The sequence below is a fragment of the Serratia sp. CY38905 genome (genome assembly GCF_052168875.1).
Classification (GTDB): Bacteria; Pseudomonadota; Gammaproteobacteria; order Enterobacterales; family Enterobacteriaceae; genus Serratia; species Serratia sarumanii.
Genome location: NZ_JBJNLV010000002.1, coordinates 278,757 through 334,539 on the forward strand (window position 1 = coordinate 278,757; position 55,783 = coordinate 334,539).

General features: G+C 60.5%; 51 protein-coding genes (2 of these 51 only partly in view). 27 read left to right on the top strand and 24 right to left on the bottom strand.

The annotated features are described in order from the left end of the window. Positions 1–582: the 3' end of a glycosyltransferase family 9 protein gene (locus tag ACJ8MK_RS08100; protein ID WP_086579923.1), read on the top strand. Its footprint begins 603 nt before the window's first position; 582 of the gene's 1,185 nt are visible here — the last part of the coding sequence; its start codon lies beyond the left edge, outside the window; it ends in the stop codon at positions 580–582. 102 nt (positions 583–684) lie between these two features. On the opposite strand, the gene ACJ8MK_RS08105 is transcribed toward ACJ8MK_RS08100, so the two are convergent. Then, entirely contained in the window at positions 685–2,751 is a 2,067-nt protein-coding gene (locus tag ACJ8MK_RS08105; RefSeq protein ID WP_442517639.1) for a carbon starvation CstA family protein, read from the bottom strand. Positions 2,752–3,136: 385 nt separating this feature from the next. Between ACJ8MK_RS08105 and ACJ8MK_RS08110 the strand changes: the two genes are divergently transcribed. Both ACJ8MK_RS08110 and ACJ8MK_RS08115 read left to right on the top strand, forming a co-directional pair. After that, positions 3,137–4,300 (top strand): M20 aminoacylase family protein, encoded by a 1,164-nt coding sequence (locus ACJ8MK_RS08110; RefSeq protein WP_047567227.1) that lies wholly within the window; start codon positions 3,137–3,139, stop codon positions 4,298–4,300. 30 nt (positions 4,301–4,330) lie between these two features. Further along, positions 4,331–5,641 carry an MFS transporter gene (locus tag ACJ8MK_RS08115; protein WP_039565906.1) on the top strand — a complete coding sequence of 437 codons (1,311 nt, stop codon included), beginning with the start codon at positions 4,331–4,333 and terminating at the stop codon, positions 5,639–5,641. 75 nt (positions 5,642–5,716) lie between these two features. Here the strand turns inward: ACJ8MK_RS08115 and ACJ8MK_RS08120 are convergent, their stop codons facing one another. Continuing rightward, the gene (locus ACJ8MK_RS08120; protein WP_442517640.1) at positions 5,717–7,651 is read right to left on the bottom strand and encodes an exoribonuclease II; all 1,935 of its coding nucleotides are present in this window, start codon (positions 7,649–7,651) and stop codon (positions 5,717–5,719) included. Between the two features lie 187 nt (positions 7,652–7,838). Further along, positions 7,839–8,366, bottom strand: a complete 528-nt coding sequence (gene gloA, locus ACJ8MK_RS08125) for a lactoylglutathione lyase (RefSeq protein ID WP_004930603.1) — start codon at positions 8,364–8,366, stop codon at positions 7,839–7,841. A 99-nt stretch (positions 8,367–8,465) separates the two neighbouring features. Here gloA and ACJ8MK_RS08130 point away from each other — a divergent pair, with 99 nt between their 5' ends. Continuing rightward, positions 8,466–9,320: a LysR family transcriptional regulator gene (locus tag ACJ8MK_RS08130; RefSeq protein WP_033648464.1), complete on the top strand. Its 855-nt coding sequence runs from the start codon at positions 8,466–8,468 to the stop codon at positions 9,318–9,320. A gap of 15 nt (positions 9,321–9,335) precedes the next feature. On the opposite strand, the gene ACJ8MK_RS08135 is transcribed toward ACJ8MK_RS08130, so the two are convergent. After that, the gene (locus ACJ8MK_RS08135) at positions 9,336–11,642 is read right to left on the bottom strand and encodes an FdhF/YdeP family oxidoreductase (protein ID WP_442517641.1); all 2,307 of its coding nucleotides are present in this window, start codon (positions 11,640–11,642) and stop codon (positions 9,336–9,338) included. Positions 11,643–11,924: 282 nt separating this feature from the next. On the opposite strand from ACJ8MK_RS08135, the gene dacD reads away from it, so the two are divergent. Together dacD and ACJ8MK_RS08145 are read left to right on the top strand one after the other, a co-directional pair. Beyond that, positions 11,925–13,097: a serine-type D-Ala-D-Ala carboxypeptidase DacD gene (dacD, locus tag ACJ8MK_RS08140; RefSeq protein WP_442517642.1), complete on the top strand. Its 1,173-nt coding sequence runs from the start codon at positions 11,925–11,927 to the stop codon at positions 13,095–13,097. A gap of 64 nt (positions 13,098–13,161) precedes the next feature. Further along, positions 13,162–14,067: a LysR family transcriptional regulator gene (locus ACJ8MK_RS08145; RefSeq protein ID WP_033653045.1), complete on the top strand. Its 906-nt coding sequence runs from the start codon at positions 13,162–13,164 to the stop codon at positions 14,065–14,067. 88 nt (positions 14,068–14,155) lie between these two features. On the opposite strand, the gene ACJ8MK_RS08150 is transcribed toward ACJ8MK_RS08145, so the two are convergent. The 7 genes from ACJ8MK_RS08150 to sapA all read right to left on the bottom strand — a co-directional run bounded on the left by ACJ8MK_RS08150 (position 14,156) and on the right by sapA (position 22,063). After that, entirely contained in the window at positions 14,156–14,704 is a 549-nt protein-coding gene (locus ACJ8MK_RS08150; protein ID WP_033634697.1) for an inclusion body family protein, read from the bottom strand. Positions 14,705–15,159: 455 nt separating this feature from the next. Further along, positions 15,160–16,344 carry a CMD domain-containing protein gene (locus tag ACJ8MK_RS08155; protein ID WP_047567238.1) on the bottom strand — a complete coding sequence of 395 codons (1,185 nt, stop codon included), beginning with the start codon at positions 16,342–16,344 and terminating at the stop codon, positions 15,160–15,162. 424 nt (positions 16,345–16,768) lie between these two features. Next, entirely contained in the window at positions 16,769–17,581 is an 813-nt protein-coding gene (gene sapF, locus ACJ8MK_RS08160) for a putrescine export ABC transporter ATP-binding protein SapF (protein ID WP_033648455.1), read from the bottom strand. A 1-nt stretch (position 17,582) separates the two neighbouring features. Continuing rightward, positions 17,583–18,575, bottom strand: a complete 993-nt coding sequence (sapD, locus tag ACJ8MK_RS08165; protein ID WP_004930587.1) for a putrescine export ABC transporter ATP-binding protein SapD — start codon at positions 18,573–18,575, stop codon at positions 17,583–17,585. Continuing rightward, positions 18,575–19,465 (bottom strand): putrescine export ABC transporter permease SapC, encoded by an 891-nt coding sequence (gene sapC / locus ACJ8MK_RS08170; RefSeq protein ID WP_004930580.1) that lies wholly within the window; start codon positions 19,463–19,465, stop codon positions 18,575–18,577. The genes sapD and sapC overlap by 1 nt, the downstream gene beginning before the upstream one ends. Next, positions 19,452–20,417 carry a putrescine export ABC transporter permease SapB gene (gene sapB, locus ACJ8MK_RS08175; protein WP_004930575.1) on the bottom strand — a complete coding sequence of 322 codons (966 nt, stop codon included), beginning with the start codon at positions 20,415–20,417 and terminating at the stop codon, positions 19,452–19,454. Before sapB ends, sapC begins: the two co-directional genes overlap by 14 nt. Further along, complete coding sequence (gene sapA / locus ACJ8MK_RS08180; protein ID WP_033648454.1) at positions 20,414–22,063, bottom strand: ABC transporter substrate-binding protein SapA; 1,650 nt, start codon at positions 22,061–22,063, stop codon at positions 20,414–20,416. Before sapA ends, sapB begins: the two co-directional genes overlap by 4 nt. Before the next feature lie 204 nt (positions 22,064–22,267). Here sapA and folE2 point away from each other — a divergent pair, with 204 nt between their 5' ends. From folE2 to zigA, 3 genes are read left to right on the top strand one after another with little or no spacing between them, the layout of a single operon-like run. Further along, positions 22,268–23,194 (top strand): GTP cyclohydrolase FolE2, encoded by a 927-nt coding sequence (folE2, locus tag ACJ8MK_RS08185; protein WP_033653048.1) that lies wholly within the window; start codon positions 22,268–22,270, stop codon positions 23,192–23,194. Then, positions 23,184–23,744, top strand: coding sequence for a carbonate dehydratase (locus tag ACJ8MK_RS08190; protein WP_033634689.1), 561 nt, complete (start codon positions 23,184–23,186; stop codon positions 23,742–23,744). The genes folE2 and ACJ8MK_RS08190 overlap by 11 nt, the downstream gene beginning before the upstream one ends. Positions 23,745–23,754: 10 nt before the next feature. Continuing rightward, entirely contained in the window at positions 23,755–24,942 is a 1,188-nt protein-coding gene (gene zigA / locus ACJ8MK_RS08195; RefSeq protein WP_442517643.1) for a zinc metallochaperone GTPase ZigA, read from the top strand. A 47-nt stretch (positions 24,943–24,989) separates the two neighbouring features. On the opposite strand, the gene ACJ8MK_RS08200 is transcribed toward zigA, so the two are convergent. Further along, positions 24,990–25,223 carry a hypothetical protein gene (locus ACJ8MK_RS08200; protein ID WP_154231882.1) on the bottom strand — a complete coding sequence of 78 codons (234 nt, stop codon included), beginning with the start codon at positions 25,221–25,223 and terminating at the stop codon, positions 24,990–24,992. 93 nt (positions 25,224–25,316) lie between these two features. Here ACJ8MK_RS08200 and ACJ8MK_RS08205 point away from each other — a divergent pair, with 93 nt between their 5' ends. Together ACJ8MK_RS08205 and ACJ8MK_RS08210 are read left to right on the top strand one after the other, a co-directional pair. Continuing rightward, on the top strand, positions 25,317–26,276 hold the full coding sequence (locus ACJ8MK_RS08205) for an SDR family NAD(P)-dependent oxidoreductase (RefSeq protein ID WP_033653049.1): 960 nt from the start codon (positions 25,317–25,319) through the stop codon (positions 26,274–26,276). 31 nt (positions 26,277–26,307) lie between these two features. Next, complete coding sequence (locus ACJ8MK_RS08210; protein WP_049234348.1) at positions 26,308–27,438, top strand: MFS transporter; 1,131 nt, start codon at positions 26,308–26,310, stop codon at positions 27,436–27,438. A gap of 157 nt (positions 27,439–27,595) precedes the next feature. Here ACJ8MK_RS08210 and pspF read toward each other — a convergent pair whose 3' ends face one another. Further along, positions 27,596–28,603 carry a phage shock protein operon transcriptional activator gene (gene pspF, locus ACJ8MK_RS08215; protein ID WP_308886031.1) on the bottom strand — a complete coding sequence of 336 codons (1,008 nt, stop codon included), beginning with the start codon at positions 28,601–28,603 and terminating at the stop codon, positions 27,596–27,598. A 184-nt stretch (positions 28,604–28,787) separates the two neighbouring features. On the opposite strand from pspF, the gene pspA reads away from it, so the two are divergent. The 7 genes from pspA (at position 28,788) to tyrR (ending at position 34,787) form a co-directional block, all read left to right on the top strand. After that, positions 28,788–29,453, top strand: a complete 666-nt coding sequence (gene pspA, locus ACJ8MK_RS08220) for a phage shock protein PspA (protein ID WP_033634686.1) — start codon at positions 28,788–28,790, stop codon at positions 29,451–29,453. Positions 29,454–29,516: 63 nt separating this feature from the next. Then, on the top strand, positions 29,517–29,744 hold the full coding sequence (gene pspB, locus ACJ8MK_RS08225) for an envelope stress response membrane protein PspB (RefSeq protein WP_004930553.1): 228 nt from the start codon (positions 29,517–29,519) through the stop codon (positions 29,742–29,744). After that, the gene (gene pspC / locus ACJ8MK_RS08230) at positions 29,744–30,103 is read left to right on the top strand and encodes an envelope stress response membrane protein PspC (RefSeq protein WP_033643233.1); all 360 of its coding nucleotides are present in this window, start codon (positions 29,744–29,746) and stop codon (positions 30,101–30,103) included. Before pspB ends, pspC begins: the two co-directional genes overlap by 1 nt. A gap of 97 nt (positions 30,104–30,200) precedes the next feature. After that, the gene (gene pspD, locus ACJ8MK_RS08235; protein WP_031299672.1) at positions 30,201–30,467 is read left to right on the top strand and encodes a phage shock protein PspD; all 267 of its coding nucleotides are present in this window, start codon (positions 30,201–30,203) and stop codon (positions 30,465–30,467) included. Next, on the top strand, positions 30,448–31,845 hold the full coding sequence (locus tag ACJ8MK_RS08240; RefSeq protein ID WP_033634685.1) for a YcjX family protein: 1,398 nt from the start codon (positions 30,448–30,450) through the stop codon (positions 31,843–31,845). The genes pspD and ACJ8MK_RS08240 overlap by 20 nt, the downstream gene beginning before the upstream one ends. Beyond that, on the top strand, positions 31,842–32,903 hold the full coding sequence (locus tag ACJ8MK_RS08245) for a TIGR01620 family protein (protein WP_442517644.1): 1,062 nt from the start codon (positions 31,842–31,844) through the stop codon (positions 32,901–32,903). The genes ACJ8MK_RS08240 and ACJ8MK_RS08245 overlap by 4 nt, the downstream gene beginning before the upstream one ends. Before the next feature lie 312 nt (positions 32,904–33,215). Beyond that, positions 33,216–34,787, top strand: coding sequence for a transcriptional regulator TyrR (tyrR, locus tag ACJ8MK_RS08250; protein WP_049212551.1), 1,572 nt, complete (start codon positions 33,216–33,218; stop codon positions 34,785–34,787). A 57-nt stretch (positions 34,788–34,844) separates the two neighbouring features. On the opposite strand, the gene tpx is transcribed toward tyrR, so the two are convergent. After that, positions 34,845–35,348 carry a thiol peroxidase gene (gene tpx, locus ACJ8MK_RS08255; RefSeq protein ID WP_004930536.1) on the bottom strand — a complete coding sequence of 168 codons (504 nt, stop codon included), beginning with the start codon at positions 35,346–35,348 and terminating at the stop codon, positions 34,845–34,847. Between the two features lie 225 nt (positions 35,349–35,573). Between tpx and ycjG the strand changes: the two genes are divergently transcribed. Beyond that, positions 35,574–36,548 carry an L-Ala-D/L-Glu epimerase gene (gene ycjG, locus ACJ8MK_RS08260; RefSeq protein WP_060452614.1) on the top strand — a complete coding sequence of 325 codons (975 nt, stop codon included), beginning with the start codon at positions 35,574–35,576 and terminating at the stop codon, positions 36,546–36,548. Between the two features lie 3 nt (positions 36,549–36,551). Here the strand turns inward: ycjG and mpaA are convergent, their stop codons facing one another. Then, the gene (mpaA, locus tag ACJ8MK_RS08265) at positions 36,552–37,259 is read right to left on the bottom strand and encodes a murein tripeptide amidase MpaA (protein WP_033648445.1); all 708 of its coding nucleotides are present in this window, start codon (positions 37,257–37,259) and stop codon (positions 36,552–36,554) included. A 206-nt stretch (positions 37,260–37,465) separates the two neighbouring features. Here mpaA and ACJ8MK_RS08270 point away from each other — a divergent pair, with 206 nt between their 5' ends. Both ACJ8MK_RS08270 and ACJ8MK_RS08275 read left to right on the top strand, forming a co-directional pair. Beyond that, complete coding sequence (locus ACJ8MK_RS08270) at positions 37,466–37,816, top strand: hypothetical protein (protein ID WP_015378006.1); 351 nt, start codon at positions 37,466–37,468, stop codon at positions 37,814–37,816. Positions 37,817–37,975: 159 nt separating this feature from the next. Further along, positions 37,976–39,610, top strand: a complete 1,635-nt coding sequence (locus ACJ8MK_RS08275) for a peptide ABC transporter substrate-binding protein (RefSeq protein WP_041035276.1) — start codon at positions 37,976–37,978, stop codon at positions 39,608–39,610. Positions 39,611–39,769: 159 nt separating this feature from the next. Here the strand turns inward: ACJ8MK_RS08275 and ACJ8MK_RS08280 are convergent, their stop codons facing one another. From ACJ8MK_RS08280 to ACJ8MK_RS08290, 3 genes are all read right to left on the bottom strand, one after another. Next, the gene (locus tag ACJ8MK_RS08280; RefSeq protein ID WP_033648443.1) at positions 39,770–40,018 is read right to left on the bottom strand and encodes a hypothetical protein; all 249 of its coding nucleotides are present in this window, start codon (positions 40,016–40,018) and stop codon (positions 39,770–39,772) included. 194 nt (positions 40,019–40,212) lie between these two features. Beyond that, the gene (locus ACJ8MK_RS08285) at positions 40,213–41,250 is read right to left on the bottom strand and encodes a hypothetical protein (RefSeq protein ID WP_060420932.1); all 1,038 of its coding nucleotides are present in this window, start codon (positions 41,248–41,250) and stop codon (positions 40,213–40,215) included. Positions 41,251–41,255: 5 nt separating this feature from the next. Further along, entirely contained in the window at positions 41,256–42,065 is an 810-nt protein-coding gene (locus ACJ8MK_RS08290; RefSeq protein ID WP_243403433.1) for a hypothetical protein, read from the bottom strand. A gap of 50 nt (positions 42,066–42,115) precedes the next feature. On the opposite strand from ACJ8MK_RS08290, the gene zntB reads away from it, so the two are divergent. Beyond that, positions 42,116–43,099, top strand: coding sequence for a zinc transporter ZntB (zntB, locus tag ACJ8MK_RS08295; protein ID WP_442517645.1), 984 nt, complete (start codon positions 42,116–42,118; stop codon positions 43,097–43,099). 219 nt (positions 43,100–43,318) lie between these two features. Here the strand turns inward: zntB and ACJ8MK_RS08300 are convergent, their stop codons facing one another. The 3 genes from ACJ8MK_RS08300 to nifJ all read right to left on the bottom strand — a co-directional run bounded on the left by ACJ8MK_RS08300 (position 43,319) and on the right by nifJ (position 48,561). Next, the gene (locus ACJ8MK_RS08300; protein ID WP_033634674.1) at positions 43,319–43,717 is read right to left on the bottom strand and encodes a VOC family protein; all 399 of its coding nucleotides are present in this window, start codon (positions 43,715–43,717) and stop codon (positions 43,319–43,321) included. Between the two features lie 146 nt (positions 43,718–43,863). Then, positions 43,864–44,802 carry a tRNA 2-thiocytidine(32) synthetase TtcA gene (gene ttcA, locus ACJ8MK_RS08305; RefSeq protein ID WP_033634672.1) on the bottom strand — a complete coding sequence of 313 codons (939 nt, stop codon included), beginning with the start codon at positions 44,800–44,802 and terminating at the stop codon, positions 43,864–43,866. A 225-nt stretch (positions 44,803–45,027) separates the two neighbouring features. Continuing rightward, positions 45,028–48,561, bottom strand: a complete 3,534-nt coding sequence (nifJ, locus tag ACJ8MK_RS08310) for a pyruvate:ferredoxin (flavodoxin) oxidoreductase (RefSeq protein WP_442517646.1) — start codon at positions 48,559–48,561, stop codon at positions 45,028–45,030. A 238-nt stretch (positions 48,562–48,799) separates the two neighbouring features. On the opposite strand from nifJ, the gene ssmE reads away from it, so the two are divergent. Both ssmE and ACJ8MK_RS08320 read left to right on the top strand, forming a co-directional pair. Then, on the top strand, positions 48,800–49,132 hold the full coding sequence (ssmE, locus tag ACJ8MK_RS08315) for a multidrug efflux SMR transporter SsmE (RefSeq protein ID WP_033634669.1): 333 nt from the start codon (positions 48,800–48,802) through the stop codon (positions 49,130–49,132). 499 nt (positions 49,133–49,631) lie between these two features. Then, a complete protein-coding gene (locus ACJ8MK_RS08320) occupies positions 49,632–49,886 on the top strand; it encodes a DUF333 domain-containing protein (RefSeq protein WP_015377999.1) in 255 nt (84 codons plus the stop codon). 29 nt (positions 49,887–49,915) lie between these two features. Here the strand turns inward: ACJ8MK_RS08320 and hslJ are convergent, their stop codons facing one another. From hslJ to ACJ8MK_RS08335, 3 genes are all read right to left on the bottom strand, one after another. Further along, positions 49,916–50,344 carry a heat shock protein HslJ gene (gene hslJ / locus ACJ8MK_RS08325; RefSeq protein ID WP_174158812.1) on the bottom strand — a complete coding sequence of 143 codons (429 nt, stop codon included), beginning with the start codon at positions 50,342–50,344 and terminating at the stop codon, positions 49,916–49,918. 50 nt (positions 50,345–50,394) lie between these two features. Continuing rightward, positions 50,395–51,387 carry a 2-hydroxyacid dehydrogenase gene (locus ACJ8MK_RS08330; RefSeq protein WP_016927571.1) on the bottom strand — a complete coding sequence of 331 codons (993 nt, stop codon included), beginning with the start codon at positions 51,385–51,387 and terminating at the stop codon, positions 50,395–50,397. A gap of 142 nt (positions 51,388–51,529) precedes the next feature. Beyond that, positions 51,530–51,820: a putative quinol monooxygenase gene (locus ACJ8MK_RS08335; RefSeq protein WP_033648435.1), complete on the bottom strand. Its 291-nt coding sequence runs from the start codon at positions 51,818–51,820 to the stop codon at positions 51,530–51,532. A 139-nt stretch (positions 51,821–51,959) separates the two neighbouring features. Between ACJ8MK_RS08335 and ACJ8MK_RS08340 the strand changes: the two genes are divergently transcribed. From ACJ8MK_RS08340 to ACJ8MK_RS08350, 3 genes are all read left to right on the top strand, one after another. Next, positions 51,960–52,790: a LysR family transcriptional regulator gene (locus tag ACJ8MK_RS08340; RefSeq protein WP_033653062.1), complete on the top strand. Its 831-nt coding sequence runs from the start codon at positions 51,960–51,962 to the stop codon at positions 52,788–52,790. A gap of 317 nt (positions 52,791–53,107) precedes the next feature. Then, the gene (locus ACJ8MK_RS08345; protein WP_442517647.1) at positions 53,108–55,720 is read left to right on the top strand and encodes a YdbH family protein; all 2,613 of its coding nucleotides are present in this window, start codon (positions 53,108–53,110) and stop codon (positions 55,718–55,720) included. Then, positions 55,717–55,783, top strand: the start of a protein-coding gene (locus tag ACJ8MK_RS08350; RefSeq protein WP_025302979.1) for a YnbE family lipoprotein. The gene runs 131 nt beyond the window's last position; the window shows 67 of its 198 coding nt (coding positions 1–67); its start codon is at positions 55,717–55,719; its stop codon lies beyond the right edge, outside the window. The genes ACJ8MK_RS08345 and ACJ8MK_RS08350 overlap by 4 nt, the downstream gene beginning before the upstream one ends.

The following is a 55,783-nucleotide window of genomic DNA, read 5'->3' on the forward strand; positions in this document are numbered from 1 at the left end:
GCCCATGCCGTAGGGATCAATCTTAAAAATCGCCGTGACTATGACCTGCATATCCCCGATGATATAACTTTTGAAGTAAGAGAGTATTTAAGTGGTTGGAAAGATAAAATTAAGATTGTTATTAATGCCTTCACTGGAAGTCCAGAGAGAAATCTATCCAAAGAGCAGGTTGCTCGGCTCGTTGATATGCTTAATAAAAAATCAAAAAATATAAAGTTAATTATTCTCGATCATCGCAGGGAATTGGATGTGTCTCTGCCGGATAGTGCTGTTATAAATCCATTTGATTCACTGCATCATGTCATGGCATTGATTCGAGAGGTTGATATGATTATATCGCCAGATACGTCGATTGTACATATTTCTGCAGCGTGGAATAAAGCGTTGATTTGTGTCTACAAAAACGTAACGGATAATAATGATTTGTGGGGGCCCGGGTATGAAAATGCGAGGCAGATTATTGTTAACAGCAGAAAAATAGCGGATGTGGATAATGTCCCAGAGCTCATATTGCACGAGATTGGTCAACGAGACTTGTTTGGTGGGCAAGAGATAACACCGCAGCAGTTCGTTGCACGGTGAGGCGCATGCCGCCGCTAACGCAATGTTGCCCGCTGGTTAACGGCCCAACCCCTTAAGCAGTGCTCTGCTCAAGAGGCCGGCCGTTTCTCCTAACGGCGAGACTCAGCCGCGGCCGGTCTCCTCCCGCAGCGCGGCGCTGACCTCATGCGTCGTCGGATGTTCGGAGCGCAACGCCCGGCGGATCGCGAAGAAGGCGGCGATCAGCATGGTCACCGCCACCAGCATAAAGAACCCGCACAGCGCGGCGTTGATTTGGTTGCTGAATACGATGGTTTCCATGTCTTTCAGCGATTTGGCCGGCGCAATGATCGTGCCTTGCTCGATGCCGGTGGAAAATTTCTTCGCCTGCGCCAGGAAGCCGATGCTCGGTTTCTCATGGAAGATCTTCTGCCAGCCGGCGGTCATGGAGGTGACGAACAGCCAGGCGGTCGGCAGAATGGTGACCCAGGCGTAACGCTGTTTTTTCATTTTGAACAGCACCACGGTGCCGAGGATCAACGCCATTGACGCCAGCATCTGGTTGCCGATGCCGAACAGCGGCCACAGGGTATTGATGCCGCCGAGCGGATCGACCACGCCCTGATACACGAAGAAGCCCCAGCCGGCCACCGCCACCGTGGTGCCCGCCAGGTTGCCGAACCACGAACGGTTGTTGGCCAGCTGCGGCACCGCCACGCCCACCAGATCCTGCACCATAAACCGGCAGGCGCGGGTGCCGGCGTCGACGGCGGTCAGAATGAACAGTGCTTCGAACAGAATGGCGAAGTGGTACCAGAAGGCCATCATCGCCCGGCTGTTGAACACCTCGCTGATGATGTGCGCCATGCCCACGGCGAAGGTCGGGGCGCCGCCGGCGCGCGACAGGATGGAGTTCTCACCCACCTCTTTGGCGATCAGCGCCAGCGTTTCCGGCGTGACGATAAAGCCCCAGCTGTTGATTACCTGCGAAGCATTTTCCACCGTGGTGCCGATCAGCGCCGCCGGCGAGTTCATGGCGAAGTAAACGCCCGGATCCAGCACCGAGGCGCAGATCAGCGCCATGATGGCGACGAAAGACTCCATCAGCATGGCGCCGTAACCGATAAAGCGGATGTGGCTTTCGCGCTCCACCAGCTTGGGCGTAGTGCCGCTGGAGACCAGCGCGTGGAAGCCGGAAATGGCGCCGCAGGCGATGGTGATGAACAGGAACGGGAACAGGGCGCCGGCGAACACCGGGCCGCTGCCGTCGATGAAGCGCGAAACCGCCGGCATTTTCATCTCCGGCATGGCGAAGACGATGCCGATGGCCAGGCCGATGATGACGCCGATTTTCATAAAGGTGGAAAGGTAGTCGCGCGGCGCCAGCAGCAGCCACACCGGCAGCACCGAAGCGACGAAGCCGTAGATCACCAGCACCCAGGTCAGGGTGGTGCCGTGCAGCGTGAAGAACGGCCCCCAGTAGGGATCTTGCGCCACGTTGCCGCCGTAAATGATCGCCAGCAGCATCAGCACGAAGCCAATCACCGAAATTTCAGCGATCTTGCCAGGCCGGATAAAACGCATGTAGATGCCCATGAACAGCGCGATCGGGATGGTGGCGGCGATGGTAAACAGCCCCCACGGGCTGTCGGCCAGCGCTTTTACCACCACCAGCGCCAGCGCCGACAGGATGATGATCATCACCCCCAGCGCGCCGAGCATGGTGATCACCCCGGCGAAGGCGCCCAACTCTTGCTTGGCCATTTCCCCCAGCGAACGCCCGTCGCGGCGCGTGGAAATGAACAGCACCAGGAAATCCTGCACCGCGCCGGCCAGCATGACGCCGACCAGGATCCAGATGGTCCCCGGCAGGAAGCCCATCTGCGCGGCCAGAATCGGCCCCACCAGCGGCCCGGCGCCGGCGATGGCGGCGAAGTGGTGGCCGAACAGCACCCATTTGTTGGTGGGCACATAGTCCAGGCCGTCGTTGCGGCGTTCGGCCGGGGTCAGACGGCGGTCGTCCAGCTCAAAGACCTTGTCGGCAATGAACCGGCTGTAGAAGCGGTAGGCGATGCTGTAGCAGGCGACGGCGGCGACCACCAGCCAGACGGCGTTGACGTGTTCGCCGCGGCTGAGCGCCAGCATGGCGAAGGCGAAGGCACCGACCAACGCCACCAGCAGCCAGATAAGTCCGGACCTGATGTTTTTCATGAAACAACTCCTTGGCGTACAGAGGTAAAAATCGACGTTGTTATTTGGAATGACGTTTTAACAGTAGAAGTTTTGCCGCTGAACCGCGGCAGGTCGGATGAGAAATGTGAAGCAGGTGGGGTTTTAGTGTAAAAACAAAGTGATGAAACAGCGTTGGCGCAGGCTGCCGCCCACAGAATCCCGGGCAGTTATTCATTCTGCATTTTCGCGGCGCGGACAGCGAATCATTGTCGTTTTTTATCTGGATACGGCGTCTGGCGGATTATTATTTTATCTGTCGAGGCGAGCCGAAATAAAATTATTCATGCCGTGTTATACCTTTATTTTCACCCTCAGGTTTATTCATTCACCAAATAAATAATAAAATCACGAAAGGAATGTAATTATGATAAATAAAATCATCGAAGGGTATTTACCGCAGCTCACGGCTATTCGGCACGATATTCATCAGCACCCCGAATTGGGTTTCGAAGAGTTTCGCACCAGCGATCTGGTCGCGGATTATTTGAGTTCGTGGGGTTATGAGGTGCACCGCGGATTGGCGGGCACCGGCGTGGTGGGCACGCTGCGGGCGGGCGACGGCGTGAAAAGCCTCGGGCTGCGCGCCGATATGGATGCCTTGCCGATCGAGGAGAACACCGGCAAACCCTGGAGCAGCAGCGTGGCCAACCGCATGCACGCCTGCGGCCATGACGGCCATACCACCATGCTGCTCGGCGCCGCCCGTTACCTGGCGCATACGCGCAACTTCAACGGCACGCTGCACCTGATTTTCCAACCGGCGGAAGAGATGCTGAACGGCGGCGCGCGCATGGTGGAACAGGGGCTGTTCGAGCGCTTCCCCTGCGACGCCATCTTCGCCATGCACAACATGCCGGGCATGCCGCTCGGTGAGTTCTTTTTCCAGCATGGCCCGTTTATGGCCTCGATGGATCAGTTCAACGTGCGGGTGCAGGGGCGTGGCGGCCACGGCGCCATCCCGCAGCTGACGATCGATCCGGTGCTGGTGGCCTCGCATATCACCGTTTCCCTGCAGAGCATCGTCTCGCGCAATATCGATCCGCTGGAAGCGGCGGTGATCACCGTCGGCAGCATCAAGGCCGGTGAGGCGGCCAACGTGATCCCGGACAGCGCGGAGATGAAGCTCAGCGTGCGCTCGCTGGATCGCCAGGCGCGCGCAACCTTGCTGGCGCGCATTCCGGCGCTGATCGAGGCGCAGGCGGCAAGCTTCGGCGCTCACGCGGTGGTGGAACACGTTAACGGCACGCCGGTGCTGGTCAACGACGAAGGGATAACCCGTTTCGCCCACCGCGTGGCGGAACAGCAGTTCGGCGCCGCCCGCGCGCACTATGGCGCCCGGCCGCTGATGGGCAGCGAAGATTTCGCCTTCATGCTCGATGCGCACCCGCAGGGCTGTTACCTGATCATCGGCAACGGCGATGGCGAAGGCAGCTGCATGGTGCATAACCCGGGATATGACTTTAACGACGGCTGTCTGGCGGCCGGCAGCCATTATTGGGCAGCGTTGGCGGAAGCGTATTTAAAATAAACGCGAAAAATAATAACAGGGAAGATAATGATGAGTGAAAATACGGCTGAAACTCAAACGGCAATAATATCGGCTCCGAACGCCAGCGGCAAAAAGGTCATATTCGCCGCCTCTTTCGGTAATGCGCTGGAGTTTTTCGACTTCGGTATTTATAACTTCTTCGTTATTTACATCAGCGTATTGTTCTTTCCACCGTCCAGCGATCCGCATTTGGCATTGCTGTTGGCGTTCGCGACGTTTGGCGTCAGCTTCTTCATGCGGCCGCTGGGCGGCATTCTGATTGGCGCCTATGCCGATCGCTGCGGCCGCAAACCGGCGATGATCCTGACGATTTCCTTGATGAGCCTGGGCACGGCGATGATCGGCTTTGCGCCGACCTACGCCAGCGCCGGCTACTGGGGAACCGTCACCTTGGTAGCGGCGCGCTTGATCCAGGGCGTGGCGGCGGGCGGCGAGGTAGGGGCGTCGATGTCGTTGCTGGTGGAGTCGGCGCCGCCCAACCGGCGCGGCTTCTATTCCAGCTGGTCGTTGGCGACGCAGGGCATCGCCACCGTGGTTGGCGGCGTCACCGCGCTGGCGCTCAGCGCGGCCTTGCCGGTGCTTTCCGGCGAGCCGAACGCCATGGCCGAGTGGGGATGGCGTATTCCTTTCTTTATCGGCGTGGCGTTGGCGCCGCTCGGTTGCTGGCTGCGTCTCGGGCTGGAGAGCGATCGGCCGTCGGTGCCGCGGGCGCACGAGCCACCCGCGCAGTTGCGCAAGCACTCGCGGGCGGTGGTGCTCGGCGTGATGCTGACCATCGGCGCCACCGTCGCCACTTACATCTCGATGTATTATCTCGGCACCTACGCGGTGAAATACTTGGGGATGGCGCAGGCCTACGGCTATGCCGCGATGCTGCTGGCGGGGCTTGTCACCTTCGGCGGCAGCCTGCTGGTCGGGCACTGGTGCGATCGTTACGGCCGCCTGCCGCTGATCCGTTGGTCGCGGATCGCAATTCTGATCGTGGCCCTGCCGGCGTTTTGGTGGCTGAGCGCGGTGCCGCATCCGGCGGTGCTGTTGCTGATAGTCGCGCTGCTGGTCGGGTTGACCACGCTCGGTTCGGTGCCGACCATGCTGATGATTTCGGAGCTGTTCCCGCAGCGCATTCGCGCTTTGGGGTTTGCGTTGGTCTACAGCCTCGGGGTGGCGATCTTCGGCGGTTTTGCCCAGTACATCGCCTCGCAGTCGATCGCGCTGAGCGGCTCGCTGCTGGCGCCCGCCGTCTATTTGATGCTGGCGACGCTGGCTTCGCTGGCGGTGCTGCCGCTGCTGCGCGAAACCGGCGGCGAGCCGCTGCGCTAGCCGGAATGAGGCGAAAAAAAACGCCGGCGGTTTTCACCGTCGGCGTTTGGCGCTGCTACCGTTTCAGGTTGGCGTTCAGGCCGCAGGGCGGGCGATCACGCTGCGGGTTTCCATGCGCACTTCGGCGATGGTGACCTGCAAGGTGTCGCTCTGGCGGTAAACCACTTCACCCTTGATCTGCACGGTGCCGGTTTCCTGGCTGCACTGCATCTCGTCGCGCACCGCGTGAATAAACGGTGCCGGGATGAAGGCAACGGCGCCGTTGTCCAGCAGGCGCACGCGCAGGCCGCCGCGGGTCACGTCGATGATCTCGGCGTTGAAGCGGGTATCGGTACCGGCCTTGTCCTGCAGGAAGCGAGCGTACAACCAGTCGCCGACGTCGCGCTCCGCCATGCGGTTCAGGCGGCGGCGTTCCGCCAGCTGTACCGTCACGTCATCCTGCGGTTTTTCCGCCGGCTGCTGGTTGATGATCGCCTTCAGCAGGCGATGGTTGACCATATCGCCGTATTTACGGATCGGCGATGTCCAGGTGGCGTAAGCCTCCAGCCCCAGACCGAAGTGTGGCCCCGGCGTAGTGCTGATCTCCGCGAAGGTCTGGAAGCGGCGGATGCGGCTGTCGAGGAACTGGGTCGGCTGCGCGTCCAGGTGGCGGCGCAGTTCGCAGAAACCGTCGAGGGTCAGCAGCTTGTCGGCTTCGGCTTCCACGCCGTTGGCCTGCAATACGGTGACCGCTTGCTCGACCAGCGCAGGATCGAAACCGGTGTGCACGTTGTACACGCCGAAGCCCAGGCGATCGCGCAGCACGATGGCGGCGCAGACGTTGGCGGCGATCATGCACTCTTCAACGATGCGGTTAGCGCTGCGGCGCTGTTCGGTAACGATCTCCAGCACGTCGCCTTTTTCACCCAGCACGAAGCGGTAGTCCGGGCGATCTTTAAACACCAGCGCATGTTGGTGGCGCCAGGCGTTGCGCGCATCGCAAACGCGTTTCAGCAGGGCTACCTGCTGTGCGATGGCGTCGCTCGGCGGCTGCCAGCCGGCAATGCCTTCCAGCCAGTCGGAGACTTCGTCGTATACCAGCTTGGCTTTGGATTCGATCTCGGCGGCGAAGAACTGAATATCTTGGCCCAGCGCGCCGTCGGCGGCGATGGTCACGCGGCAAGCCAGCACCTGGCGGCGCTCGTTAGGGCGCAGCGAGCACAGGTTGTCCGACAGATCGCGCGGCAACATCGGGATGTTGAAGCCCGGCAGGTAGTTGGTGAAGGCGCGCACGCGGGCGATATCGTCCAGCTTGCTGCCTTGTTCGACGTAGGCGGTCGGATCGGCGATGGCGATGGTCAACTGCAGCGAACCGTCACCGTTGTCAGTCACGTACAGCGCATCGTCCATGTCTTCGGTGCTGGCGCTGTCGATGGTAACGAATTCGAGCGCGGTTAGATCTTCACGCGCCGACGCGGCGGCCGGTTCGCTGAGAGCCAGCATCTCCGGCGCCTCTTTTTCCAGGTTGTGACGCGCCAGCGTCACCCACCACGGGGCGAAATGGTCTTCACCTTCGGTGATAAAGTGGGTCAGATCGGCGTTGAAGCCGCGATCGCCTTTCAGCGGATGACGGCGCATTTCCGCCACCGCCCAGTCGCCGGCCTGGAAGTTGTGGGTCAATTCACGCACCGGGCGGCACGGAATCGCCTCTTTCAGCAACGGATGATCGGGCACGATGGACAGACGGTCGTCGCGCTTTTGCACGCGGCCGACAAAGCGCGACAGGAACGGCTCGACCAGGGTCTCCGGCTCGGCGATTTCGCGCTCTTTCTCGGTGTGCAGGGTGGCGATAATGCGATCCCCGTGCATGACTTTCTTCATGTACGGCGGCGGAATGAAGTAACTTTTTTGACCGTCTACTTCAAGAAAGCCAAAGCCTTTCTCAGTCCCTTTCACGACGCCTTCAACGCGCGGGGTTTGAGAGTGAAGTTGCTGTTTAAGCTGCGCCAGCAGCGGGTTATCTTGAAACATATCGTCCAGTGAATGGGTTGTGAGTGGCAAGATTTGCGGCTGACAGTTTTACGCGAATCACCCGCTGCGAGCAAGCCTAACGTCACTGAACCCCGCGTTGCCGCGCGATTTTGCGCAAGATTGGTCAATCGAAACGCTATCGATGAAAAACCCCGGCGCGAGGGCCGGGGTGGAGGGCGGGTGACCGTCAGTCTTGCAGCGGCGTCGGCTGCAGGATTTCAATCCAGTAATCGTCCGGATCGCGAATGAACGCCACGTAGTTCATGCGGCCTTCATGCAGGCGTTTCTGGAAGGTGACGCCGAGGCGCTCAAACCGCTCGCAGGCGGCGCGCACGTCCGGCACCGTGACGCACAGGTGGCCAAAGCCGCGCGGCTCGCCGTTGCCGTTGTGATAGTGGAAATCCGCCTGATTTTCGGTGCCGTGGTTATGGGTCAGCTCGAGAATGCCCGGCTGGCTCAGCGCCCAGCGCTTGCGCTCGTCGTCATCCTGCGGGATTTGCTCGCGCGGGCTGCGCGTCAGGTAGCAGATGGTGAAGGCGGCTTCTTCGAACGTTTCCAGATAAACCGGGGTAAAGCCCAGTACGCGGGTGTAGAAATCCAGCGCCTTGGTCAGATCCTTCACGCGGATCATGGTGTGGTTGAACACGTAACCGTCGGTTACCGCATCCGGTTGGGCCGCCACGCCGGGCAGCGTCAGTAGGTCATTCAGTGGCATCAGAGATCCTCCTCAGGGTGTCGGCAGACTGTAGGTGAAATCGATGCTAATCTAAAGTGATTGTTTTTAACTAAAACGCTAACTAAAAGTGAATGATAGATGAAGCTGAGCCAGCTGAAGTTTTTCTGCACCGTGGTGGAACATAAAACCATCGCCGCCGCCGCGCGCGAGCTGCACTGCGTGCCTTCCAACGTCACGCTGCGGCTGCGCGAGCTGGAGGAGTCGCTGGGCGGCGAGCTGTTTTTCCGCGACAAGAACCGGCTGTACGTCAATCCCAAAGGGCGGCTGTTCTACCAGCAGGCGCGCGACATTGTGGCGCAGGCGGAGCGCAGCAAGCAGCTGTTCGCCGGCGAGCACCAACATGGGCTGCTGAACCTCGGGGCGCTGGATTTCTCGCTGGTCAGCCATTTACCGGCGCGCATTGCCCGGCTGCGCCGTTTACAGCCTCATCTGCACATCAACGTGCTGAGCCGCGACTCGCTGGTGCTGGAACGCATGTTGATCGACAGCGATCTCGATCTGGCGATCACCGACGGCCCGATAGAACATCCGCTGCTAGCCAGCCAAAAGGCATTCGACGAACGGCTGGTATTGCTGATGCCGGCCGATGCCGGGGAACCCGACGCCGCCACGCTGGCGCCGCTGGAGTTTTACACCTTCAGCCGCGAATGTTCGTTTCGCCTGAAGGTCGATCACTGGCTGGCCTCGCGCGGGCTGAAACCGCGCATGACGCTGGAAATGGAGTCTTATGCCGCGATGGCGGCCTGCGTGCAGGCCGGTTGTGGCGTCGCCTGCGTACCCGGTTCGTTGCTGCCGCTGATCTTGCCGGCGCCGGGGCTGAAGGTGGTGGAAATGGGTGAGGAGGGGGTGAGCGACCTGTATTTCGTCTGGCGACGGCATCAGCTGTCCGACGAGTTGCAGACCATCCTGGCGATATTGGCGCGCCCGGGGTGAACCGGGCGCGCGTTTTCAGGCGATGCGCCGCGAAGGTTGCTGTTCGCTGCGGCGGATCACCACCGGAATCGACTTCGAAGTCGGCGTGCCGGTACCGTCGCCGAAGCTGGCCAGCGGCACTAGCGGGTTGGTTTCCGGGTAGTAGGCCGCCAGGTTGCCACGCGGAATGTCGTAACTCACCAGCTTGAACCCGTCTACTTTACGCACCACGCCATCGTTCCACAGGGTTTCAATCTCTACCCGTTCGCCATCCTGCAGGCCCAGCGCCGCCAGATCCTCCGGATGGATGAACAACACTTCGCGTTGGCCGTAAACGCCGCGATAACGGTCATCCAGACCATAGATGGTGGTGTTGTACTGATCGTGCGAGCGCAGCGTCTGCAGGGTAAACGGCGCTTGCTCGCCGCCCAGCTGCGGGAACAGGGTGGTCGGCAGCGCGGCAGCGCTGAATTCTGCCTTGCCGCTTGGCGTGGCGAAGCGCAGTTCGGCGGCGGCATTGCCCAGGTAGAAACCGCCGGGCTGGTCGCAGCGCCGGTTGAAATCCTCAAAGCCGGGAATGGTGGCGGCGATATGATCGCGGATCAGCGAGTAGTCGTCGGCCAGTTCCAGCCAGTCCAACTGCCGGGTGCCCAGCACCGCGTCGGCGATGCCGCAGACGATCGCCGTCTCCGAACGTTGGGTCTCCGCCAGCGGTTTGCCGATGCCTTCCGAGGCGTGCACCATGCTGAACGAATCCTCGACCGTAATGTACTGCGAGCCGCTGGCCTGCATGTCCAGTTCGGTGCGGCCGAGCGTCGGCAGGATCAGCGCGTCTTTGCCGGTCACCAGGTGGCTGCGGTTAAGCTTGGTGCTGATATGCACCGTCAAATCGCAGTTGCGCAGGGCGCGGGCGGTGCGCTCGGTGTCCGGCGCCGCGGCGGCCAGGTTGCCGCCCAGCGCGATCAGCACTTTCACTTCGCCGCGCAGCATCGCTTCGATCGCTTCCACCGTGTTGTGGCCCAGCGCGCGGTTGGCGGTAAAGTTAAAGTGGCGCTCCAGGCTGTCGAGCAGCGCTTTGGGCGACTTCTCGTCGATCCCCATGGTGCGGTTACCCTGGACGTTGCTGTGGCCGCGTACCGGGCACAGGCCGGCGCCCAGTTTGCCCAGTTGCCCGAACAGCAGCTGCAGGTTGGTGATTTCGCGCACCGTCGCAATGGAGTGTTTATGCTGCGTCACGCCCATCGCCCAGGTGCAGATCACCCGTTCGGCGCCCTGATAGGTGGCCGCCGCCTGGCGCAGCTGCGCTTCGCTCAGGCCCGACTGCGCGGTAATGGTCTGCCACTCGGTCGCGTCCACCTGCGCCAGGTAAGCCTCCACGCCGACGCTGTGCCGTTCGATAAACGCCAGGTCAAACAGGGCGGGCTCGCCGGCGGCCAGACGCTGGCGGTGGGTTTCCAGCAGGGCTTTTACCATGCCGCGCACCGCCGCCATATCACCGCCCAGATTCGGTTGGTAATAGGAAGAGCTGATCGGCGAGGATTTTGGCGTCAGCATCTGTACCGGATCCTGCGGATCGGCGAACCTTTCCAGCCCACGTTCGCGCAGGGTGTTGAAGCTGACGATGCGCGCGCCGCGTCGGGCGGCGTTTTTCAGGCTGTGCAGCATGCGCGGGTGGTTGGTGCCGGGGTTTTGACCGAACACGAAGATGGCATCGGCCTTTTCGAAGTCATCGATGCGGATGGTGCCTTTGCCGACCCCGATGCTCTGTTTCAGCCCAACGCCGCTCGCCTCGTGGCACATATTGGAACAGTCGGGGAAATTGCTGGTGCCGAGCATGCGGCCGAACAGCTGATAAAGGTACGACGCTTCGTTGCTGGCGCGGCCCGAAGTATACAGCTCGATCTGGTTCGGGTTGTCCATGCCGTTGATGTGCTTGGCGATCAGCGCCAGCGCGTCCGGCCAATGGATAGGCTCATAGTGGTCGGTTTCGGCGTTGTAGCGCATCGGATGGGTGAGGCGCCCCTGATACTCGAGGAAATAGTCGCTTTGCTGCTGCAAGGTGCTGACGCTGTGGGCGGCGAAGAACTCTGGCTCGACGGCGCTGCGCGTCGCTTCCCAACTGACCGCTTTGGCGCCGTTTTCGCAGAAGCTGAAGGTGCTGTGGTTGTCGTCGCCCCAGGCGCAGCCTGGGCAGTCGAAGCCGCGAGCCTTGTTGACGCGCATCAGGTTGCGCATGTTTTTGAGCGTTTGTTTACTGTCGAGGACAAAGCGGGTGGTGGCTTCAAGCGAACCCCAGCCGCCCGCCGGGCCGGTGTAAGGCTTGATTGACGGTTTAAATTTCATGATGACACTTCGCAGGTGGTTGTAGCTAAAAAGTAAACGCTTTTTTATGCGTCTTGCGTATTTATGTCACAAGTTTAGGGGGGCTGCCGGGTGGCGTCTAATCGAATGGGGCAATGGCGGCATAGAGCTTATCTATCGCCGGCGGGCGATGACGTAAACAAATGGTTGCATAAAGACACCCGCTGCAAAAGAGTAATGGTTTCGTCTGAAAGTGAATTAATGCAGTCTATCTTGCGGATTATATTGGCATTTTATTCAGCCTGCGGGCCTGAGGAACACAGCGTGAGGCGTTCAGTATCAGTGGTGATCGGCGGTATATTACTGCCTTTAGTAGCGGCGCAGGCGGCGGGAACGACGCCCCATTTTCCCACCATGACCCCGCCGGCGATAGACGCCGCCTCTTACGTTTTGATGGATTACACCACCGGCCAGGTGTTGGCTGCCGGCAATGCCGATGAACGGCGCAACCCGGCCAGCCTGACCAAACTCATGACCGGGTTGGTGATCGACCACGCGCTTGACCAGCACAAGATTGGTCTTGACGATGTCGTCACCGTGGGGAAAGACGCATGGGCGCAGGGCAACCCGGTGTTCAAGGGGTCTTCGTTGATGTTCCTGAAGCCCGGTGACAGGGTCACGGTACGCGATCTCAGCCGCGGCATTATCATCGATTCCGGCAACGACGCCTGCGTGGCGATGGCGGACTATGTGGCGGGCAGCCAGGCCAACTTCGTCAAGCTGATGAACGAGAAGAGCGCGCAGCTGGGCCTGCAGAACACCCATTTCGAAACGGTACACGGGCTGGATGCGCCGGGGCAGTTCACCACCGCCGGCGATCTGGCGGTGATTGCGCGTGCCATTATCATGAGTGAACCGGCGGAATATCATATGTACAGTGAGAAGTCGCTGACCTGGAACGGTATCACGCAGCAGAACCGCAATGGCCTGCTGTGGGATAAGACGCTGCACGTCGATGGGCTGAAAACCGGGCACACCGCCTCGGCCGGCTTCAACATCATCGCCTCCGCCACCGAAGGGGATCGCCGCCTGATCGCCGTGGTGATGGGCGGCAAAAGCGCTAAGGGGCGTGAGGAGCAGGCGCGTAAGCTGTTGACCTGGGGGCTGCGCGACTTTACCACCGTACACCTGTTCAGCGCCGGGCAGAGCCTGGGGGAAGAGCCGGTCTGGTACGGCGAGGATCACCGCTTGCCGGTCGGCAGCGCGCAGAACCAGTCGCTCAGCCTGCCAAAAAACGAAGCGGACAAGCTGAAGGCGCAGTACGTAATCAATACCGCACGGCTGGAAGCGCCGATTGGCAAAGGGCAGACCGTCGGCGAGATCCGCATCAGCGACAATGGCCAGGTGGTGAAAACCCTGCCGCTGGTCGCGCTGCAGGCGGTGCCGCAGGGCGGCGTGTTCTCGCGCCTGGCGGATTACGTGAAGCTGAAGCTCTGACTCGCCGGGCGGGCGACGGCGCCCGGTGGTATACTGATGCGAATGCCGATCATTGAGCCGCGCTATGGATATTAAACAACTGATTTATTTGTGTAATTTAGAACGGGAACGCCACTTCGGCCGGGCGGCGGAAGCCAGCTTCGTTAGCCAGCCGACGCTATCCATGCGATTGAAAAATCTGGAGAAAGAGCTGGGCGTTTCGCTGATTAACCGCGGCAACCATTTCGGCGGTTTTACCGCCGAAGGCGAGCGGGTGCTGGCGTGGGCGCGTGAGATCGTCTCGGTCTACCAGGGGCTGAAGCTGGAGGTGGAGTCGCTCAAGCACGGCTTGCACGGCACGCTGCGCCTTGGCGTGGTACCGCAGTGCAGTATCTCGGTATCGGAAATGCTCAAGGCGGTCAGCGCGCGTTACCCGCATCTCGATTACCGGCTGGCGGTGCTGAGCGCCGATCAGCTGCTGGAGGCGCTGACGGCGCATACCGTTGACATCGGCATCGGCTTTTTCGAGCTGTCGACCTTAAAGGAGCTGCATTTCCAATCGCAACCGCTGGTGGAAACCGGCGTCGAGCTGGTATTTCATCCGCAACACTTCCCTAAGCTGGTGGGCGACACGCCGTTGCCGCTGGAGGCGGTGGCCGCCTTGCCGCTGTGCCTGGCCGAGCCGACGCGTTATTTTCGCCGCTATCTCGATCAACACTTCCGCGACGCCGGGTTGACGCTGCACACGCGGCTGGAAACTGCCTCGATCTTCCAACTGCTGGAGGGAATTTTCGTCGGCCTGGGCTGCGGGCTGTTCCCGCGCGGCCAGCTGCAATCGCCGCTGATGCCGGCATTACAACGGCGCCCGGTGGCCATCGGCGCCATGCCGCGTCATGCGGCGGTGGTGGTCGATATGGCGGAGCGCGCCACGCCGTTGGCGCAAAAATTCTTCGACGCCGCCAGCGAGTGGCTGCGTCGGCAAAATGAATAGAGACGTTTAAGTTTACCCGATGTTTCCGCAACGATTATGGCCCCGAGGGGCCATAATCATGTGGTGCCTAACGGTCGACGGAATAAGGTTAATTGCTGATGGTAATGGTCGGATCCCAATAGAAATAACCCAGTAATTTCTGATCGCCGCCATTTGGCCGATAATAAAGGCCAAATTGGATGCAATAATTTTCCGTGCCGGTATTGCTGATGTCCGCCTGGATGAACCAATAGGTTTGGTTGGTGAAGGTGACGGGGAACACGGTATTTTGCGCCGGCATCATCGAGCTGCGGGTGTACATTTTGAAGGTCGGGTTGGAAAAGACCTGGGTGCCGCTGCCGAACTGCGGCAGCCCGTAGATCAACACGCCGGCGTCGAAATTGGCGGATTCTGAGGTGCCGGTCCAGCGAATGACGTCGCCGACATTGGCTTTAAAGTTCAGGTCCGCCGTACCGGAACCGCCGATCACCTGTTCGGAGGTGACGACCATATAAGCGTATTGATGGCCGATACCTGTTGGGTTGCCGGAGTCCTGACTGGGGTTGTTATTCTCGAATGCTTCTATCAGAGCATCGGTATCGATGACGACAATCACGTTAACGATACTGTTGCTGGATTTAAGTTCTTGCTCAGACATGGGGTTACCTCACAATATTTTTTTGCTGTGATGGAAAATCAAAAAATAATGGGGTTGACGGCGAGCGTTTATTTTTAGTGAATATTTGAAATGGAAATCACAACGTCGCTATCGGCTTAATCATAGAAACTAAACAGCAAGGCCACCACTGCTGAAAAGTTAGAGGCGTTAATGTGTTCCTCTATTAATTAGCAGGGTTAAAACCTTGTTTTACTGCTTCTGCGATGAGAACGGTTACATAATTGAGCGAGGGCGCAATCTTTCTATTGCTTTGTTTGCAGACATAATTTTGACGAGTCGTTATTTTCGCGAACGGCAGGAAAAAACGAATCATAATTCTGACAAATATTATTTTTTCGGATTTATACTTTATCAGTTCATCTTTTGGTGAAGTTTTTAACCAAAATAGACCAAAGAGAGTTAACGGCGAAATTAGCCGTCAACTCAGTGATAGGTCATTGCGCCGGCTGTGCCGGCTCCGCATCGCCCAGCGTTTGGCGCAGGCGGTTTTCCCAGGCGTAGAGCGCGGCGGTGAGGATCACTTCCAGCGCCTGCGCCTGATTCAGGCCGCTGTTGAACAACGGCTGCACGCTCTGCGGGGTGAATTTCTCCGGAGCGCGCGTCAGCTCGGCGGCGGTGTGGATCACTGCACGTTTGACGGCATCCTCGGTAAAAGCCAGCCCCTGAGGCAGCCCGGCGAACAGCGCCTGGGCCAGCTCGTCGTCCTGTAGCTCTTGCGCCACCGTAGCCGCGCAGTAGCGGCTGCCGTTAATGCGCGAGACCACCAGCGTCGCCAGCGCTTTCAATCGGCTCGATAACCCATATCCTTCGGCATTGATGCCGTTAAACACGCCGTTACGCTCGCGCAGCGCGGCGGCATCGTGCGCCAACAGCAAATAATAAGATTCGGCGCGCGCCTGCGGGTGGCTCTGATCCAGCACGTCAAGCTGTTCGGCGGCGGCGGCTTCCGTGTCGATTGTCGGCAGACGCGCAGTCCAGCTCAACTCGTCGGCGCTGAAAGCGACGCCATCGGCGTCTTCGACGTTCGGGAAGCCGGGCACCACCACCGCCGGGCGGCCGGCTAACGCCGCCACACCCGCCACTACGCGCGCCTGATAGCTGACAAAACCGATCGTCTGAGAGAAGGTTACGATATCCGCCGGGCTCAGCCCGACGTCGCCAAGCTGTTGCAGCGCCCTGCGGCAAATCAGCGTGGGCTGGCTGGCGAGCTGGCGGGCATATTGGGTGATCTGGGCGAGACGGATATTGCTTTCTCGGGAGGCGTCCGGGCTGTGCAGCGGGGCGAGGCGGGCGGCGTAGTGGCTACAAAGCGATTGCACGCCCGTCACCTGAGCGACGGTCAACGCGGTGCTGAGGCGATCGTAGGGTGACAATGTCATGTATCGTGACAGCGACACCTGGTCGGGAAACAGCGCGTGGTAACCGGCCAGCGAGGCGTTGAATACCCCGGCGCGGGCGCTGAGCGCAGCATTCAGCGCTTCGTCGGCGAAGGCGCCCAGCCCCAGCAGAAAACGATCGCGCAGGGTGGCCGCCTGCGGCTCCAGCGGCGCATCGCCCCGTACGCTGCTTTGGGTTTCGTGATACCACTGGGCATTATGTTGTCGACGGAGTCGTTCCATAGGGTCAATCCTTAATCGTGATCAACAGCCAACGCTGCGTACGGCAGCGGCGGCTGGACAAAGAGGCAACATGCCCGCTGGCGGGGCGAAAGGCGGATTCAGCGCAGTTCATCGCAGCACAGCGCGTGGCCGTAAACAGAGAAACCGGCGGCCAGCGTAAGCAGAAACTGCGAGAGGCGGCGATGGCGAAGGCTGTTCATCAGTGCGATATCCTGTCGTATGAGAGGCTCAACGTAGGGGATATCCTCACCGATCGCCCTGGCGAGATAAAATAATGTTACGGACTAATCAATAACTGAAAGGAATAAAATATAAGGATATATAACAAGAATGTAATTTGTATTTGCGTTTTCTGGCGTAGCGGCAGGCGCGTGCGGCAATAAAAAACCCGCCGCAGCGGGTTTATTGCAGGCCAGGACGGGGCTCAAAAACGGCCGCCGTCGCGCCGCCAGGCGTCGGCGGTCAGCGCCTCGCCGAAATGGCTGGCGATAAGGCGCTTGGTCAATTCGTGCAGCGGCGCCGCCAACACCTCGGCGGTGCTGCCGCGTTCGACGATTTCTCCTTCGTGCATCACCAACACCTGGTCGCTGATATGCTTCATCATGCCGAGGTGCTGAGTGACGTAGATATAGGAAATACCGTGTTTTTCCTGCAGTTCCAGCATCAGGTTGATGATTTGCGAGCGCATCGACATGTCCAGCGAGGCCAGCGCCTCATCGGCGACGATTACCTTCGGCTGCAGGATCAGCGCACGCGCCAATGCGACGCGCTGTTTCTGCCCGGAAGCCAGCATGTGCGGATAGTAGTAGGCGTGATCCGGCAACATGCCGACCTGGCGCAGCGTCTGGTTGATGCGCTGCTCGCGTTCGGCGGGTTCCAGACTGGTGTTCAGCCGCAGCGGCGCGTCCAGCAGCTGGCCGATGCGCTGGCGTGGGTTGAGCGAGGTGCTCGGATCCTGAAAAATCATGCGAATGCGCTGGCTGCGGTAGCGATAATCGCCGAATTCCAGCGGATGATCGTCGATCAGCAGTTCGCCGGCGGTCGGTTCCACCATGCCGGAGAGCATCTTCGCCAGCGTGGATTTGCCGGAGCCGTTCTCGCCGATCACCGCCAGCGTCTGGCCTTCGCGCAGGGTAAAGCTGACGGATTTCACCGCCTCGACGTGCTGGCGGCGGAACAGCCCGGTGCGGTAGCGGTAGGTTTTGCTCAGGTTGCGCACTTCCAACAGCGTTTCCATGTTATTGCTCCTCCATGTTCAGCGGGAAGTGGCAGGCGAAGAAGTGGTTTTTGACCGGGCGCAGGCGCGGCGTTTCGATGCACTTCTTCTGCGCGTAAGGGCAGCGCGGCCCCAGACGGCAGCCGATAGGCAGGTGTTCCAGCGAAGGAATGGCGCCCGGCAGCGTGTTCAACCGGCTCTTGTGCGGCAGCGAGCGGCCGAAGTCCGGCATGGCGCGGATCAGCGCCTGGGTGTAAGGGTGGTGCGGTGCCGCCAGCAGCTCTTCGCACTGGGCGCTTTCCACCGTTTGCCCGCAGTACAGCACGTTCACCCGGTCGGCCCATTTACTCATCATCTGCAAATCATGGCTGATCAGCAGGATGGTGGTGTTGTTGTTCTGATTGAGGCGCGCCAACAGGCGGAAAATCTGCGCCTGGGTGGTCGGCTCCATGGCGTTGGTTGGCTCATCGGCGATCAGCAGGCGCGGCTGGTTGGCCAGCGCGATGGCGATCATCACTTTCTGACACTCGCCTTCGGTCAGCTCGTACGGGAAGCTGCCCATGATGTCGTCGTGATCCTTGATGCCGACGCGGTGCAGCAATTCGATGGCGCGGCGTTTGCGCCAGTTGAAGCGCTGCCACCAGTGGCCTTTATAAGTCCAGCCCGGGATCGCCTGCGCCAGCTGGCGGCCGATGCTCTCGGAAGGATCGAGACAGGACTGCGGCTCCTGGAAAATCATCGAGACGTTGTGGCCTACCAGCCTGCGCCGCTCGCGCGGGCTCAGCTGCAGCAGATCGATGTCGTCGAAGCGGAAACGGTCGGCGGTGACGCGCCAGTTGTCTTTGGTTACGCCGCAGATGGCCTTGGCGATCAGGCTCTTGCCGGAGCCCGATTCACCCACCAGGCCGCGCACCTCGCCCTCGGTCAGCGTCATGCTGACGCGATCGACCGCCTTGACCGGCCCTTCGGCGGTCATAAATTCAATCGTCAGATTGCGGATATCGAGTAACGGCATTATTCCACCCCAGCATTGATTGCGCGGCGCATACCGTCGCCTAACAGGTTAACCAGCAGCACGCTGACGAGGATGGCCGCGCCGGGCAGCATCACCGTCCAGGGGGCGACGTACACCAGCTCGAGCGAATCGCCAAGCATCGCTCCCCATTCCGGCGAAGGCAGCTGCGCGCCGAGATCGAGGAAGCCGAGCGCGGCGATGTCCAAAATGGCCATCGACAACGCGCGGGTGAACTCGGTCACCAGCACCGCGGCGATGTTCGGCATGACGGCGTACCACAGGATCTGCAGCGTGGAAGCGCCGTCGAGCCGCGCCGCCACCACGTACTCTTTCTCCAGCTCGTCGTGTACCGCGCTGTAGATGGTGCGCACCATGCGCGGCAGCAAGGCGAGCCACACCGCCAGCATGGCGTGTTCAAGTTTGGGGCCGATAAACGCCACCACCACGATCGCCAGCAGCAGCGAGGGAATGGACAGCAGGGTATCGAGGATGTGATTGAGCACCGCCGAACGCAGCCCGTGGGTGACGCCGGCGAACACGCCGAGGATCACCCCGCAGAACGCCGCGGCCAGCGTCACCGCCAGCGCCGAGCCGAAGGTGGCGGCAGTGCCGGTCAACAGGCGGCTGAGGATGTCGCGCCCGAGATCGTCGGTGCCGAGAAAGAACGACACGTTGCCGTAGCGCGACCAGGAAGGCGGCAGCAGCTGATAGCCGAGGAACTGCTGATCCAGCGCGTAGGGCGCCAGCAGGCTGCCGAACAGCGACAGCAGCAGCAGGGCGATCACCCCGTAAAAACCGATCATCGCCAGCGCGTCGCCGTAAAAAATCCGCCAGGTGTAGCGCAGCGGGCTCGGCATTTTTTTCTCGCGGTATACGTTATCGAAGGGCATACCATTCCTTATGTTTCAGCGGGTTGGTTGCCGCACCCAGAATATCGGCCAGGACGTTAATGGTGATCACCAGCGTGCCGACCACCATGACACCGGCGGAGATCGCCGCATAGTCCTGCTGGCGAATGGCGTTGATCAGCCAGCGGCCGAGGCCCGGCCAGCTGAACACCACTTCGGTGATCATCGCCAGCGTGAGCATGGTGGAGAACTGCAGCCCCAGCTTGGGCACGATCGGCGGCAGCGCGTTGTGCAACACGTGGCGGCGAATGATGGTGAAGCGCGACAGACCGCGGGTGGCGGCGGCCTTGATGTAGTTTTGGCTCAGCACGTCGTCGGTGCTGATGCGCATCAGGCGCACCACTTCGGTGGTGGGCGCCACCGCCAGCGCGGCGATCGGCAGGATCATGTGGCGCAGGGCGCTGCCGATCATCTCGGCGCGGTACGGCGAGTCCGACAGCCAGGCGTCAATCAGCGCGAAACCGGTGATCGGCTTCACCTGATACAGCAGGTCGAAACGGCCGGATACCGGCAGCCAGCCCAGATGCAGCGAGAAGAACAGCATCAGCAGCAGCGCCAGCCAGAACACCGGCATCGAAAAGCCTAGCAGCGCGAAGGTGCTGATGGCGGTGTCCTGCCACTTGCCGCGCAGCACGCCGGCGATGATGCCCAGCGGAATGCCGATAAACAGTGCCAGGGCGAAGGCCAGCAGGCACAGTTCCATGGTGGCCGGGAACACTTCACGCAGCTGTTCGCTGATCGCCTGGCCGTTGATGCTGGAGACGCCGAAGTCCCAGTGCAGCAGGCTGACGAAGTAGAACTGATAGGCGTCCAGCAGGGCGGCGCCGTTCAGCGGCGCGCGCGGCGTGAAATAGCTCAGGCTGAAGCTGACCAGCGTCAGGAAGAACAGCGTGATCAGCAGCAGCAGAATGCGGCGCAGGGTAAAGATAATCACTTTTTCACCTCCGGCGCGGATTCACGGTACACCCCGGCGAACGAGGCGTTGCCGAACGGGCTCAGCACCAATCCCTTGATGTCGTAGCGGTAGGCCTGCAGCCGCAGGGAAGAGGCCAGCGGCAGCACCGGCAATTGCTGCTCGAGGATCTTCTGCGCCTTGCGGTAGTTGTCGATGCGCTGAGACAGTTGCTGCGACAGCAGCGCGTTCTGCAACACCTCGTCGAAGCCCGGGTCACACCAGTGAGCATAGTTGGTTTGCGAACGGATTGCCGCGCAGCTCAGCAGCGGCCGGAAGAAGCTGTCCGGGTCGTTGCTGTCGGTGGCCCAGCCGGTCAGGGTCAGATCGTGGTTCATCTCCATCAGGCGCGCTTCCTGGAAACGGCCTTCCACCGGCACAATGGTGACGTTGATGCCCACCTGGCCGAGATCGGCCTGGATCAGCTCGGCGGTCTTCAGCGGGCTCGGGTTGTAAGACTGCGAGGCGGTCGGCACCCACAGCTTCAGGTTCAGCTGGCCGACGCCGGCCTGCCGCAGCATTTCGCGCGATTTGGCCGGATCGTACTCGGTGACGTGCGCGTCGTTGTCGTAGGCCCAGGAGGCGCGCGGCAGGATCGAGGCGGCGGTTTCCGCCGTGCCGTAATAGATCGATTGCATCAACCGCTGGTTGTTGATCGCCAGCGAGATCGCCTGGCGCACGTTGAGGTTGTCGAGCGGCGGCTTGCGGGTGTTGAACGCCAGATAGGCGATGTTCATCCCCGGGCGCAGCGTCAGGCGCAGGCGCGGATCGTCGCGCAGGATAGACAGCTGGCTCGCCGCCGGATAGGCCAGCACGTCGCACTCGCCGGTCAGCAATTTGGAGAGGCGGCCGGTGCCGCCGGCGCCAAGATCGATCACCACCTGCGGCATGCGCGGCAGGCCTTTCCAGTAGGCGGCGTTGCGCGCCAGGCGAATATATTGCCCCGAGCGGTATTCGTTGAGCAGGAACGGGCCACTGCCGACCGGTTCGCGGTCGATCAGCTCCTGATGGCCTTCGCGCGTCAGCGTGTCGGCGTACTCGGCGGACAGCACCGGCGCGTAGTGGGTCGCCAGGTGCCACAGGAACGAGGCGTCCGGCGACTGCAGGCGGATCTCCACCGTGTAGTCGTCGAGCTTTCTCACGCTCTGCACCGAATCGCCGAACTGCAGGCTGTCGAAATAGGGATATTCGCCGCCGTTGACGTCGTGATACGGGTGTTTTTGGTCAAATACGCGCGCGAAGCTGAACACTACGTCGTCGGCGTTCATCTTGCGGGTGGGCGTAAACCAGGCGGTGGTCTGGAACGGCACGTCCTTGCGCAGATGGAAGCGGTAGGTGGCGCCGTTGTCCAGCACCTCCCAGCTTTGCGCCAGTTCGGGGATCAGCCGGTAGGTGTAGGGATCGACATCCAGCAGGCGATCGTACAGCTGGGCGGCCAGGGTATCCACCGTCAGGCCGCTGCTGGCCATTTGCGGGTTGAAGGTATTCAGTATGCCGCTGACGCAATAGACAAAGCCGCTCTGGCGAATGTCCGGCAGCGGCGCCGCGGCGGGCGCGGGCGGTGTTGTTGTGGCTAGGGCGGAGCCGGTAAAGCACAACGACACTATCCAAAGGGGTAAACCACGCATAGAGGCTCATGGGTTAATCAGCAATAGCGTTAGTGTATCGCACTCTGACCGGCAGCCCAATCCATTGAGCAAAATCACTGAGTTTTCTGCGACTTGATTAATCATGTCGTTCGCGATCGTGAAAAAAATCTTACTTGATATGTTATAACATAACAAAATCATGATACCGTTCCCCGGCAAAGTCACAATAACGCAAGGGGATGTATGAACGAAGTTGCACTTCCACCACGCCGTTCGCTGCCGGACGCTCAGGCATGGCGCGGCGAAATGAGTGATGTCGGGCTCGATTGGGTCGGGATGCAAGGGATCGCGCTGCCGCTGGAGCTGGCCGGCAAGCCACTGATGGCCAAGGTCGACGCCGGCATCAACCTGCGCGCCGAAGCGGCGGGCGAACGCGGCATTCACATGTCGCGGCTGTATCTGGCGCTGGACGAATTGACGCAGGGCGAGCTGACGCCGCAGCGCCTCGGCCGAACGCTGCAGGCCTTTCTGGATTCGCAGCCGGAACACAGCGATCGCGCCAGCCTGACGCTCAGCGGCGAGCTGCTGCTGTCGCGCCCGGCGTTGCTGTCGCCGCAGCGCGGCTGGAAGGCTTACCCGCTGCGCATCGAGGCCACCCTGACGGACAGGCTGACGCTGGCGCTGACCGTCGGCGTACCTTACTCCTCGACCTGCCCGAGTTCGGCGGCGCTCAGCCGTCAGTTGGCGCAGCAACAGTTTCAGTTTGATTTTGAACAGGCGGCGGAGCGGATCAGCCAACGGCAGGTGAGCGAGTGGCTGTTGGAGCAGGGAATGCCGGCCACCCCTCACAGCCAGCGCAGCTGGGCCTGGGTCACCGTGACGCCCGAGAATGAACGGGCGTTCGAACCGGTGAAATTGATCGACCGCATCGAACACGCGCTGGGCACGCCGGTACAAACGCTGGTGAAACGCCGCGACGAGCAGGCCTTCGCGCTGGCCAACGGTCAGAACCTGATGTTTTGCGAAGATGCGGCGCGGCGTCTGTATCGCATGCTGCGCAGCCAGTGCGATTACCGCGCCTTCTCACTGCGCGTCGAGCATCAGGAGAGCCTGCATGCCCACAATGCGGTGGCTGAGCTGAGCTGGCGGGGAGAAAATCATGCTGCGTAAAAATCCCAGCGGCCACCTGCCGCAGGTCTCGCCGCTGGCCTACATCGATCCCACCGCCATTATCTGCGGCCGGGTGATCGTCGAAGATTTCGTTTACGTCGGCCCGTATGCGGTGATCCGCGCCGACGAGTTGAACGCCGCCGGCGACATGGAACCGATCGTCATCGGCTCGCACTCCAATATTCAGGACGGCGTGGTGATCCACTCCAAGAGCGGGGCGGCGGTCATCATTGGCCGTTACAGCTCGATTGCCCACCGCGCCATTGTCCACGGCCCGTGTCGCATCGACGATCGGGTGTTTATCGGTTTCAACAGCGTGCTGTTCAACTGCCACATCCAGTCCGGCTGCGTGGTGCGTTACAACGCGGTGGTGGACGGCGTGACACTGCCGGAAAACCGCTATATCCCCTCGACCGAGCGCGTAGGGCCGGACAGCGACCTGTCGCGCTATCGCCAGGTCGATCGCGGCGCGCTGCAGTTTTCGGAAGAAGTGGCCGCCACCAACGTCGAACTGGTGCGCGGCTATCAGGCATTACGCAATGAATTTTAATGAGGCTCCCATGAAACAACTTCCCGTGACCGTGCTTTCCGGCTTTCTCGGCGCCGGCAAGACTACGGTGCTGAACCACATCCTGAACAACCGGCAGGGCATGCGCGTGGCGGTGATCGTCAACGACATGAGCGAAGTAAACATCGACGCCGCGCTGGTGGAAAATGCCGTGCATCTCGATCGCCAGGAAGAGAAGCTGGTGGAGATGAGCAACGGCTGCATTTGCTGCACGCTGCGCGAAGACCTGCTGGTATCGGTGCGTGAGCTGGCGCAGGACGGGCGTTTCGATTACCTGCTGATCGAATCGAGCGGCATCTCCGAGCCGCTGCCGGTGGCGGAAACCTTTACCTTCGAGGATGAACAAGGGGAAAGCCTGTCGCAGTTCGCCCGGCTGGATACTCTGGTGACGGTGGTCGACGGGGTGAATTTCATCCAGCAGTACCAGCAGGCGCAAAGCCTGCAGGAGGCCGGCCAAAGCCTGGGCGAGGACGATCTGCGCAGCGTGGCGGATCTGCTGATTGAGCAAATTGAATTTTGCGACGTGATGCTGGTCAGCAAGACCGATCTGTTGACGCCAGCCCAGCAGGGCGAAGTGATAGCGCTGCTGGCCAGCCTGAACCCCGATGCCCGCATTGTGCCGATCGCGCCGGGTAAGCTGCCGCTGGAGGCGGTGCTGAATACCGGCAGCTTCAGCTTTGAAAAGGCGCAGCAGGCGCCCGGCTGGCTGAAAGAGCTACGCGGCGAACACGTGCCGGAAACGGAAAACTACGGCATCAGCAGCTTCGTCTATCAGGCGCGGCGGCCGTTTGCGCCGGACAAGTTTTACCGCGTGATCAACGGCGACTGGGGCGGCGGCAAGCTGCTGCGTTCGAAAGGCTTTTTCTGGCTGGCGACGCGGCCGCGGCAGGCCGGGCAGTGGAGCCAGGCCGGCGGCATCGCCCATTACGGCCTGGCGGGCACCTTTTGGCGCGCCATCCCGCAAAAGAACTGGCCGCAGGAACCTGAAGCGCGGGCGCACATTCAGGAAAAATGGGTGGAGCCGTTCGGCGACATGCGCCAGGAGCTGGTGTTTATCGGCCAGCATCTGCAGCAGGCGACGATCGTGCGTTTGCTGGACGAATGCCTGCTGAGCGACGATGAAATGGCCGCCGGCGTGGACTACTGGCTGGACATGGCTGACCCGTTCCCTGAGTGGTAATTGCGCAATCTTCGTGTGGAAATGAGAAAAATTCTCAACAAAGTGCTTTACAGACGATACTGATAACTATTATCATCGCCTGGCAGTTCACGGAAGGCCACAGTTTGCGGCTCTGATGTGGAAGGCACGACATTGCTCACATTGCTTCCAGTGTTTTTTAAGCCAGCTCGGGTGCTGGCTTTTTTTTTGCCTGCCTCAGACCGGAAACCTCGCCTGGCAAACAGCATATCCGCACTCTGCTGTTCAACCTGGACGATCTCGACAGAAGTTCGGGCTTTCATACATTCACAGTCCCGCGACGGAATTTCATACTCCTCCTCATCGACGCGCCGGCTGCGTTTGGCCTGCCACTGTTAACCGCGAGGAGAAAGCCTGTGATTATCCAACAAACCCCCATCAACTCAGGATTCGGGCCCAAAACGACCGCCGGCGAGGTGCTAACGGGCCTGGATCTGTCAGGCACTCAGGCCATCGTCACCGGTGGTCATTCAGGTCTCGGTCTGGAGACGACGCTGGCGCTGGCCGACGCCGGCGCACGGGTCATCGTCGCTTGCCGGGCACCGGCGGCAGCCAAAGAGGTGTTAGGGCAGAGCGCCGGCGTCGAGATCGCCGAACTCGATCTCGCCGATTTAAACAGCGTGCGCCGATTCGCCGCAGACTTTACCGCATCGAGCCTACGGGCGGATATTGTCATCAACAACGCCGGAGTGATGGCATGCCCGGAGGCGCGGGTGGGGCGCGGTTGGGAAAGGCAGTTCGCCACCAACCATCTCGGCCACTATGCGCTGACCAATTTGCTGTGGCCGGCCATTGCCGATGGCGGGCGGGTGGTCAGCGTTTCCTCCGCCGGGCATCACCATTCGGCGATCCGCTGGGAAGATGTGCAGTTCGAACGCGGTTACGACAAGTGGCTGGCGTACGGTCAGTCGAAGACGGCGAATGCCCTGTTTGCCGTCCGGTTGGATCTTCTTGGCCGCTCGCGGGGGATCCGCGCATTTAGCCTGCATCCTGGCAGCATCGCCACGCCGCTGCAGCGGCACATATCGAGAGAAGAGATGATAGCCCTAGGCTGGATGGACGAAGACGGCAATCCGGCCGATCCCGACGCCCTTAAAACGCCTCAGCAGGGGGCCGCGACTCAGGTGTGGGCCGCCACCTCACCGCAGTTGCAGGGTTTGGGAGGACTTTACTGTGAGGATGGCGATATTGCCGGTATCGCCGCACACGACAGTCAGGCGCTGGTCGGCGTGAAGGAATACGCGATCGATCCGGAACAGGCGCAGCGTCTGTGGGCGCTTTCGGCGTCGCTGACCGGTGTCGATGCCTTCGCCTGAGCAGGCCGCTAATCGGATAAGAGGAGCGTCCATGATGTCGATGATGAAAGAAAAAAACCTGGCGATATCCAGCATGTTTTTCATGTTGGGGTTGTGTTTCGGCAGTTTGAGCTCAAGGATGGCGACGATCAAGGGAGGGCTCGCGTTGTCTGACGGCGTATTCGGCAGCGTACTGTTCGCCATGTCGGCCGGGGTGGTCTTGTCGCTGCCGATATCGGGATGGGCGATCGCCAAACTCGGCAGCAGGATGGTCGGCGTCGCGGCCATTCTGATCAACGCCATGCTTTTGCTTCTGGTGCCCTTTGCCGCGACGGTCCCTCAATTGGCGGCGTTGCTGTTTTTCTCCGGGTTCGCTTACAGCGCGGTCAATGTCTCTAACAACATGCAGGCCAGTATCGCCGAGGCGGTCAGCGGTAAAACGCGGCTGCCGTTCTTTCACGGTATATGGGGCGTGGCCGGGTTCGTCGGCGCAGGGATCGGGGCGCTAATGATCGGTCGGGATGTCGCCTTGCCGCTGCACTTTACTGGCATAGCGGCGGTGGCTCTGGTGTCCGCCTTGCTGTGTCGGCGGGCATTGTTCGACAAACCGGAGTTGGAACAGACCGGGCGCGCTTTCGCCATCCCGGACCGCTCGCTGTTCAACTATGGCCTGATCGTTTTCTGCTCGATGGCTTGTGAGGGCATCATGTATGACTGGAGCGTCGTTTATTTTCAGAATGTCGTCTCGGTCGATCGAAAATACATCGGCCTGGGTTTTACGGTATTTATGGCGGCCATGACGATCGGTCGGCTCATGTTGAACCGGTTCGTTGATCGGATCGGAGTGAGAAGAACGTTGCAGTGGGGCGGAATGCTGGCGTTCACCGGCATGACGCTAACGACCTGGTTGCCGGGGTTGGTGACATCGATAATCGGTTTTTTCCTGGTTGGGCTTGGCATTTGCGTCATTATTCCGCTGGTTGCGGGGGCGGCCGCAAGGTCTTCTTCCATGGCGCCAAGCGCCGCCATCGCGGCGGTGTTGACCATCGGCTTTCTGGGCACGCTGATCGGGCCGCCGTTAATCGGGTTCTTATCCGAAACTGTCGGTCTGCGCTATGCCTTTCTGGTCTGCGTCGCGTTGTCGCTCGGCGTCATTTATCGGGCAGGGAAAATACCGCAGTGACCTTGCAAGAAGGTGATTCATCGGCGGGAAAATCCCGCGCAGTGAAGTGACCGTCGGGAAAGGCCGACATCTCCAGGCGGCCGTCCTCAGGCCACATCTCCCAACCTGGGGCTAATAGCTGACGGCCGGGAAAGACCGGCACCCAATCCCTGCGTTACTAATCCTCGTCTTGCTCGCCGTTTTGCAGCAGCGCATGTTTTTTCAGCATGCCGCGCAGCTGATGATAGGTGAGCCCCAGCAGCTGCGCCGCCTTGCGCTGATTGAAACGCCCCTGCTGCAGCGCCGCTTCGATCAATACCTTCTCCTGCTCCAGCTGCCAGTTTTTCAAATCCAGCGGCAGCGCCGGTAACGCGCCGGCGCCTTCAGGGGCGGGGGCGACCGGCGCCGCCTCACGCGGCGCAAACGGGTTGATGATGATTTCGTCCAGCGGGCTGTCGCTGTGGCCGTGACGATAGACCGAACGTTCGACCACGTTTTTCAGTTCACGCACGTTGCCCGGCCAGCCATATTCGAGCAACGTTTGCCTGGCGCGTTCGGTAAAGCCGGGAAACAGCGGCAGCGCCAGTTCGCGGCACATTTGAATGGCGAAATGCTCGGCCAGCAGCATGATATCGGGCCGACGTTGGCGCAGCGGCGGCAGCTGCACCACGTCGAACGCCAGCCGATCCAGCAGATCGGCGCGGAATTTGCCCGCCGCCGCCAGCGCCGGCAGATCGTCGTTGGTAGCGCACACCAGGCGCACATCCACCCGCAGCGGCTGGCTGCCGCCCACGCGCTCCAGCTGGCCGTATTCGATCACCCGCAGCAGCTTCTCCTGCACCAGCATTGGCGCGGTCGCCAGCTCATCGAGAAACAGCGTGCCGCCATCGGCGCGCTCGAAGCGCCCCAGATGGCGTTTCTGCGCGCCGGTAAAGGCGCCGGCCTCGTGGCCGAACAGTTCGGAATCCAGCAGGTTTTCATTCAGCGCCGCGCAGTTGAGCGAGATGAACGGCCCTTGCCAGCGGTTGGAAAGGTAGTGCAGGCGGTGGGCGATCAGCTCCTTGCCGGTACCGCGCTCGCCGATCACCAGCACCGGTTTGTTCAGCTTTGCCACCTGGGAGACTTGCTCCAATACGTCGACAAAGGCGTTTGCCTCGCCCAACAAATTCTCTGGCTGCTCGTTCATGATGAAATTCGCCAATGTTTGGTGAAAATAATCACTCTACAGCAAGCACGCAGAGAGTCAAAAAATAATATCCATTATTTATCAATGATATAAAAGTTGGCACGGGTTTTGATTATATCTTCAGGCAAGCTGTACGACTTAACGCGGCGCTTCAGACGCCATCAGAACCAAGAGGAAGTGAATTATGGGTATTTTTTCTCGTTTTGCCGACATCGTGAACGCCAACATCAACACCCTGCTGGACAAGGCGGAAGATCCGCAGAAGCTGGTGCGGTTGATGATCCAAGAGATGGAAGACACGCTGGTTGAAGTTCGCTCTACGTCGGCGCGTGCGCTGGCGGAGAAAAAGCAGCTGCTGCGTCGCATTGAGCAGGGCGAAAGCCAGGTAGGCGACTGGCAGGAAAAAGCCGAACTGGCGCTGCGCAAAGATAAAGAAGATTTGGCCCGTGCGGCGCTGATCGAAAAACAAAAGGTGGCCGATCTGATCGCCACGCTGACGCAAGAAGTGGCGACCGTAGAAGAAACGCTGGCGCGCATGAAGAGCGAAATCGGCGAGCTGGAAAACAAGCTGACCGAAACCCGTGCGCGGCAGCAGGCGTTGGCGCTGCGTCATCAGGCCGCGTCTTCCTCCCGTGAAGTGCGCCGCCAGCTCGACAGCGGCAAGCTGGATGAAGCGATGGCGCGTTTCGAACAGTTCGAGCGCCGCATCGACCATATGGAAGCCGAGGCGGAAAGCATCAGCATCGGTAAAAAGAAGTCGCTGGACCAAGAGTTTGCCGAGCTGAAAGCCGACGACGCCATCAGTGAGCAGCTGGCGGCGCTGAAAGCCAAGATGAACCGCTCAGAGTAAGGCGAACCGCGGCCACACGTCGGAGGTGGCCGCCTATCCAGGACCCGATAAGAAGGAATAACAATGAGTGCTTTATTACTTGCCATTCCGCTGACAATTTTCGTGCTGTTTGTCGCGCCGATTTGGCTTTGGCTGCATTACAGCAATCGGCAACAGACCGGCATCCAGCTGAGTCAGCAAGAAATGCAGCGCCTGGCACAGCTGGCGGAAGACGCCAAACGCATGCGTGAACGCATTCAGGCGCTGGAAGAGATCCTTGATGCGGAACACCCGAACTGGAGACAGTCCTGATGAGCATGACGCTGGGCAGTAAAAAGCTTTATCGCGTTCCCGAAGAAGGCATGGTGAAAGGCGTCTGCGCCGGGTTGGCCCACTATTTCGACGTGCCGGTGCGCCTGATCCGCGTGATGGTGGTGCTGTCGCTGTTCTTCGGGCTGTTTTTCTTCACGCTGGTGGCCTATATCGCGCTGGTGTTCGTGTTGGACGAAGCGCCGGCCAGCCGTTTCGAAGGCGAGCATCAGAAGACGCCGCGCCAGCTGCTCGATCAGCTGGAATATGAGTTGGGCAGCGGCGAGCAGCAGCTGCGTCAGGTCGAGCGCTACGTAACGTCCGATACCTTCGGCGTACAGAGCCGTTTCCGCAAGCTGTAACCCTTCTTGCGATGCCCGGCCTGCGCAGGCTGGGCATCTTCGCCGCCGTTATCCCGTTGAATGTACAATTAATCGTCTTGTGCCGGAGGGCATTGTCATGAATAAAATCGATGTTGCGAACACCGCCAGAACGGGTGGATTTAAACGAGGAGCGGCGGCAATGTTGAAGACATTGGCTAAAGTCATCATCATAGCGTTATTGAACTATGGCCCGGCGGGCGCCGCCGGCTGGCTGTTGAAGACCGTCGGCCGCAAACCGGTGCGCTTCGTGCTGGCGCTGGTGCTGGAACCGCTGTTCCGTAAAGGCCTGAACAAGGCATTCGGGCGTTACGTCAAGGAGAGCAATGAAACGACTGCAAAATGAGTTAACCTCGCTGGTCAACCGCGGAATGGATCGCCATCTGCGCCTGGCGGTGACCGGCCTGAGCCGCAGCGGCAAAACCGCCTTTATCACCGCCTTCGTCAACCAACTGCTGCATGTGCACAGCGGCGCGCGCATGCCGCTGTTTTCACCGGTGCGCGAAGAGCGCCTGCTGGGCGTCAAACGCATCCCGCAGCGCGATCTCGGCATCCAGCGTTTCACCTATGACGAAGGGCTGGCGCAGCTTTACGGTACGCCGCCGGCCTGGCCGACGCCGACGCGCGGCGTCAGCGAAATTCGTCTGGCGCTGCGCTACCGCTCCAACGACTCGCTGCTGCGCCACTTCAAAGACACCTCCACGCTGTACCTGGAGATCGTCGATTATCCCGGTGAATGGCTGCTGGATCTGCCGATGCTCGAGCAGGATTACCTGGCCTGGTCGCGCCAGATGGCCGGGCTGCTGCAGGGCGAACGCGCAGAATGGGCCAAACCCTGGCTTGAGCTGTGCAAGGCCTGCGATCCGCTGGCCCCGGCCGACGAAAACCGCCTGGCGGCGATCGCCCAGGCCTACACCGATTATCTGCTGCGCTGCAAAAGCGAAGGGCTGCACTTCATTCAGCCGGGGCGTTTCGTGCTGCCGGGCGACATGGCCGGCGCGCCGGCGCTGCAGTTTTTCCCGTGGCCCGACGTGGCCGCGATCGGCGAATCGAAGCTAGCGCAGGCCGACAAACACACCAACATCGGCATGTTGCGCGCTCGCTTCAACTACTATTGCCAGTCGATCGTCAAAAACTTCTACAAAGAACATTTCGTCCGTTTCGATCGGCAAATCGTGCTGGTCGACTGCCTGCAGCCGCTCAACAGCGGCCCGCAGGCGTTCAACGACATGCGTCTGGCGTTGACTCAGCTGATGCAGAGCTTCCATTACGGCAAGCGCACGCTGTTTCGCCGCTTGTTCTCGCCGACCATCGACAAACTGATGTTTGCCGCCACCAAGGCGGACCATATCACCGCCGATCAGCACGCCAATCTGGTGTCGTTGCTGCAACAGCTGGTGCAGGAGGCGTGGCAGAATGCGGCGTTCGAGGGCATCAGCATGGATTGCGTCGGCCTAGCCTCGGTGCAGGCGACCGAGAGCGGCATCGTCGATCATCAGGGGCAACGCATTCCAGCGCTGAAGGGCAACCGCCTCGGTGACGGTGCGCCGCTGACGGTGTTCCCCGGCGAAGTGCCCGCGCGCCTGCCGGGGCCGGCGTTCTGGCAGAGCCAGGGGTTCCACTTCGATGAATTTCGTCCACGCGCCATGAGCGTGGACAGTCCGTTGCCGCACATCCGTCTGGATGCGGTGATGGAGTTTTTATTGGGAGACAAATTGCGATGAGCGAGCCGATCAAACCGCGTATCGATTTTGACGAGCCGCTGCAGCCGCCGCAGGAGCCGGCGTTGCGCGCCGGCGTCGCGTTCGATGCCGAACAGGCGGAAAGCTTTTTCCCGGCTGCGCCGGAGCTGCAGCAGGAAGAGGAAGAAGGGCGCGCCGAAGGCATCATTAACGCCGCGCTGAAACCGAAACGCAGCCTGTGGCGCAAAATGGTCACCGCCGGCCTGGCGCTGTTCGGCGTCAGCGTGGTGGCACAGGGCGTGCAGTGGGTGCATACCGCCTGGGTGCAGCAGGACTGGATCGCCATGGGCAGCGGCGTGGCCGGCGGCCTGATCGTGTTCGCCGGCGTCGGTTCGGTGGTCACCGAGTGGCGGCGTTTGTATCGGCTGCGCCAGCGCGCGGAAGAGCGCGACGTGGCGCGCGAGCTGTTGCACAGTCACGGGCTGGGCCAGGGGCGCGAATTCTGCGAGAAGCTGGCGCGTCAGGCCGGGCTGGAGCAGGGGCATCCGGCGCTGCAGCGCTGGCAGGCCTCGCTGCATGAAACGCAAAATGACCGTGAAGTGGTGGAGCTGTACGCCAAACTGGTGCAGCCGGTGCTCGACAACCAGGCGCGGCGCGAAATCAGCCGCTCCGCCGCCGAATCGACGCTGATGATCGCCGTCAGCCCGTTGGCGCTGGTGGATATGGCGTTTATCGCCTGGCGCAACATCCGTTTGATCAACCGCATCGCCGCGCTGTACGGCATCGAGCTGGGCTACTTCAGCCGCATTCGTCTGTTCCGGCTGGTGCTGTTGAACATCGCCTTCGCCGGCGCTTCCGAGCTGGTGCGCGAAGTGGGCATGGACTGGATGTCGCAGGATCTGGCGGCGCGGCTGTCGGCGCGCGCGGCGCAGGGCATCGGCGCCGGCTTGTTGACCGCGCGGCTGGGCATCAAGGCGATGGAACTGTGCCGCCCGCTGCCGTGGCTGGAAGGGGAAAAGCCGAAGCTTGGCGATTTCCGCAGCCAGCTGATCGGTCAGTTGAAAGACACGCTGAAAAAGAGCGACGGCAAGGCCAAATAATCCCGCACGGCGCTCTGAGGAGCGCCGCTTTCTCAATGGCGCCGACGCCGGACGTAATCGAGACTTGACGACAGTCGATCCCCCTGCGAGTGCGTGATAAATCTCTGCAAAATTAATTCTGGTTGTGATAACTCTCTGTTTGTAGTCTAAAATGACGCCGATGCTGTTATTCGCTTGCGTTTAAAATCAGCAACCACGGCAATAAATCAGAGTTCTGTCAACTTTTGCTGACAGATCGCTTCTACCGCCCGGTGCGAGGGAGTATCATCATCGTCAACGATCCCCGCACCTGCAGAGATAAGGCCAACACTGATGCGTTTGGAAGTATTTTGCGAAGACCGCCTCGGTCTCACTCGAGAATTACTCGATCTTTTGGTATCGCGCAGCATTGACTTACGTGGCATCGAGATCGATCCCATCGGCCGCATTTACCTCAATTTCTCCCAGCTGGAGTTCGATACTTTCCGCGCGCTGATGGCGGAGATCCGCCGCATCGCCGGCGTGACCGACGTGCGCACCGTCAGCTTTATGCCTTCCGAACGCGAGCACCGCGCGCTGCGCGCGCTGCTGGAATCGATGCCGGAACCGGTGTTCTCGATCGACATGAAGGGCAAGGTCGAGCTGGCCAACCCGGCGGCGCAGGCGCTGTTCAGCCTGAACGAAGACAAGATCCGCAACCAGACCGCCGGGGCGCTGATCGGCGGCTATAACTTCAGCCGCTGGCTGGAGAGCGAGCATACGGCGCCGCACTCCGAGCGGGTGGTGATCCGCAGCCAGGACTTCCTGATGGACATCACGCCCATCTATCTGGAAGACGAACAGCAGCAGCCGGCCGCGGTCGGTGCGGTGGTGATGCTGAAGTCCACCGCGCGCATGGGCCGCCAGCTGCAAAATCTGTCGGTGAACGACGATACCGAATTCGACCACATCGTCGCGGTAAGCGCCAAGATGCGTCACGTGCTGGAGCAGGCGCGCAAGTTGGCGATGCTCGATGCGCCGCTGCTGATCGTCGGCGATACCGGCACCGGCAAGGATATTCTGGCCCGCGCCTGCCATTTGCGCAGCCCGCGCGGCAAACAGCCGTTCCTGGCGCTGAACTGCGCCGCACTGCCGGATGACGTGGTGGAGAGCGAGCTGTTCGGCCATGCGCCGGGCGCTTATCCCAACGCGCTGGAAGGCAAGAAGGGCTTCTTCGAGCAGGCCAACGGCGGCTCGGTGCTGCTGGATGAGATCGGCGAAATGTCGCCGCGTATGCAGACCAAACTGCTGCGTTTCCTCAACGACGGCACCTTCCGCCGGGTCGGCGAAGAGCATGAGGTGCACGTCGACGTGCGCGTGATCTGCGCCACCCAGAAAAACCTCACCGAGCTGGTGCAGCGCGGCGAATTCCGCGAAGATCTCTATTATCGCCTCAACGTGCTGACCATCACCATCCCGCCGCTGCGCGAACGTCCGCAGGACATCATGCCGCTGACCGAGCTGTTCGTGGCGCGCTTCGCCGATGAGCAGGGCGTGGCGCGGCCCAAGCTGGCGAGCGATTTGGGCGGCTTCCTCAGCAAGTACGGCTGGCCGGGCAACGTGCGCCAGTTGAAAAACGCCATCTACCGCGCGCTGACGCAAACCGAAGGCTACGAACTGCGGCCGCAGGATATCGTGTTGCCGGAGTTCGAGGTGGAGATGTCGCTGGGCGACGAGGTGCTGGACGGCTCGCTGGACGACATCAGCAAGCGTTTCGAGCGCTCGGTGCTGACGCGCCTGTATCGCACCTATCCCAGCACCCGCAAGCTGGCGAAGCGGCTGGGCGTTTCCCATACCGCCATCGCCAACAAGCTGCGCGAGTATGGCCTGAGCAGCCGCAAAGGCGGCACCGAGGGCGAAGAATAAGAAAGGCGCCTTGCGGCGCCTTTAACGTGTTTCCAGAGCCGGCGAACGCCGGCTTTATTATTTCAGCGCAGCCAGCGCCGCGTCGTAGTCCGGCTCGGTGGTGATTTCGTTCACCAGCTCGCTGTACAGCACGTTGTCCTGGCCATCCAGCACCACGACCGCACGCGCGGTCAGGCCCGCCAACGGGCCTTCGGCGATTTCGACGCCGTACGCCTGCTTGAACTCGGCGCCGCGCAGGGTGGACAGGGTGACCACGTTGCTCAGGCCTTCCGCGCCGCAGAAGCGAGACTGCGCGAACGGCAGATCGGCGGAGATGCACAGCACCACGGTGTTATCCAGGCCGCTGGCCAGCTGGTTGAATTTACGCACCGACGTCGCGCAGACGCCGGTATCGATGCTTGGGAAGATGTTCAGGACTTTGCGTTTACCCGCGAAGCTGCTCAGCGCTACGTCTGACAGGTCTTTGGCAACCAGTGAGAAGGCCTTGGCCTGTTCGCCCTGCTGTGGCAGTTTGCCCGCTACGCTGACCGGATTGCCTTGAAAATGTACTGTCTGAGTCATTGCTAGATTCCTTTTACAGGTGTTTATACAAAGGGTATGAACCTGATGAAACGGCGCACCGGCAACGGCATTTAACATCAGGTTCACACCCTGGCGCCAGTTTATGACAACCGGGGCGGATTGGATATCAAAGTTTGCTAAATAGTTGTATATATTAGGCTGTTCTATAAAACATCACCGGCGCATCAGCCTGGCTGAATGCGCAGTTTTCGCTCAGGAGCCGTTATGAGAGACATGCGTTTTTACCCGGAAGCCTGGCCGCTGCATACCGCCTTCGTGATTGCGCGCGGCAGCCGCACCGAAGCCCGGGTGGTGGTGGTCGAAATCGAACAGCAGGGCGTGCGCGGCACCGGTGAATGCACGCCGTACCCGCGTTACGGCGAGAGCGAGGAATCGGTGATGGCGCAGCTGGCAGAGATGGCGCCGGCGATCGCACAAGGCATAACCCGCGAGCAGCTGCTGGCGCAGATGCCGGCGGGCGCCGCCCGCAACGCGCTGGATTCGGCACTGTGGGATCTGGAGTGCCGCCTGCACGGGCAGAGCCTGTGGCAGCGCAGCGGCGTGGCGGCTCCGGCGCATATCCGTATGGCGCAGACCGTCAGCATCGGCACGCCGGAAGCGATGGCCTTCGCCGCGCGCGAACTGGAGCGGCAGGGTGCCACGCTGCTGAAGATCAAACTCGACGATCACTATATCAGCGAACGACTGGTGGCGATCCGCGCTGCGGTACCCCAGGCGACGCTGATCGTCGACGCCAATGAGTCCTGGCAGGCGGAAGGGCTGGCGGCGCGCTGCCAGCTGCTGGCCGATCTCGGCGTGGCGATGCTGGAACAGCCGCTGCCGGCCGGTGACGACGCCGCGCTGGAGCACTTTATTCATCCGCTGCCGATCTGCGCCGATGAAAGCTGCCACACCCGCGCCGATCTGCCGCGGTTGGGGCAGCGCTATCAGATGATCAATATCAAACTGGACAAAACCGGCGGCTTGACCGAGGCGTTGGCGCTGGCGCAGGCCGCGCGCGAACAAGGGTTCGACATCATGCTCGGCTGCATGTTGTGCACGTCGCGGGCGATATCCGCCGCCTTGCCGCTGGCGCCGGCGGCGCGCTTCGTCGATCTGGACGGCCCGACCTGGCTGGCGCGTGACGTCGAGCCAGGCCTGGCGTTCGAATGCGGGGCGATCGTCGATATCGCCCCGTAAGGATTAATTCGGGTAGGTCAGCAGCTCGGTCATCGCGTCGATGTAGCGCTCGCTGGCGGCATCGGCGGAGATCGGCGGGAATTCGGCGGTGATGCACGGCAGCGACAGATCCGCGCACCAGCTGCCGAACGAACCGGGTGTTTCATAACCGACGCTGGTCACCAGCGGCAGTTCGAACTTGTGCGCCAGCCAAACGCCGAGCCGCGAGCTAGCGGGATCTTCGATGCATGCCAGCGGCTCATGGAACGATACCACCCAGTGGGGCTTCAGGCGATGGATCAGGTGACACAGCGCCTGGGTTTCCGGTTCGGAACCGGGGCGCCCGCCGGTGGAGAGCTTGACGTCGCGCACCGGCGCCGCGCTGTTCCAGCGGTAGACGGTGTCGCCGGAACGCCAGTTGGCGGCCGGGAAGTTGCGGTTCAGATCGACGCCGTTGGCATTGGCGCGCAGCCCAAGTTGGCAGCCGTCGGGGTTGACCGCCAGCACCACGTGATGCCGCAGCCGCTCGGGGGCGATGCTGCGCAGCGCGCAGGACAGGGTCACGATGGCGGCGCTCTCATCGCCGTGGGTGCCGGCGATGATCAGCCCGGTCTGCGGGCCGCTGCTCGCCGCCGGGAAATAGAGCAGCGGCGCACCCAGCAGCGAGCTGCCGTAGTTCTCTCCTGCGATGGCCAACTGGCCACGTTCACTGCGTGGTCGATGTTCGGTCATGGTGTTGTCCCTGGATTAAAGGTCGAGAGTCATTGTCATTTTATTCAGTGTATTACGCTTTGAGACATCTTTCCCATCGCAATTGTGCGGCGTTTGCGCGATCTGTGACGCGGCGGCGGCGAAAACGCCAATTAAACCGCACCTGGCCTGACGCTGTTGTTATACTAACGGCAGTGCTAAGCCAATCACCCGCAAGAGGATTTAACATGCCAGTAGCCAGAATCATCGCCAGCTATAGCGAAAATGAAAATGACACCATCACGCTGCTGTGCGGCGTGGACGCTGAAAACCAGATCCGCCAGGGGGAGTGGTTCGGCGTGGTGAAAAACGACGACGGGCGCGGGGATGAATCGAACTATCCGTTCACCCTGCATATCGATTACCAGAAAGATGCCTTCTACCTCGATTACGGCTACGACGACGCCGACGCGCGCCAGCTGCAAAAAACCGATATTTCGGCCCGTCCGCTGGCCGAGAAAGGCTTTTTCACCGTGTTCGATGAAGAAGAAGGCGAAGAGTTCAGCTACCGCATCAACAGCATCCACCTGTACGACTGACGGTCGCCGTTGCAAACACCGCCCGTGCCGCCCCGCGCCGTACGGGTTTTTTTATCGCCTGAATCGCACTTTTTGCAACTTCTCGGCCGCGAGCGCTAGGCCGGACGGATCTTGTGCTATATGATAAAAAATTCAGATGGTTAACGGGGGAACATCATAATGACGGGAAGAAAAATGCAACGAGGTTTTCGTTTGGCGCTTTGCGCGGCGGCGATCGGCGCCTGTATGAGCAGCGCCATGGCGGCGCAGGTTCCCCCGGGTACCGCGCTGGCGGCCAAACAGGAAATCGTGCGCCACATTAAAGACGAACCGGCCTCGCTCGATCCGATCAAAGCGGTTGGCCTGCCGGAGGCCCAGCTGGCGCGCGATCTGTTCGAAGGGCTGGTCAATCAGGACGCCAACGGGAAAGTGATCCCCGGCGTCGCCACGCGCTGGCAGACCAGCGACAACCAGACTTACATTTTCCATCTGCGTAAAGACGCGCGGTGGTCAAACGGTGACCCTGTCACGGCGAAGGATTTTGTCTACAGCTGGCAGCGGCTGGTAGAGCCGAAAAACCTGTCGCCGTTCGCCTGGTTCGCGCAGCTGGCGGGGATCCAGAACGCCGAGCAGATCATCAGCGGCAAATTGCCGGCCGATCGCTTGGGCGTGTCGGCGCCGGACGACTACACGCTTAAAGTGCAGCTGGACAAACCGGTGCCGTACTTCGTCAGCCTGACGGCCAACTTCAGCCTGTTCCCGGTGAATAAGGCGGTGGTGGAAAAATACGGCAACGACTGGACCAAGGTCGGCAATCTGGTGGGCAACGGCGCGTTCAAACTGCAGGAGCGGGTGGTGAACGAGAAGCTGGTACTGACGCCTAACGATCATTACTGGGATCATGCGCGTACCGTGCTGACCAAAGTGACCTTCGTACCCATCAACCAGGAATCCAACGCTACCAAGCGTTACCTGGCAGGTGACATCGATATCACCGAATCCTTCCCGAAAAACATGTATCAGAAGCTGCTGAAAGACATTCCGGGGCAGGTGTACACGCCGGATCAGCTCGGCACCTATTACTACGCGTTCAACACCCAGCGCGCGCCGACCAACGACGTGCGGGTGCGCCAGGCCTTGTCCTATGCCATCGATCGCAAGATTATTGCCGAAAAAGTGCTGGGCACCGGCGAAAAACCGGCCTATCACTTCACGCCGGACGTGACCGCCGGGTTCAAACCGGAAGTGAGCTTGCTGCAACAGCAATCACAGGCGGAGTTGGACGCGCAGGCCAAGGCGTTGCTGCAGGCGGCCGGTTACGGCCCGAACAACCCGCTGAAGCTGACGCTGCTGTATAACACCTCGGAAAGCCACCAGAAGATCGCCATCGCCGTGGCTTCGATGTGGAAGAAGAAGCTGGGGATTGACGTCAAGCTGCAGAACCAGGAATGGAAAACCTACATCGACAGCCGCAACACCGGCAATTTCGACGTGATCCGCGCCTCCTGGGTAGGTGACTATAACGAAGCGTCGACCTTCCTGTCGCTGCTGACCTCGACCCACAGCGGCAACATCGCCAAGTTCAAGAACGCGGACTATGACAAGCTGCTGGCGCAGGCGGGGCGGGAAACCAATCCGGCGGCGGTGACCGCCGATTACAACAAGATGGAGCAGATCATTGCCGATCAGGCGCCGATCGCGCCGATTTACCAGTACACCAACGGCCGCCTGATCAAGCCGTGGGTAAAAGGCTACCCGATCACCAATCCGGAAGACGTGGCCTACAGCCAGACGATGTATATCATCAAACACTGAGTCGCTTTAATTATCGCCCTCGCTTGATGCGGGGGCTTTATTTTTTTTCGACGATGAAACTAAGAAGATAATTAATTATTTCACGCGATAAACCCCGTTTAATAATAAACAGGGTTGCCATCATCACAGTATTTTCGCTATTTCAGAGAATGGTTACGCTTATAGACAGTCCCGCATGGCATCCACCACCACCCGGCCGTTCATGTCGGTTTGAGTGATGCGGTAACTGGTGGGGTACGAGCGTCGGGTGCTGAAACGATCGTGGACGGAGACCTTGCCAATCTGCAGGCCGGCGGCGTTTTTCACCACAAACTCACTGATCTCTTCCTGGCCCTGGTTTTGCAAATGGATATTGCTGATTTTTTCCAGCGTATCGCTGGCGTTTATTTTTAAATGGTCGCGTAACATAACTACCTCCTCGTAGTGAGAAAAGTATATGCCCCTAAAATTTGCGCTGAAACAGCTTTGTGTTGATTTGTTATTATCATTTTGAATTAAAAATGATAGCAATATGTTAAGTCATAATAATAACGGCATTGCCAGCGCTTTATCAGCGATATTGCCTGATTTGTCGGCAAAGGTTTATTTCATTGCCGTTATTATTAGTCTGCATTAATGGGGAAAAGCGCCTGCCTGGCCGCCGGGGCGGAAAATACGCAGGCGACGTTGTGCCCGCAGCCGGGAACGATCGTTAATCGATGCGGCTTCTCCGGCGCCAGGTAATGCCGATCGTAGTCGGCGTAGGCCAGGGCGCGCTGCAATCGATAGGGGCCCTGCAACTGGGCGGCGCAGGATTTGTCGAGTATCCGATAGTAGGCGCCCGGCGCGGCGCCGGTATCCTCGGCGGCGGCCAGATAGGTGATATCGGCGGCGGCGTAACGCCGACGAGCCGCGTCGGCGGTGCGCTGCAGGTGAGCGGGAAACGCTTCCAGACCGTATTTCCATCGGTTGGCCTGCGGACAATGGCCGGCGTCCAGCGTTTGCCAGCGAAAACGGCAGGTTTCTTCACTGCTGCAGTTTCCCCAACTGGTGGGCAGAGGGCGCAGGCGATCAAAATAGAGCCAGCTGCCGGGATCGGCCACCACATAGCGCAGACGCACTCCGCGTGGCGGCTGGGCAAAGCCGACATAATGCTGCACGAACTGGGCGCCGGCGGAAAAACCGGCCACGGTTATCGACTGCAGCGACGGCCAGCGCCGTTTCAGATCGGCCAGCAGGTTATCCATGGCGTTGAACGAACCGGTCTTCCCGCCATTATCCAAGCCGCCCTCGATCCAGGAGCCGCAGCGCCACAGGGCGTCGCCGTCTTGCGGCTGGGGCAGACCGGCGGAATGGCAGTGGGCGGCGAGTTTTACCGGTACCTGAAACAGCGGGGCGACCAGCAAGCTGCTGTCTCCTGCTCCCTGCGCGGCGTCGATCGCCGCTTGCAACGTCCTGGCGGCGTCGCGTGGATGGCCGTGCATCACCACCAGTGCGTTACGCGGCTGGGGGGATTGAGCGTGAGCGACAAAATAAGGCAGGGAACCGGCCGCCGTCGGCGCGCGATAGGGCGTGGCGAGGCGCTCCAACACCGGCTCTGCACGAACCGATTGGCCGAACAGCAGCAGGGCGGCCATTGCGATGCACCGCAGGCAGCGCATTCTCGTCAGGCTCGGCGCAGCGCAGTGCGCATTTGTCTCAGGACTTCCCGGCATCGTTGTTCCTCACGCGCTCGTTGGTAGTAGCGATAAAAGGCGCGTTCCGAGCTGAGGTTACCCGCGCGTGCCAGCTGTCTGAAGGTCAGGTATGCCAGGCTGAACATAATGATAATAAATAATAAGCCGGGGAACAGCAGCTGCCAGCCGTCGGTGATGCGCGCATTAGGCAGATAGCTGAGTGACTGGGGCGTAATCAATACCCCTAACTGTTGCAGTCCCCATTGAGTCAACGCGGGGAGTAGTACCAGCAGCGTGACGAACAGCAGATACAGCAAAAAATGGCGACAGGAAAGCAGGAAACGTTTGAAGGCGTTATTGGCGTTTGGCCGCAAAACGAAACCGTCGGGCGCAGTGCGCAGGATCTGCTGTCGGCCTGCGGTGAAGCGATAGCGCTCCAGCGCGGCTACGCTGTCCGGCAATGCCAGCAGCAGTTGCAGCGCAGTAAGGCCGGCGCTGCTGTTGCCGAGATAGTCGCGAAATCGCAACAGGCGTATGGGGGCGCTCTGGCGCTTCTCGACGGATTCGAGCAGGTTCAGCAGCTTATCGCGGTTTTCCCGCCGAATGCGAAAAGGGGTTTTGACGACGGCGATAAACAGCGTAATGACGGTCGGTAAGACGATTTTCAAAATATCCGCGGCGCTGATTTGTAACATGCGAGTCTCCTCTCGGGCTGTCTTGCGTTCCTTGCGGCAGAAGTATAGACCACGCTTGCGGGACAACGTGAAAACTGGCGTTACAGCTTGGCCTTTGATCTCCAAGGCGTTAACGCTAGACTCAGCAACATAAGCAAGACTGAGGGGATAAATGAATGGATGTGATTGAGGGGAGCGAGCTGCAGATCGCCGATGCGGTTTACGCCTACCAGCTGGACGGCAAGGGCGGCGTCACGCCGATCGAGCAGGGTGACAAGATCACCTGCGAGGCGCCGTGCTGGCTGCATCTTGATTACGCGCACCCGGCCAGCGCCGAATGGCTGAGCACCACGCCGCTGCTGCCGGACTCGGTGCGCGAAGCGCTCTCCGGCGAAAGCTCACGGCCGCGCGTCAGCCGCCAGGGCGAAGGCACCATGATCACCCTGCGCAGCATCAACTTCAACGCCAATTCCCGGCCGGACCAGCTGGTCACCATTCGCGTGTACATCACCGATAAACTGATTGTCTCTACCCGACACCGCAAGGTGTATTCCATCGATCAGGTGGTGAACGATCTGCAAAGCGGCGCCGGGCCGACCAACAGCGGCAGCTGGCTGGTGGAAATTTCCGATGCGTTGACCGATCACACCAGCGAATTTATCGAAGATCTGCACGACAAGATCATCGATCTGGAGGACGCTTTGCTGGAGCAGCAGGTGCCGGAGCGCGGCCAGCTGGCGCTGATCCGTAAACAGCTGATCGTGCTGCGCCGCTATATGGCGCCGCAGCGCGACGTCTTCGCGCGGCTGGCCAGCGACCGCCTGCCGTGGATGAGCGACGACGATCGCCGCCGCATGCAGGACATCGCCGATCGCCTGGGGCGGGGATTGGACGATCTGGACGGCAGCATCGCGCGCACCGCCATCTTGTCCGACGAAATCACCACGGTGATGGCCGATGCGATGAACCGCCGCACTTACACCATGTCATTGTTGGCGATGGTATTTCTGCCTACCACCTTCCTGACCGGGTTGTTCGGGGTCAACCTTGGCGGCATTCCGGGCGGCGGCAATCCTCTCGGTTTTGCGGCGTTTTGCCTGATGCTGGGCGGGTTGGTGCTTGGCGTCGCCTGGTGGCTGAAGCGCAGCCGCTGGCTGTAGGCAAAAATGACGAAAACCCGGTTAACATTGAGCAATATCAACATTTAGCCGGGGGAAATGGGGCATGATCTCTCTCGCAGGTGAATGCAACGTCAAGCGATGGGCGTTGTGCTCCATAATTGTCTTACTTTCTTATTTTTGAATTACTGCATAGCACATTTGATTCGTACAATGCCGGTTTAATCACCGGCATTTTTTTATTCGGCATTCCTCTTTTCTTCAGGCTGCGCTTTCATCCCAGAAGCTGGCTTCAATCTTGTGCCCATCCAAATCACGGACAAAGCAGCCGTAGTAAGCCTCGCCGTAGTGCGGCCGCGAGCCGGGCGCGCCTTCATCGGCGGCGCCGGCCAGCAGCGCCTGGCGATGGAATTCATCCACCTGTTGCTTGCTGGTGGCGAAAAAACCGACGTGCGTGCCGTTGCCGGGCGAGGCCGGCCGGCCGTCGATCGGCACCTGCAGCCAAAACTCCGGATAGTCGCGGCCGTAACCGATGGCGCCGGGATGCTCCAGCACGCGTCGGCAACCCAAGGCGGCCAGCGTGCGATCGTAAAAGGCGGCGGCGGCCTCGAAATCGTTGGAGCCCAGCGAGACGTGGGACAGGCAGGGGGTGATATTCATTGCGCGATCTCCATATGACTGTATAAATAAACAGTATAGGGTAAAAACGGCACCGCCCAGTAAATTTTGCGCAAACTGTGAACAGGATCGAGATCGTCGAGAGAGGGGAATGTCGCCGCTTGCAGAGGGCAAGCGGCGAGAGGGGCTTATTTGATTTCCAGCACGTTCAAACGCTCTGGCGCAGGCACCGCGTCGTCCGAATCTTCCGGCTGCCAACCGACGGGCTGCATCGGGATGTCTTCGCGATCGAAGGCCAAATCGCCGCCGTCCACCACGGCGCTACCGTGGTGAATGCCTTTGAAATCGAACAGATTGATGTCGCTCAGGTGCGAAGGCACCACGTTTTGCATGGCGCTGAACATGGTTTCCAACCGGCCAGGGTAACGCTTGTCCCAGTCGCGCAGCATATCGCCGATCACCTGGCGCTGCAGGTTAGGCTGCGAGCCGCACAGGTTGCATGGGATGATTGGGAATTCCTTGGCGATCGAGAAACGCTCGATGTCTTTCTCGCGGCAGTAGGCCAGCGGGCGGATCACCACGTGCTTGCCGTCGTCGCTCATCAGCTTGGGCGGCATGCCTTTCATCTTGCCGCCGTAGAACATGTTGAGGAACAGCGTCTGCAGAATGTCGTCGCGGTGGTGGCCCAGCGCGATCTTGGTGGCACCCAGTTCGGTGGCGGTGCGGTACAAAATGCCGCGGCGCAGGCGCGAGCACAGTGAACAGGTGGTTTTGCCTTCCGGGATCTTGTCTTTAACGATGCTGTAGGTGTTCTCTTCGACGATCTTGTACTCCACCCCCAGGCTTTCCAGGTAGGCGGGCAGAATATGCTCCGGGAAGCCGGGCTGCTTCTGATCGAGGTTCACCGCCACCAGGGAGAAGTTGACCGGCGCGCTCTGCTGCAGATTGCGCAGGATCTCCAGCATGGTGTAGCTGTCTTTACCGCCGGACAGGCAGACCATGATGCGGTCGCCTTCTTCAATCATATTGAAATCGGCGATCGCTTCGCCCACGTTGCGGCGCAGGCGCTTTTGCAATTTGTTGAGGTTGTACTGCTCTTTTTGGCTAACGGATTGCTTTTCTGACATTTAAATCGTGCTCATTCTCAATGGGGGGCACTAGGGGCATGGCGTTGTAGCCGCGAGTTTACCATTCAACCGGCCGCTTTTGATCATTATTCATCATCCTGCTGCCACGCGCCCGACGCGAGGCCTGTATGGTACGGATTGCGCGCAGGAATGCCAGCGGGTTTTTGCTGCGGTTGACGCCGGCGGTAAAAGAACAGGGCGCGAATCGCTCGCGCCCTGATGGCGTTACTCTGCGGCGGATTTTTCCGCCTTGCCGGCCAGCAGGCTGAGGAAATCGTATTTCTCCTGCAGCTCTTTCTCGGCGGCCTGATACAGCGCGCTGGCCACTTCCGGTTGCTGCGCGTTCAGGCGGCGGAAACGCTGTTCTTTCAGCAGCGTTTCCGACAGGCTGCTGTTCGGCGGCCGCGAATCCAGCGCCAATGCGGCCTTGCCCTCGGCGCTGCGGCGCGGATCGAAGCGGTACAGCGGCCAGAAGCCGGTGGCGGTCAGCTGTTTCATCTGATCGTGGCTGAGCGCCAGATCGTAGCCGTGCTCTTCGCACGGGCTGTAGGCGATGATCAGCGACGGCCCCGGATAGGCCTCGGCCTCCTGAATCGCTTTCACCGTTTGGTTGAGCTGCGCCCCCAGCGAGATCTGCGCCACGTAGACATGGCCGTACATCATCATGCTGACGCCCAAATCCTTGCGCGCCTTGCGCTTGCCGTGTTCGCCGAACTTGGTCACCGCGCCGAGCGGCGTGGCCTTCGACTGCTGGCCGCCGGTGTTCGAGTAGCACTGGGTGTCGAGCACCAGCACGTTGACGTTCTCCGTCAGGCTGAGGACGTGATCCAAACCGCCGAAGCCGATGTCGTAGGCCCAACCGTCACCGCCGATCAGCCAGATGGATTTATCCACCAGGTAGTCGGCGCCGGCCGCCAGCTGGCGCGCGTCTTCGCCTTCGAGATTGGCCAACAGCGTGCGCAGTTCGGCGATCTGCTGACGGCGCGGCTCCGGCGCCACGTCGCCCATCTGCAGGGCATTGACCAACCGCTCCGGCAGCTGCGGCGCCAGAGCATTCAGCAGGCGCAGCACTCGCGCGCGATGTTGATCGACAGTTAAACGGAAGCCCAGGCCGAATTCGGCGTTGTCTTCGAACAGCGAGTTGGCCCACGCCGGCCCGCGCCCTTCGGCGTTGGTGGTGTACGGCGTGGTCGGCAGGTTGCCGCCGTAGATCGACGAACAGCCGGTGGCGTTGGCGATCAGCAAGCGGTCGCCATAGAGCTGGGTCAACAGCTTGATGTACGGCGTTTCGCCGCAGCCGGAGCAGGCGCCGGAGTACTCGAACAGCGGCGTGATCAGCTGCGAAGTGCGAATGTCGATGCGCTCCAGCTGCGTCGGATCGATTTCCGGCAGCTGCAGGAAGAAGTCGTAGTTGTCTTTTTCCGCCGTCAGATTATCGAGGCGCGAAGCCATGTTGATGGCCTTGATCTCCGGGTTCTGGCGATCTTTCGCCGGGCAGACCTCGACGCACAGGTTACAGCCGGTGCAATCCTCCGGCGCTACCTGCAGCACGTATTTCTGGCCGCGCATATCGCGCGCTTTGACATCCAGCGACTGCAGGGAGGCGGGGGCGTGCTCCATCTCCGCCGGCTGAACCACCTTGGCGCGAATGGCGGAGTGCGGGCAGGCGGCGACGCAGTGGTTGCACTGGGTACACAGGTCGGGCTGCCAGATCGGGATCGCTTCGGCGATGTTGCGCTTTTCCCATTGGGTGGTGCCCACCGGCCAGGTGCCGTCCGGTGGGAAGGCGGAAACCGGCAGCGCATCGCCCAGCCCAGCCAGCATCGCGGCGGTGACGGTTTTGACGAAGTCCGGTGCGGCGTCCGAGACCACCGGCGGGCGCATCGGGCTGCTGGCGTCGACCGGCTGCAGCGGGATCTCGGTCAGCGCGGCCCGGGTGGCGCCCAGCGCCTGCCAGTTGCGCTCGACGATCTCCTGGCCCTTGCTGCTGTAGCTGCGGGCGATGGCGTCCTGCAGCTGTTGCAGCGCCACGTCGCTCGGCAGGATCTGCGTCAGGTGGAAGAACGCCATCTGCATCACGGTGTTGATGCGCGCGCCGAGCCGGCATTCGCGCGCCAGCTTGGCGGCGTTGATGATATAGAAACGCGCCTGGCGTTGGTGCAACAGCGCCTGAACCTCCTGCGGCAGGCGCGACCAGACCTCGTCGGCGCCGTAAGGGGTATTGAGCAGGAAGGTGCCGCCGGGCTTCAGGCGTTCGACCATTTGGTACTTATCGATAAACTGCAGCTGGTGGCAGCCGATGAAGTCCGCGTGGCTGACCAGGTAGGCCGAGTTGATCGGCTGTTCGCTGACGCGCAGGTGCGACACCGTCAGGCCGCCGGCCTTTTTGGAGTCGTAGACGAAATAGCCCTGGGCATACAGCGGCGTGGCGTTGCCGATGATCTTGATGTTGTTCTTGGTGGCCGAGACCGAGCCGTCGCTGCCCAAACCGTAGAACAGCGCTTCCAGCGAGGCGCGCTGCGGCAGGATTTCGTCGCTCAGCGGCAGCGAAAGCCCGGTGACATCATCGAAGATGCCGACGGTAAAGCGCGGGCGCGGCTGCGGCTGGGCCAGCTCGCGGAACACCGCCAGCGCGCAGTCGGGGCCGAACTCTTTCGACGACAGGCCGTAACGGCCGCCGATCACCCGCGGCAGCGTGGCGCGCTCACCCCGGCTGTAGGCTTCCGCCAGCGCGGTCATCACGTCCAGATACAGCGGCTCGGCCAGCGCGCCCGGTTCTTTGGTGCGATCGAGCACCGCGACGCTGCGCACGCTGTCCGGCAGCGCGTCGAGCAGGTATTTGGCGGAGAACGGCCGGAACAGCCGGACTTTCAGCACGCCGACTTTCTCGCCGCGGGCCAGCAGGGTGTCGATCACCTCTTCGCAGGTGCCGGCGGCGGAGCCCATCACCACCACCACGCGTTCGGCCTGCGGGTGGCCGTAATAGTCGAACGGCCGATAGTGGCGGCCGGTGAGGGCGGCGAAGGCTTCCATGGCGTCGATCACGTGCTGGCCGGTGGCGTCATACCACGGGTTGGTGGCTTCGCGCGACTGGAAATAGGTGTCCGGGTTGGCGGAAGTGCCGCGCACCACCGGATGATCCGGCGACAGCGCCCGGCTGCGGTGAGCGTCGATCGCCGCCTGCGGCAGCATTTGCCGCAGCGTATCGTCGCTGAGCGGCACGATCTTGTTGATTTCGTGCGAGGTGCGGAAGCCGTCGAAGAAATGGATAAACGGCACGCACGCGTTGAGGGTGGCGGTCTGCGAGATCAGCGCGAAGTCCTGCGCCTCCTGCACGCTGCCGGCGCACAGCATGGCGCAGCCGGTCTGGCGCACCGCCATCACGTCCGAGTGGTCACCGAAGATGGACAGCGCGTGCGTGGCTACGGTGCGCGCGGCGACGTGCAGCACGAACGGCGTCAGCTCGCCGGCCAGTTTGTACAGCGTCGGGATCATCAGCAGCAGACCCTGCGATGAGGTGAACGAGGTCGACAGCGCGCCGGTTTGCAACGCGCCGTGCACGGTGGCGATCGCGCCGCCTTCCGACTGCATTTCCACTACCCGGGGGATATCGCCCCAGATGTTTTGCCGGCCATCGCCGGACCAGGCATCCGCCTGCTCCGCCATGGTGGAACTCGGCGTGATAGGGTAGATGGCAATCACTTCGTTGGTGCGATAGGCCACGGAAGCGACTGCATTATTACCATCTGTAGTTATCATCGGCGTTACCTTTTCATTGCTCTCAAAGCCGCGAAAGCGCACTTTCGCAGTAATGGAAAAAAGTCTAACAGAGGGTTTGAACGCGGCTTTATCGTGTTTGTGTGGCGGGTGACAAATCGTCAAAGGCCTATTTCCTCGTCAATTGGGGGCCGGCGGCAATAAATTGTTTTCACCGTTTAAAGACAATTTATTTCCGGCGCGTCATAATTGCGCATCGGCAAACTGACAGAAGAAAATCATGAGCGCATTTATGTATTTGACGATGGCGATAGTCGCGGAAGTGATCGCCACCACCATGTTGAAAGCCTCCGAGGGCTTTACCCGCCTGTGGCCGTCGCTGCTGGTGGTGCTGGGCTACGGCGTGGCATTTTGGGGGCTGTCGATGGTGGTCAAGAGTATGCCGCTGGGCATCGTGTATGCGATTTGGTCAGGCATGGGGATCGTGCTGGTGTCGGTCGCCGCGGTATTTGTTTATCAGCAAAAATTGGATTGGCCGGCGATCGTCGGCATGGGATTAATTATTGCCGGCGTGCTGGTGATTAATTTACTGTCGAAAGCCACGGTGCACTGAGTGTTATTTTAATGTGAAAAAAGGCCGGCGCGACAGCAAGTCGCGCCGGTTGAAGAATTCAGCCATCATTCACTGAAAATAGTGGAATGCTAATTACTTAGCGCCGCCAGCATAGACGCAAATATCGTCCTCTCCGGTAGCAAAAAATGCGCCGTTTCACTGAAAGCACGCGAAGATAATGAATAGCGATATCGCCGGAAAAACTTCCTGGTCGGCAGCGGTGACGTTATCACTTTCTGCGTGCGGCCGAAGCCTGGCAGCGGGTGGCGCCGTCACGTTTGGCACCGCGCTCCGGTGCGGAAATATTCTGCAAACAAAATAAATGTCCGGCCGCCGCAAAAAAACGACAAATAATGGCTGGAATATATTTTCATTATTTATATATCGAGCTAGATTAAACAAGTTTGCATCAAAGATAGCGAAACGTGTCCGCCAAGTGACGCGCGTTATCAGCAATGGCGATTTTACACAGCGCAGTTCCGGGTTCAGGAGTGGGATAATGACGACATCAAAATGGCTGCTTGCCAGCGCCGTGCTGCTTTTAGCCGCCTGCAGCAGCAATAACGAAGAACCAGTACAGCAGGGCAACAGTGCCAGAATCAATACGTTGCAGACCAGCGCCGGTTGCGCGGCGGTCGGCGGCGTCACCACCATCGCGCACAACCTGAACGGTGAAGCGCTGCGCATGTGCCAAATGCCGAACGGCAAGCAGTGCGAAGAACGCACGCTGGGCCTGGGCAGCTGCGCCGGGTAAGCCCGCGGCGCCAGGCCTGGCGCGCAGGATCAATACACCCAATCGCGCAGGGTATAGATAAGCGTGTGGCCGCTGCCGTTGAGCGTCAGCTGCTGGGCGCTTAGCGTCACTTCGGCGCCGTTTTCCAGCACGGCGGCGATAGCCCGATCCCAGCGGTTGCGCTGTTCATCAGGGCACAGCCTGCGCGTCGTGGCCAGCGGTTTCACCGTCAGCACGCCGTCGCGTAATTGCCCCTGGCCGAAGAAGCGGTTGCACATCGCACCGGAGACATGCAGGTTTTCGCCGAACTCCAGATTGAGCAGGCCGCCGCCCGCCGGTGGCTTCGCCGTTTCGCCATCCACGCTCTGCAACACGAAGTTGTGATGCAGCAGATCGCCTGGCGTGACGGCCGTATGTGGTTTCATGCTGCACCCCGCTAAAGCCAGCGCCGCAAGGGCGGCTACCGTGGTTTTTCTCATCGCGTTCTCTCAAATAAACAGGGCGCCGCAAGGGCGCCCCGAGGTGACGCTCAGGCGTTCAACTGGTTCGGGCAGGCTTCGCCGCGATCCAACTGGCTAATGTTCTGCAGCGTGGTTTGCGAAATGCTGGTCAGCGCCTCTTCGGTCAGGAAGGCCTGATGGCCGGTAAACAGCACGTTGTGGCAGGCCGAGAGGCGGCGGAACACGTCGTCCTGAATCACGTCGTTAGACTTGTCTTCGAAGAACAGATCGCGTTCGTTCTCGTAAACGTCCATTCCCAGCGCGCCGATTTTCTGCTGCTTCAGCGCGTCGATGGCGGCGGTGGAGTCGATCAGCGCGCCGCGGCTGGTGTTGATCACCATCACGCCGTTTTTCATCATCGCAAAGGCGTCGGCATTCAGCAGATGGTGGTTTTCCGGCGTCAGCGGGCAGTGCAGGGTGATCACGTCGGACTGCGCGTACAGCGTTTTCAGGTCGACATACTCCGCGCCCAGTTCCAGCGCCTGTTCGCTCGGGAACGGATCGTAAGCCAGCAGCTTCATACCGAAGCCTTTCAGAATGCGCATCGTCGCCACGCCGATTTTACCGGTGCCGATCACGCCGGCGGTGCGGTTGTGCATGTTAAAGCCGATCAGCCCTTCCAGCGAGAAATTGGCGTCGCGGGTGCGTTGATAGGCGCGGTGAATACGGCGGTTCAGGCACATCATCATGCCTACCGCGTGCTCCGCCACGGCTTCCGGTGAGTAGGCCGGCACGCGCACCACCTTGATGCCCAGTTCTTTGGCGGCGTCCAGATCGACATTATTGAAACCGGCGCAGCGCAGGGCGAGAATTTCGACGCCCAGCGCCGCCAGTTCTTCGAGCACTTCACGGCTGCCGTCGTCGTTGACGAAGATACACACCGCCTTGCAACCGGCGGCCGTTTTGGCGGTTTTTTTGCTGAGTAAAAAGTCGAAGAATTCCAGCTCATAGCCAAACTGCTGATTCACCAGTTCGAGATATTTACGGTCATACTGTTTGGTACTGTATATCGCCAATTTCATCGTGGTTTCTCCACCGTGATTTTGTGATCAATTTAACAGATTTTAGTAAATTCGACAATTGGTTAGCAGTTTGTCCCGCGCGGGGCTTGTTCTATCAGACAGGGGAGTGAAACCGGCCCGCATTGGGCCGGTTCACGCGGTTTTAACGAGCGATTTCCGTGTAATGATGCTCATCGTAATCATGGGTCAAATAACTGTTAACGACATCGTTAAAGGCGATCCAATGAGGCGTTTTCTGGTGTGCTGAAAGCGCCGCCTTATCGTCCCAGTTTTCGATCAGCGCGTAGCTGTTCTCATCGCTCTGGCATTGCCAAAGCTGGTAAAAAGAGCAGCCGGTTTCTTTATTGGATTCCTGCACCATGGTGTTGAGCAGGCTCAGAAACGCTTGCCGCTTGGCCGGATTGACCTGAAAAAAGACGTTGAGCGTAATCATGATTGATTTCCTCGGTCGGTAATGAAACTGGATATCTCCAGGGGCAGCATTGTGCTGACAGCGAGGATTTTACGGACTTGATGGCTGACTAAAAGTGAAATAAAGTTCGTGAATCGTTCACTTTTGGTGAAGGCTTAAGATGTTTAAACGTGCCCAGTTAGCCACCTTTTGCATGGTGGTGGAGTCGGAGAGTCTCACGGCCGCGGCGGAGCGGCTGTTTTGCGTGCCCTCTAACGTGACCAAGAAATTAAAAGAGCTGGAAATGGCGTGCGGCGTCACGCTGTTCGAGCGTGAGCGCAATCGGTTGTCGCTCACGCCGGAAGGCCGGGCGCTTTACCATAAGGCCAAGCGCTTTTTGGCTATTGAAGAGCGGGCGCGAGCGCAGTTTGAACAGGATCCGGTGCAGGGCGAACTGAGGCTTGGCGCGCTGGATATCGCGTTGAGTCATCATTTGCCGCAAAAGTTGGCCCATTACCGTGCGCAAAATCGCCGCGTTCAGCTGAGTGTGGTGCAGGGATATTCGCTGGATCTGGAGTTTCAGCTGCAAAAAGGGGCGCTGGACGTGGTGTTTTCAGATGGGCCGATCGAACATCCGCAGATGCAGAGCCGGCGTGCTTTCCAGGAGCGTTTGGTCTTCATTGGCGGGGCATGTCGGCCGGCGTTGTTGGCAAAAAGCGATCTCTATGTTTATTCGCGGCAATGCCACTATCGCCATCTGGTGGACGCCTGGCTGCAGAAGCAGCAAGTCATCCCCGCCGCGCTGCTGGAGGTGGAATGCTACGACGTGATATTTGCCTGCGTAACAGCGGGATTAGGCTATGCGTTTGTGCCCGAAAGCCTGGCGCGGCAGCGAAAGGTTGCATACATAGAATGCGGGAATGAAATGCGCAGCGATATTTATGCTATCTGGCGTAAAGCGAGCGACAGCCGCATATTGCACGATTTTATTGACGCCGTGATTCGGCATTAAGGCAAAAAAATCCCCACGGGGGTGTGGGGAATGGCTTCTCTAGTACACAGTTAGCTAGCAGCTGAACTTTTATTAGAATGGTTGCAAGACTATTAATCATCAATGGCAACGACAATAACAAAAGTCTGAAAACTGTCCTGTTTATGTGATGCATATGTAACGAAAATCTACAACTCCGCACACGTTTGCGCCAAAAAGGTGCAAATCGCCGCTGCGACCCCGCTCAGCTTCACCCTATGTCAAATTCATGCCATCATTATTGTCAATTCAGGCATAGACTTAACCAATGCCTAACTCAGGAACGAAGCAACCATTTAATGACCAGGCGATTAAAAGTATTCATAGGGACGGTGGCGGGCTGCGCAATTCTGGTGCTGGCGTTGTGGCAAACTTTGCCGCGCTGGCTGCCGGGCGTGTTATCGCATTGGTTGCCGGCGGGAAGCCGCCTGGAGTTGCAGGGCAAATTGCACTGGCGCCAGGGCGGCCTGGCGCTGGCGGGGGCGCGTTTCACCGCGCAAGATTGCCTGCTGGCCAACGTCGGGCCGACGCGGTTGGCTTACCGCCAGGGCCGCTGGCAGCTGTCGAGCGATAAGGTCAGCGTCGATAGCGCCTGTTTGTCAAAACTGCCGGGCGGCGATGCCAACAGCGCGCCGCTGGCGCTCGATCAGCTGCAGCAACAGCTACCGCCGCTGGACCTCACCATTAATGACCTGACGCTGGTTCCCTGGCAGCGCTATGCCGGCAAGCTGCAGCTTTCCTCCGGTTCTGACGGGCAACGCCTGCATTATCAGGGGCCGAATCTCAGCGCCGAGGCGCAGCTGGATGAAAAACAGCAGCTGACGTTGCAGAGCCTGACCGTCGTCCCGCCCAACAGCGCGCAACCGCTGCGTCTCGCCGGCAAGATAACCATTCCGCTGGATCTGGCCAGCCTGCCGACGCAGGGCGCGCTGCAGGGGGAAATGCAGACCGCCTATCTGGAAAAACCGGTATTGCTGGACATGCGCTGGCAACAGCGGCAGGGCGTGTTGACGGTAAGCGAAAAAGGCGACGATCGGCCGCTGGCGGTGCTGCCGTGGGAAGTCGCGCCGCAGCGGGTCAGCATCAGGCAGGGCGAGTGGCGTTGGCCGTACAGCGGGCAGCCGTTGAACGGCGGCCTGAGCGTTGCGCTGCACGACTGGAGCAAAGGGTGGGATGAAACGGAGATCAGCGCGCGGCTGAACGTGATCACCGCCGGCCACAACGGCAAGGGCAATGCGGTGCTCACCCTCGGGCCGGGCAAGGTAGGGTTGACCGACAGCGATCTGCGCTTCCAATTGACCGGTCAGGCCAATCTGGCCGACTTCTCCGCCACCGCGTCGATTCCGGGCGTGATCGGCGGCAGCATTCTCAACCCGACGCTGGTGCTGCAGCCAGGGGCGCTGTTGCGCCTGTGGGGCAAGGTGACGCCGGAAATGACGCTGGAAGAGGCGCGTTTGCCGCTGGCGGGCGTGAAGGTGACCGCCGCCGGTATCACCGGCCGCCTGCAGGCGATTCTGAACGCCAGCGACAGCTATTGGGGGCGCTTCAAGCTGCACCTGGACGGCCAGGCGCAGGATTTCTGGCCGGACAAGGGCGACTGGCAGTGGCGTTACTGGGGCAACGGCCGGTTGCCGCCGCTGCAGGCCGCCTGGGACGTCGCCGGCAGCGGGCGCTGGCAGGATAGCGAGCTGGTGCTCGACAAGCTCTCCACCGGTTTCGATAAATTGAAGTATGGTTTGGTGACGGTCGCCGCGCCGCGCCTGAGCCTCAACCGGCCGCTGCGCTGGCGGCGTGATGAACAAAGCCCGCAGTTCAACGGCGAGCTGCAACTGGCGGCGGATAAGGTCAGCTTCAGCGACGGCGGCCATCTGCCGGCGCCGGTGCTGGCGCTGCAGGTGAACGGCCTTTCGCCGGACAGTTTCCAGCTGCAGGGCAAACTGCAGGCACAGCAGATCGGGCCGATCGCGCTGCGCGGCCGTTGGGACGGCGAACGCCTGCGCGGTGAAGCCTGGTGGCCGAAACAGTCGCTGAAGGTCTTCCAGCCGCTGCTCGCGCCGGATCTCAATCTCACGCTGCGCGACGGCGAGTTTTATGCGCAGTCGGCGTTTTCCGCCGCTCGCGAGCAGGGCTTCGAGGCCGGCGGCCACTGGGTGGTGAAAAACGGCGGCATGTGGCTGAAAGACGGCGAGATGAGCGGCCTGGACTTTATCCTGTCGTACCGGTTCAAGCAGCATCAGTGGCTGCTGGGGGCCAAACAGCCGGTGTCGCTGCGCATCAAGTCTTTCAGCAACCTGTTCGAGATGCAGAACATTTCCGCCGATCTGCAGGGCACCTATCCTTATAGCGAAGGGCAGCCGCTGACGTTGAGCAACGTCGGCGTGGACATGCTCAACGGGCATATCAGCCTGTCGGCGCTGCGGTTGCCGCAGCATGACGCCGCGGTGCTGAAGCTGGACAAGGTCGATCTCAGCGCGCTGTTCACCGCCCTGAAGCCGAAGCAGTTCGCCATGTCCGGCCGGGTCGACGGTGAGCTGCCGCTGTTCCTGAACCACCCGAAATGGCTGGTGCAGAACGGCTGGATCGCCAACGCCGGCACCCTGACGCTGCGGCTGGACAAAGACATGGCCGACGCCATCGGCAGCAACAATCTGGCGACCGGCGCGGCGATCGACTGGCTGCGCTACATGGAAATCAACCGTTCGCACGCCCGGGTCGATCTCGACAACCTGGGCGAACTGACGCTGAGCGCGCGTATCGACGGCATCAACCCGCAGAAGAACGCCAAGCGCGAGGTGATCCTGAACTATCGGCATCAGGAAAACGTGTTTCAGCTGTGGCGCAGTTTGCGCTTCGGCGACAATTTACAGGAGTGGCTGGAGCAGGCCCTCTCACAACCTGGGGAGCAACAATGAAAATCATGAGTGTGTCGACGCTGGCAGCGGTGCTGTGCGTTTCGCTGCTGAGCGGCTGCGTGC

What these genes read in the sequence shown, in the direction of transcription:
- ACJ8MK_RS08245 (WP_442517644.1), top strand. Translation starts at nt 31,842, where the DNA reads ATGAGCGAGCCGATCAAACCGCGTATCGATTTTGACGAGCCGCTGCAG.
- pspF (WP_308886031.1), bottom strand. Translation starts at nt 28,603, where the DNA reads ATGAACGAGCAGCCAGAGAATTTGTTGGGCGAGGCAAACGCCTTTGTC.
- nifJ (WP_442517646.1), bottom strand. Translation starts at nt 48,561, where the DNA reads ATGATAACTACAGATGGTAATAATGCAGTCGCTTCCGTGGCCTATCGC.
- ACJ8MK_RS08150 (WP_033634697.1), bottom strand. Translation starts at nt 14,704, where the DNA reads ATGTCTGAGCAAGAACTTAAATCCAGCAACAGTATCGTTAACGTGATT.
- ACJ8MK_RS08155 (WP_047567238.1), bottom strand. Translation starts at nt 16,344, where the DNA reads ATGGAACGACTCCGTCGACAACATAATGCCCAGTGGTATCACGAAACC.
- tyrR (WP_049212551.1), top strand. Translation starts at nt 33,216, where the DNA reads ATGCGTTTGGAAGTATTTTGCGAAGACCGCCTCGGTCTCACTCGAGAA.
- ACJ8MK_RS08200 (WP_154231882.1), bottom strand. Translation starts at nt 25,223, where the DNA reads ATGAAAGCCCGAACTTCTGTCGAGATCGTCCAGGTTGAACAGCAGAGT.
- ACJ8MK_RS08330 (WP_016927571.1), bottom strand. Translation starts at nt 51,387, where the DNA reads ATGAAATTGGCGATATACAGTACCAAACAGTATGACCGTAAATATCTC.
- ycjG (WP_060452614.1), top strand. Translation starts at nt 35,574, where the DNA reads ATGAGAGACATGCGTTTTTACCCGGAAGCCTGGCCGCTGCATACCGCC.
- ACJ8MK_RS08275 (WP_041035276.1), top strand. Translation starts at nt 37,976, where the DNA reads ATGACGGGAAGAAAAATGCAACGAGGTTTTCGTTTGGCGCTTTGCGCG.
- ACJ8MK_RS08240 (WP_033634685.1), top strand. Translation starts at nt 30,448, where the DNA reads ATGAAACGACTGCAAAATGAGTTAACCTCGCTGGTCAACCGCGGAATG.
- pspD (WP_031299672.1), top strand. Translation starts at nt 30,201, where the DNA reads ATGAATAAAATCGATGTTGCGAACACCGCCAGAACGGGTGGATTTAAA.
- hslJ (WP_174158812.1), bottom strand. Translation starts at nt 50,344, where the DNA reads ATGAGAAAAACCACGGTAGCCGCCCTTGCGGCGCTGGCTTTAGCGGGG.
- ACJ8MK_RS08285 (WP_060420932.1), bottom strand. Translation starts at nt 41,250, where the DNA reads ATGCGCTGCCTGCGGTGCATCGCAATGGCCGCCCTGCTGCTGTTCGGC.
- ACJ8MK_RS08145 (WP_033653045.1), top strand. Translation starts at nt 13,162, where the DNA reads ATGGATATTAAACAACTGATTTATTTGTGTAATTTAGAACGGGAACGC.
- ACJ8MK_RS08120 (WP_442517640.1), bottom strand. Translation starts at nt 7,651, where the DNA reads ATGTTTCAAGATAACCCGCTGCTGGCGCAGCTTAAACAGCAACTTCAC.
- sapD (WP_004930587.1), bottom strand. Translation starts at nt 18,575, where the DNA reads ATGCCGTTACTCGATATCCGCAATCTGACGATTGAATTTATGACCGCC.
- ACJ8MK_RS08210 (WP_049234348.1), top strand. Translation starts at nt 26,308, where the DNA reads ATGATGTCGATGATGAAAGAAAAAAACCTGGCGATATCCAGCATGTTT.
- ACJ8MK_RS08130 (WP_033648464.1), top strand. Translation starts at nt 8,466, where the DNA reads ATGAAGCTGAGCCAGCTGAAGTTTTTCTGCACCGTGGTGGAACATAAA.
- ACJ8MK_RS08340 (WP_033653062.1), top strand. Translation starts at nt 51,960, where the DNA reads ATGTTTAAACGTGCCCAGTTAGCCACCTTTTGCATGGTGGTGGAGTCG.
- sapF (WP_033648455.1), bottom strand. Translation starts at nt 17,581, where the DNA reads ATGGAAACGCTGTTGGAAGTGCGCAACCTGAGCAAAACCTACCGCTAC.
- ACJ8MK_RS08105 (WP_442517639.1), bottom strand. Translation starts at nt 2,751, where the DNA reads ATGAAAAACATCAGGTCCGGACTTATCTGGCTGCTGGTGGCGTTGGTC.
- sapC (WP_004930580.1), bottom strand. Translation starts at nt 19,465, where the DNA reads ATGCCCTTCGATAACGTATACCGCGAGAAAAAAATGCCGAGCCCGCTG.
- ACJ8MK_RS08135 (WP_442517641.1), bottom strand. Translation starts at nt 11,642, where the DNA reads ATGAAATTTAAACCGTCAATCAAGCCTTACACCGGCCCGGCGGGCGGC.
- gloA (WP_004930603.1), bottom strand. Translation starts at nt 8,366, where the DNA reads ATGCCACTGAATGACCTACTGACGCTGCCCGGCGTGGCGGCCCAACCG.
- pspB (WP_004930553.1), top strand. Translation starts at nt 29,517, where the DNA reads ATGAGTGCTTTATTACTTGCCATTCCGCTGACAATTTTCGTGCTGTTT.
- ACJ8MK_RS08110 (WP_047567227.1), top strand. Translation starts at nt 3,137, where the DNA reads ATGATAAATAAAATCATCGAAGGGTATTTACCGCAGCTCACGGCTATT.
- sapA (WP_033648454.1), bottom strand. Translation starts at nt 22,063, where the DNA reads ATGCGTGGTTTACCCCTTTGGATAGTGTCGTTGTGCTTTACCGGCTCC.
- ACJ8MK_RS08320 (WP_015377999.1), top strand. Translation starts at nt 49,632, where the DNA reads ATGACGACATCAAAATGGCTGCTTGCCAGCGCCGTGCTGCTTTTAGCC.
- ssmE (WP_033634669.1), top strand. Translation starts at nt 48,800, where the DNA reads ATGAGCGCATTTATGTATTTGACGATGGCGATAGTCGCGGAAGTGATC.
- ACJ8MK_RS08190 (WP_033634689.1), top strand. Translation starts at nt 23,184, where the DNA reads ATGCTGCGTAAAAATCCCAGCGGCCACCTGCCGCAGGTCTCGCCGCTG.
- folE2 (WP_033653048.1), top strand. Translation starts at nt 22,268, where the DNA reads ATGAACGAAGTTGCACTTCCACCACGCCGTTCGCTGCCGGACGCTCAG.
- mpaA (WP_033648445.1), bottom strand. Translation starts at nt 37,259, where the DNA reads ATGACCGAACATCGACCACGCAGTGAACGTGGCCAGTTGGCCATCGCA.
- ACJ8MK_RS08280 (WP_033648443.1), bottom strand. Translation starts at nt 40,018, where the DNA reads ATGTTACGCGACCATTTAAAAATAAACGCCAGCGATACGCTGGAAAAA.
- zigA (WP_442517643.1), top strand. Translation starts at nt 23,755, where the DNA reads ATGAAACAACTTCCCGTGACCGTGCTTTCCGGCTTTCTCGGCGCCGGC.
- pspC (WP_033643233.1), top strand. Translation starts at nt 29,744, where the DNA reads ATGAGCATGACGCTGGGCAGTAAAAAGCTTTATCGCGTTCCCGAAGAA.
- ACJ8MK_RS08270 (WP_015378006.1), top strand. Translation starts at nt 37,466, where the DNA reads ATGCCAGTAGCCAGAATCATCGCCAGCTATAGCGAAAATGAAAATGAC.
- ACJ8MK_RS08115 (WP_039565906.1), top strand. Translation starts at nt 4,331, where the DNA reads ATGAGTGAAAATACGGCTGAAACTCAAACGGCAATAATATCGGCTCCG.
- zntB (WP_442517645.1), top strand. Translation starts at nt 42,116, where the DNA reads ATGGATGTGATTGAGGGGAGCGAGCTGCAGATCGCCGATGCGGTTTAC.
- pspA (WP_033634686.1), top strand. Translation starts at nt 28,788, where the DNA reads ATGGGTATTTTTTCTCGTTTTGCCGACATCGTGAACGCCAACATCAAC.
- ACJ8MK_RS08335 (WP_033648435.1), bottom strand. Translation starts at nt 51,820, where the DNA reads ATGATTACGCTCAACGTCTTTTTTCAGGTCAATCCGGCCAAGCGGCAA.
- ACJ8MK_RS08345 (WP_442517647.1), top strand. Translation starts at nt 53,108, where the DNA reads ATGACCAGGCGATTAAAAGTATTCATAGGGACGGTGGCGGGCTGCGCA.
- tpx (WP_004930536.1), bottom strand. Translation starts at nt 35,348, where the DNA reads ATGACTCAGACAGTACATTTTCAAGGCAATCCGGTCAGCGTAGCGGGC.
- ttcA (WP_033634672.1), bottom strand. Translation starts at nt 44,802, where the DNA reads ATGTCAGAAAAGCAATCCGTTAGCCAAAAAGAGCAGTACAACCTCAAC.
- ACJ8MK_RS08300 (WP_033634674.1), bottom strand. Translation starts at nt 43,717, where the DNA reads ATGAATATCACCCCCTGCCTGTCCCACGTCTCGCTGGGCTCCAACGAT.